This window comes from Streptomyces sp. NPDC005648 (assembly GCF_040605395.1).
Lineage (GTDB): Bacteria > Actinomycetota > Actinomycetes > Streptomycetales > Streptomycetaceae > Streptomyces.
Genome location: NZ_JBEXCS010000040.1, coordinates 1 through 57,671, shown reverse-complemented (window position 1 = coordinate 57,671; position 57,671 = coordinate 1). Strand labels below are relative to the sequence as shown.

The 57,671-nt window shown below is 70.9% G+C and carries 44 protein-coding genes and 2 pseudogenes (1 of these 46 running past the window's edge); 22 read left to right on the top strand and 24 right to left on the bottom strand.

The genetic code is table 11. The features are described from left to right. Positions 1 to 377, bottom strand: the start of a protein-coding gene (locus tag ABZT17_RS23105; RefSeq protein WP_356351455.1) for a class II glutamine amidotransferase. The gene continues 493 nt to the left of window position 1, outside the view; 377 of the gene's 870 nt are visible here — the first part of the coding sequence; the start codon lies at positions 375 to 377; the stop codon falls past the left edge of the window. A gap of 477 nt (positions 378 to 854) precedes the next feature. Here ABZT17_RS23105 and ABZT17_RS23100 point away from each other — a divergent pair, with 477 nt between their 5' ends. Continuing rightward, positions 855 to 1,856, top strand: a complete 1,002-nt coding sequence (locus tag ABZT17_RS23100) for an alpha/beta hydrolase (protein WP_356351454.1) — start codon at positions 855 to 857, stop codon at positions 1,854 to 1,856. A 57-nt stretch (positions 1,857 to 1,913) separates the two neighbouring features. Continuing rightward, positions 1,914 to 2,942, top strand: a complete 1,029-nt coding sequence (locus tag ABZT17_RS23095; RefSeq protein ID WP_356351453.1) for a helix-turn-helix domain-containing protein — start codon at positions 1,914 to 1,916, stop codon at positions 2,940 to 2,942. A gap of 97 nt (positions 2,943 to 3,039) precedes the next feature. Here ABZT17_RS23095 and ABZT17_RS23090 read toward each other — a convergent pair whose 3' ends face one another. After that, the gene (locus ABZT17_RS23090) at positions 3,040 to 3,660 is read right to left on the bottom strand and encodes a hypothetical protein (RefSeq protein WP_356351452.1); all 621 of its coding nucleotides are present in this window, start codon (positions 3,658 to 3,660) and stop codon (positions 3,040 to 3,042) included. Between the two features lie 206 nt (positions 3,661 to 3,866). Continuing rightward, a complete protein-coding gene (locus ABZT17_RS23085; RefSeq protein ID WP_356351451.1) occupies positions 3,867 to 4,565 on the bottom strand; it encodes a helix-turn-helix domain-containing protein in 699 nt (232 codons plus the stop codon). Between the two features lie 134 nt (positions 4,566 to 4,699). Between ABZT17_RS23085 and ABZT17_RS23080 the strand changes: the two are divergent. The 3 genes and pseudogenes from ABZT17_RS23080 to ABZT17_RS23070 form a co-directional block, all read left to right on the top strand. Then, positions 4,700 to 4,822: pseudogene (locus ABZT17_RS23080) on the top strand (NADP-dependent oxidoreductase); the annotation flags it as partial. A gap of 17 nt (positions 4,823 to 4,839) precedes the next feature. Further along, positions 4,840 to 4,983 carry a zinc-binding dehydrogenase gene (locus ABZT17_RS23075; RefSeq protein ID WP_356351476.1) on the top strand — a complete coding sequence of 48 codons (144 nt, stop codon included), beginning with the start codon at positions 4,840 to 4,842 and terminating at the stop codon, positions 4,981 to 4,983. A gap of 96 nt (positions 4,984 to 5,079) precedes the next feature. Next, entirely contained in the window at positions 5,080 to 5,985 is a 906-nt protein-coding gene (locus ABZT17_RS23070) for an NADP-dependent oxidoreductase (protein ID WP_356351450.1), read from the top strand. A 1,113-nt stretch (positions 5,986 to 7,098) separates the two neighbouring features. Here ABZT17_RS23070 and ABZT17_RS23065 read toward each other — a convergent pair. Further along, positions 7,099 to 8,073: a transposase family protein gene (locus ABZT17_RS23065; RefSeq protein ID WP_356351449.1), complete on the bottom strand. Its 975-nt coding sequence runs from the start codon at positions 8,071 to 8,073 to the stop codon at positions 7,099 to 7,101. Positions 8,074 to 8,547: 474 nt separating this feature from the next. Continuing rightward, on the bottom strand, positions 8,548 to 9,171 hold the full coding sequence (locus ABZT17_RS23060) for a TetR family transcriptional regulator (protein ID WP_356351448.1): 624 nt from the start codon (positions 9,169 to 9,171) through the stop codon (positions 8,548 to 8,550). A gap of 80 nt (positions 9,172 to 9,251) precedes the next feature. Between ABZT17_RS23060 and ABZT17_RS23055 the strand changes: the two genes are divergently transcribed. The 4 genes from ABZT17_RS23055 (at position 9,252) to ABZT17_RS23040 (ending at position 14,886) form a co-directional block, all read left to right on the top strand. Further along, positions 9,252 to 10,184 (top strand): oxidoreductase, encoded by a 933-nt coding sequence (locus tag ABZT17_RS23055; protein WP_356351447.1) that lies wholly within the window; start codon positions 9,252 to 9,254, stop codon positions 10,182 to 10,184. 543 nt (positions 10,185 to 10,727) lie between these two features. Next, a complete protein-coding gene (locus tag ABZT17_RS23050; RefSeq protein ID WP_356351446.1) occupies positions 10,728 to 11,597 on the top strand; it encodes an LLM class F420-dependent oxidoreductase in 870 nt (289 codons plus the stop codon). Between the two features lie 66 nt (positions 11,598 to 11,663). Then, on the top strand, positions 11,664 to 14,276 hold the full coding sequence (locus ABZT17_RS23045) for a bifunctional FO biosynthesis protein CofGH (RefSeq protein WP_356351445.1): 2,613 nt from the start codon (positions 11,664 to 11,666) through the stop codon (positions 14,274 to 14,276). 46 nt (positions 14,277 to 14,322) lie between these two features. Next, positions 14,323 to 14,886, top strand: a complete 564-nt coding sequence (locus tag ABZT17_RS23040) for a hypothetical protein (protein WP_356351475.1) — start codon at positions 14,323 to 14,325, stop codon at positions 14,884 to 14,886. 12 nt (positions 14,887 to 14,898) lie between these two features. Here the strand turns inward: ABZT17_RS23040 and ABZT17_RS23035 are convergent, their stop codons facing one another. After that, positions 14,899 to 15,435: a DUF2165 domain-containing protein gene (locus ABZT17_RS23035; protein ID WP_356351444.1), complete on the bottom strand. Its 537-nt coding sequence runs from the start codon at positions 15,433 to 15,435 to the stop codon at positions 14,899 to 14,901. A gap of 72 nt (positions 15,436 to 15,507) precedes the next feature. On the opposite strand from ABZT17_RS23035, the gene ABZT17_RS23030 reads away from it, so the two are divergent. Next, complete coding sequence (locus tag ABZT17_RS23030) at positions 15,508 to 18,183, top strand: tetratricopeptide repeat protein (protein ID WP_356351443.1); 2,676 nt, start codon at positions 15,508 to 15,510, stop codon at positions 18,181 to 18,183. 84 nt (positions 18,184 to 18,267) lie between these two features. Then, positions 18,268 to 19,383 (top strand): ADP-ribosylglycohydrolase family protein, encoded by a 1,116-nt coding sequence (locus ABZT17_RS23025; protein ID WP_356351442.1) that lies wholly within the window; start codon positions 18,268 to 18,270, stop codon positions 19,381 to 19,383. A 29-nt stretch (positions 19,384 to 19,412) separates the two neighbouring features. Here ABZT17_RS23025 and ABZT17_RS23020 read toward each other — a convergent pair whose 3' ends face one another. The 3 genes from ABZT17_RS23020 to ABZT17_RS23010 all read right to left on the bottom strand — a co-directional run bounded on the left by ABZT17_RS23020 (position 19,413) and on the right by ABZT17_RS23010 (position 23,045). Continuing rightward, a complete protein-coding gene (locus ABZT17_RS23020) occupies positions 19,413 to 20,021 on the bottom strand; it encodes a DinB family protein (RefSeq protein WP_356351441.1) in 609 nt (202 codons plus the stop codon). Positions 20,022 to 20,566: 545 nt separating this feature from the next. After that, positions 20,567 to 22,132, bottom strand: coding sequence for a sodium:solute symporter family protein (locus tag ABZT17_RS23015; protein WP_356351440.1), 1,566 nt, complete (start codon positions 22,130 to 22,132; stop codon positions 20,567 to 20,569). A 127-nt stretch (positions 22,133 to 22,259) separates the two neighbouring features. Then, the gene (locus tag ABZT17_RS23010; RefSeq protein ID WP_356351439.1) at positions 22,260 to 23,045 is read right to left on the bottom strand and encodes an SDR family oxidoreductase; all 786 of its coding nucleotides are present in this window, start codon (positions 23,043 to 23,045) and stop codon (positions 22,260 to 22,262) included. 169 nt (positions 23,046 to 23,214) lie between these two features. On the opposite strand from ABZT17_RS23010, the gene ABZT17_RS23005 reads away from it, so the two are divergent. Further along, complete coding sequence (locus ABZT17_RS23005; RefSeq protein WP_356351438.1) at positions 23,215 to 24,072, top strand: hypothetical protein; 858 nt, start codon at positions 23,215 to 23,217, stop codon at positions 24,070 to 24,072. Positions 24,073 to 24,092: 20 nt separating this feature from the next. Here the strand turns inward: ABZT17_RS23005 and ABZT17_RS23000 are convergent, their stop codons facing one another. Genes ABZT17_RS23000 through ABZT17_RS22990 form a run of 3 tightly spaced genes read right to left on the bottom strand, consistent with a single transcriptional unit; the run spans position 24,093 to position 26,653 of the window. Then, positions 24,093 to 24,899 (bottom strand): amino acid ABC transporter ATP-binding protein, encoded by an 807-nt coding sequence (locus tag ABZT17_RS23000; RefSeq protein WP_356351437.1) that lies wholly within the window; start codon positions 24,897 to 24,899, stop codon positions 24,093 to 24,095. Position 24,900: 1 nt separating this feature from the next. Further along, positions 24,901 to 25,749, bottom strand: coding sequence for an amino acid ABC transporter permease (locus tag ABZT17_RS22995; protein ID WP_356351436.1), 849 nt, complete (start codon positions 25,747 to 25,749; stop codon positions 24,901 to 24,903). 31 nt (positions 25,750 to 25,780) lie between these two features. After that, positions 25,781 to 26,653, bottom strand: coding sequence for an ABC transporter substrate-binding protein (locus ABZT17_RS22990; RefSeq protein ID WP_356351435.1), 873 nt, complete (start codon positions 26,651 to 26,653; stop codon positions 25,781 to 25,783). 211 nt (positions 26,654 to 26,864) lie between these two features. Between ABZT17_RS22990 and ABZT17_RS22985 the strand changes: the two genes are divergently transcribed. Both ABZT17_RS22985 and ABZT17_RS22980 read left to right on the top strand, forming a co-directional pair. Beyond that, positions 26,865 to 28,481, top strand: coding sequence for a gamma-glutamyltransferase (locus ABZT17_RS22985; protein WP_356351434.1), 1,617 nt, complete (start codon positions 26,865 to 26,867; stop codon positions 28,479 to 28,481). Positions 28,482 to 28,532: 51 nt separating this feature from the next. Further along, on the top strand, positions 28,533 to 29,246 hold the full coding sequence (locus tag ABZT17_RS22980) for a TetR family transcriptional regulator (protein WP_356351433.1): 714 nt from the start codon (positions 28,533 to 28,535) through the stop codon (positions 29,244 to 29,246). A gap of 36 nt (positions 29,247 to 29,282) precedes the next feature. Here ABZT17_RS22980 and ABZT17_RS22975 read toward each other — a convergent pair whose 3' ends face one another. Both ABZT17_RS22975 and ABZT17_RS22970 read right to left on the bottom strand, forming a co-directional pair. Continuing rightward, the gene (locus ABZT17_RS22975) at positions 29,283 to 31,082 is read right to left on the bottom strand and encodes a sigma-70 family RNA polymerase sigma factor (RefSeq protein WP_356351432.1); all 1,800 of its coding nucleotides are present in this window, start codon (positions 31,080 to 31,082) and stop codon (positions 29,283 to 29,285) included. A gap of 100 nt (positions 31,083 to 31,182) precedes the next feature. Beyond that, positions 31,183 to 33,120 carry an autotransporter gene (locus ABZT17_RS22970; protein ID WP_356351431.1) on the bottom strand — a complete coding sequence of 646 codons (1,938 nt, stop codon included), beginning with the start codon at positions 33,118 to 33,120 and terminating at the stop codon, positions 31,183 to 31,185. A 356-nt stretch (positions 33,121 to 33,476) separates the two neighbouring features. Here ABZT17_RS22970 and ABZT17_RS22965 point away from each other — a divergent pair, with 356 nt between their 5' ends. The 3 genes from ABZT17_RS22965 (at position 33,477) to ABZT17_RS22955 (ending at position 37,394) form a co-directional block, all read left to right on the top strand. Further along, positions 33,477 to 34,007, top strand: a complete 531-nt coding sequence (locus tag ABZT17_RS22965; RefSeq protein WP_356351430.1) for a SigE family RNA polymerase sigma factor — start codon at positions 33,477 to 33,479, stop codon at positions 34,005 to 34,007. Next, positions 34,004 to 34,795, top strand: a complete 792-nt coding sequence (locus ABZT17_RS22960; protein ID WP_356351429.1) for a hypothetical protein — start codon at positions 34,004 to 34,006, stop codon at positions 34,793 to 34,795. Before ABZT17_RS22965 ends, ABZT17_RS22960 begins: the two co-directional genes overlap by 4 nt. A gap of 142 nt (positions 34,796 to 34,937) precedes the next feature. Beyond that, positions 34,938 to 37,394, top strand: coding sequence for a non-reducing end alpha-L-arabinofuranosidase family hydrolase (locus ABZT17_RS22955; protein ID WP_356351428.1), 2,457 nt, complete (start codon positions 34,938 to 34,940; stop codon positions 37,392 to 37,394). Between the two features lie 85 nt (positions 37,395 to 37,479). Here the strand turns inward: ABZT17_RS22955 and ABZT17_RS22950 are convergent, their stop codons facing one another. The 4 genes from ABZT17_RS22950 to ABZT17_RS22935 form a co-directional block, all read right to left on the bottom strand. Then, entirely contained in the window at positions 37,480 to 39,177 is a 1,698-nt protein-coding gene (locus ABZT17_RS22950) for an RICIN domain-containing protein (RefSeq protein ID WP_356351427.1), read from the bottom strand. 369 nt (positions 39,178 to 39,546) lie between these two features. Next, the gene (locus ABZT17_RS22945; RefSeq protein WP_356351426.1) at positions 39,547 to 39,735 is read right to left on the bottom strand and encodes a DUF397 domain-containing protein; all 189 of its coding nucleotides are present in this window, start codon (positions 39,733 to 39,735) and stop codon (positions 39,547 to 39,549) included. Between the two features lie 233 nt (positions 39,736 to 39,968). Then, positions 39,969 to 40,826 carry a helix-turn-helix transcriptional regulator gene (locus ABZT17_RS22940; RefSeq protein ID WP_356351425.1) on the bottom strand — a complete coding sequence of 286 codons (858 nt, stop codon included), beginning with the start codon at positions 40,824 to 40,826 and terminating at the stop codon, positions 39,969 to 39,971. Positions 40,827 to 41,139: 313 nt separating this feature from the next. Next, entirely contained in the window at positions 41,140 to 41,901 is a 762-nt protein-coding gene (locus tag ABZT17_RS22935) for a GPP34 family phosphoprotein (RefSeq protein WP_356351424.1), read from the bottom strand. A 203-nt stretch (positions 41,902 to 42,104) separates the two neighbouring features. On the opposite strand from ABZT17_RS22935, the gene ABZT17_RS22930 reads away from it, so the two are divergent. Further along, a complete protein-coding gene (locus tag ABZT17_RS22930; RefSeq protein WP_356351423.1) occupies positions 42,105 to 45,263 on the top strand; it encodes a D-alanyl-D-alanine carboxypeptidase in 3,159 nt (1,052 codons plus the stop codon). A gap of 228 nt (positions 45,264 to 45,491) precedes the next feature. Next, complete coding sequence (locus ABZT17_RS22925; RefSeq protein ID WP_356351422.1) at positions 45,492 to 47,369, top strand: MFS transporter; 1,878 nt, start codon at positions 45,492 to 45,494, stop codon at positions 47,367 to 47,369. 71 nt (positions 47,370 to 47,440) lie between these two features. Here the strand turns inward: ABZT17_RS22925 and ABZT17_RS22920 are convergent, their stop codons facing one another. Both ABZT17_RS22920 and ABZT17_RS22915 read right to left on the bottom strand, forming a co-directional pair. Then, positions 47,441 to 47,947, bottom strand: a complete 507-nt coding sequence (locus ABZT17_RS22920) for a glutathione peroxidase (RefSeq protein WP_356351421.1) — start codon at positions 47,945 to 47,947, stop codon at positions 47,441 to 47,443. 9 nt (positions 47,948 to 47,956) lie between these two features. Continuing rightward, positions 47,957 to 48,943 carry a winged helix-turn-helix domain-containing protein gene (locus tag ABZT17_RS22915; protein ID WP_356351420.1) on the bottom strand — a complete coding sequence of 329 codons (987 nt, stop codon included), beginning with the start codon at positions 48,941 to 48,943 and terminating at the stop codon, positions 47,957 to 47,959. A 74-nt stretch (positions 48,944 to 49,017) separates the two neighbouring features. On the opposite strand from ABZT17_RS22915, the gene ABZT17_RS22910 reads away from it, so the two are divergent. Then, on the top strand, positions 49,018 to 50,283 hold the full coding sequence (locus ABZT17_RS22910; protein WP_356351419.1) for an MFS transporter: 1,266 nt from the start codon (positions 49,018 to 49,020) through the stop codon (positions 50,281 to 50,283). A 67-nt stretch (positions 50,284 to 50,350) separates the two neighbouring features. On the opposite strand, the pseudogene ABZT17_RS22905 reads toward ABZT17_RS22910, so the two are convergent. The 4 genes and pseudogenes from ABZT17_RS22905 to ABZT17_RS22890 form a co-directional block, all read right to left on the bottom strand. Further along, positions 50,351 to 51,112 (bottom strand): annotated as a pseudogene (locus tag ABZT17_RS22905) (slipin family protein); the annotation flags it as partial. A gap of 88 nt (positions 51,113 to 51,200) precedes the next feature. Next, complete coding sequence (locus tag ABZT17_RS22900) at positions 51,201 to 52,265, bottom strand: aminoglycoside phosphotransferase family protein (RefSeq protein ID WP_356351418.1); 1,065 nt, start codon at positions 52,263 to 52,265, stop codon at positions 51,201 to 51,203. A 190-nt stretch (positions 52,266 to 52,455) separates the two neighbouring features. Then, positions 52,456 to 53,424 carry an N-acetylmuramoyl-L-alanine amidase gene (locus tag ABZT17_RS22895; protein ID WP_356351417.1) on the bottom strand — a complete coding sequence of 323 codons (969 nt, stop codon included), beginning with the start codon at positions 53,422 to 53,424 and terminating at the stop codon, positions 52,456 to 52,458. Between the two features lie 205 nt (positions 53,425 to 53,629). Further along, positions 53,630 to 55,333 (bottom strand): TROVE domain-containing protein, encoded by a 1,704-nt coding sequence (locus ABZT17_RS22890; protein WP_356351416.1) that lies wholly within the window; start codon positions 55,331 to 55,333, stop codon positions 53,630 to 53,632. 293 nt (positions 55,334 to 55,626) lie between these two features. On the opposite strand from ABZT17_RS22890, the gene ABZT17_RS22885 reads away from it, so the two are divergent. Together ABZT17_RS22885 and ABZT17_RS22880 are read left to right on the top strand one after the other, a co-directional pair. Then, entirely contained in the window at positions 55,627 to 56,247 is a 621-nt protein-coding gene (locus ABZT17_RS22885) for a hypothetical protein (RefSeq protein ID WP_356351415.1), read from the top strand. A gap of 85 nt (positions 56,248 to 56,332) precedes the next feature. Continuing rightward, a complete protein-coding gene (locus ABZT17_RS22880) occupies positions 56,333 to 57,529 on the top strand; it encodes an FAD-dependent oxidoreductase (protein ID WP_356351414.1) in 1,197 nt (398 codons plus the stop codon). The last annotated feature ends 142 nt before the right edge of the window (positions 57,530 to 57,671 follow it).

Genomic DNA, 57,671 nt, shown 5'->3' with positions numbered 1-57,671 from the left:
ACGAGCGACCGGTCCTCGCCGAGCTGGGCGTCGAGTGCGTCGAGGCCCTCGATGACGCCGTTGTGTGCGAACAGGCGTCCGTCCTGCTCGAAGGGGTGGGTGTTGCGGGCGTCCAGGCTGCCGGTGGAGGCGAACCGCACATGGGCGACGAAGGTGGCCGACCGCACCTGCCGGGCCTCCTCGGCGAAGGCGCGGTCCCGGTAGGCGGCGATGGGCGCCTTGTCGATGTGCGCCACCCCGTCCGCTCCGAAGTGCCCGAGGCCGGTGCCGTCGGGGTCGTGGTGGCTCTGCCGGCTGAGACTGTCGGGGGCGTCGAGGAGCCAGAAGGTGGCATGGGTGCGTTCCGGGGCGCTGCTGAGACCGAAAAGGCGGCACACGGCACTTCCTCCTTCACAGCCGGACGGGTCGGCCCCTCATGGCCTCGGCCGGTCATGACCTCGGTGGGTGAAGCCCTCGCGGACTGCCGGGACCAGGCAGCCTCCGCAGGATCGGCCCGTGGGCATGCCGGGTGCCCGACGCACCCCCCGCGAAACGGGGTACGACCTGCGTGGGTACCCCTGGTCCTGGGTGAACCGTGAACCGTCCCACGTCGCCACGAGAAGAGGTCTCCATGGACTCCCGCACGGCCGAGTACGTACGAATCATCCAATGCCACTGTGCCCCGCCGGCGCACGGGTCCTGGTCCACCTCAGGCCGGACGCGCAGAACCACTCGCCGTCCGCCCCGAGCCCCCGGACCCCGCCATCTGGCGGGGTGAACGGAAACATTTCCCGCCGCCTGCGGGTTTCTCCACCGGAGCCTGCCCCTGAAAGTGGGGGCCACAGGTGCCCGTCTCGTTCCCGAAGGAGAGAACGATGGCCGATCGAACGACAGCAGACATCCTCGGCAGTGTGACCACCCGCCCGGCGTTCGACCCCGAACTGGCTCCCGTCGCAGAGGCCATGCGCGCGATGATCCCCCCTCTGTCGCAGGAGACCCTCACGATGATGCGGCAGGCCTCGGGGGAGGGCTACGGTGTGGAACCGGTCGACCTGACAGCAGGCGGGGCAGTGAAAGTGGAGGAGCGCCAGGTCCCCGGGCCGGACGGCGCGCCGGACATCACGCTACTCATCCTCAGCCCCGTGCGGGACAGCGGGCCGAAGGCGGGCATCTACTCCATTCACGGCGGTGGGATGGTCGGCGGAAGCCGCCGGCAGGGGGTGGATCTGCTGCTCCCTCATGTCGCAGAAGGCAACGCCGTCGTGGTGTCGGTCGAGTACCGACTGGCCCCGGAGCACCCCGACCCCGCTCCGGTGCAGGACTGCTACGCAGGGCTGGTGTGGACGGCGAAGAATGCGGCTGATCTGGGGATCGACCCCGATCGCCTGCTCATCGCCGGAACGAGCGCCGGGGGTGGCCTGGCGGCCGGTATCGCGCTGATGGCACGCGACCGTGCCTTCCCCAACCTCAGCCACCAGGTGCTGATCTGCCCCATGCTCGATGACCGCTGCGAGACGCACAGCAGCCGCATGCTGGACAGGGAGGGAATATGGGACCGCAACGACAACCTGTGGGGCTGGACCGCCCTGCTGGGTGAGCGGCGCGGCGGCCCGGACGTGTCGCCGTACGCCGCTCCGGCCCGCGCCGAAAACCTCAGCGGTCTGCCTCGCACCTACATCGACACCGGCTCGGCGGAGACCTTCCGCGACGAGATCCTCACCTACGCGCGGCGCCTGTCAGAAGCGGGCGTGAGCGTCGATCTCCACATGTGGGGAGGCGGCTTCCACGGATTCGACCTCATGGCGGCCCACGCGGCTGTGTCGCGCGCCTCCAACGCGACCCGCGACGAATTCGTACGGCGCGCCCTGGAGGTCTGAGGAGCCGGGCCGGCCACGGACACGGCGTCGGTGCGGCAAAGGATGCGGGAGGTTGGCGTGCGTGATCTCATCGGCAGGCTGGAAGTCGTCGACGACGCGGCAGCCAGTGCGCTGAGCGTCATCGATCACTTCGACAGCCTGGTCGAGGAGCGGGCGCCGCTCGCGGCTGTGGTCCGTGCGGCCGCCGCGCTGGCGGGATGTGCCGCCGGCCTGCACGACGCCGGTCGCGGGATCACCCGGCGGTATGCCTCCGACGGACACGCACTGCCCGAGGACACAGGCCCTTCCCAGGCCAGAGCCCGCACCGCTGTCCCGGGCCGACCGGGGTCATGGGTGTGGCTGGAGCGCAGCGGTACGGACGGGCCGCTGGACGCCCTCATCCTCGAACGGTCGGCCAAAGCGGTCCAGACTCTCACCAGGGACTCGGCCCCTCCCTCGGCCGGATCTGCGGTGAGGATCGCCTGTGATCCCGATGCCTCGGAGGCCGACCGTCACGACGCGGTCGCCAGGCTGGGCCTCACCACCGGCATCGTGACCGTCGTCGTCAGTGACTCGGCGGGGCCGTGGACACCGCGCGGCACCCGGATCGGGAAGCACCACGTCACGCTGCTTCATGGCACACCGGTGCTGCCCCAGGGTGTGCGAGCCGGAACGGCGGTCGCGCAGGAGCCCGCACACCTGCCGACCGCTATGGAGCAGGCCCGTGTCGCGCTGCGACTGGCCGACCGCGTGGACGGGGTCGGTCCGAGCATCGTGGCGTTCGACAGCCTCGGAGCCCTGGCCGCCGTCGCCGAGCGGATCACTGCGCAGGAGGCGGGGGCCGTCGAGGACGTACGCCGCCTCGACGAGGTGCGGGCCACCCGCCCGTGGGTGATCGACACCCTGCAGGCGGTGCTTGATCCGACCAGCCTGCGGCAGGCCGCCGCACTGCTTCACATACACCATTCCACTCTCCAGGAACGCCTCACCTGGCTCGCGTCCCAGCTCGGGTACCCGATCGCCAAACCGGGCGGGCGTCAACGCGCCACCGTCGCCCTCCTGCTCTGGCGGATCGCTCACAGCGAGAACACGGGTACCGACGAATAGGCGACAGCGGCCACCACGGCTGTCCCCCTCGACCCTTCGTACCCAGCGGGTCACCGGTCCCTGCCCACGCGGTCGGTCGGGAGCGGGTTGCGATCGATCACCGGCCAGCCCTCACGCACCGCCACGCCACACAACTGTTCACCACCTTGAGTAATGCGTCCATGACCTTGAGTAAACCATAAAGCCGCAGGTCAGGTCCCTGCAGATGCAGAGCGGGGAAACGCGCTGGGCGGCGGTGCGTGTGGGTGCCGGGGCGGCGCTCGAGCTTGCGGATGGGCACGGGCAGGAGGGTGCTGGTGCCGTTGTCCAGGTACACACGCTCGTGGACTCGGCCGTCCTTGGACCAGAGTTCATGGCGGCAGCGGGGGTGGTCGAGAGTGCGGATGTATCGAGTCCGGGCCCCTTCCTGCTGCTTGTTGATGAGGAGTCTGCCGCGGCGGGCGATGACGTCGCGGTGCATGCCGCGCATGGCGCCGTCGTACAGGACGCCCATGCAGCCGCTGGCTTCGTCGAAGATGGCGCAGGCGAGCTGGAGCGCTACGGCGGCTTCTCCGCCTTGCTGGTCGTGGGGGACGTGGGCGTAGCGCAGGGAGACACGGCGCAGGTAGCCGCGGTGCCGGGTGGAGAAGACGACGAACTTGGTGCCCAGGACGAGTGCTTCTGCGCTGCCCTCGTCTTCAGTGTCTTGGGTGCTGTCGCCCTCGTCTCCGGCAGACAACTGCGCAGCCGCAGCCGCAGCAGCAGGCAGACACCCTGATGATCACCGGTCTCGTGCCTGTGCTGTTACCGCGTCAACTCCCGCCCCACGCGGACGATCTACGCGATCCCGGAACTCGCAACCGCCCTGCTGCCTCGGCGTCTGAGGGGATCACTCGAGACCGTGATGTGACCGCAGGGATGTTCCGGTCATGGCGGTGGATCGTCTCATGGCGGTGGGTCGTTGCTGGGTGGCGGGTCGGGGATGATGCCTTGGGTGCGTTGCATGGCCCGGTAGAGGGCGTCGTGTGCGGGCGGTGGCGGTAGCGGCTGGGGGTTGCCGGCGGCGAAGGCTTGGAGCAGGTATTCGACGTGGCGCTGCCAGGTTTCGGGTGCGGTGGCCGCGGTGGCGGCGACGATGCCTGCGTTGGCCATCAGCAGTACGGCCATGTCGTGGGGGTGGAAGTCCGGCCGGAGCCGGCCGGCTGCTTTGGCCTTGTCGACGATGGTGACCCAGTCGTTGTAGGCGCTGTCACGCCGGTTCTCCAGCTCCTCGATTGCTGGGTTGACTGGGGTGAAGGTGAGGGTGAGGAGGTCGGCGAAGCCGCGGTCGCCGGACTGCATGGCGCATACGCGGCGTACGTAGCCGCAGAACCCGCGCCATGGGTCCGGGTCGGCGAGGGCCTCGGCGGCCGCGTCGGCGTAGGCGCGCATCTTGTCGCCGAACGCGGCGGCGATCAACGACGCGCGGTCCGGGAACCGGCGGTGCACGGTGGCCTCGCCGACCCCGGCCTGCCGGGCGATCTCGTCGAACGGTACCTGCAGGCCGGATTCGGCGAAGGCGCGCTGTGCTGCGGCCACGATCAGGGCGCGGTTGCGGGCGGCATCGACGCGCAGGGGTCGCTCGGGCGGGGTTCGTTCGGTCACGGCTCCACGGTCGCACAAGTGGCGGACATCCGCCACTTTCATGCTACGGTGAAGTGAAGGAAGGGCTCCACTTGCGTGGTGCCCGCAGACGGGCGGTGGGTCCTGCGCCCACGCGACCTGAGAGGCGTCCTTCGGTGCGAGCAGTGACTTACCACCGGTACGGAGATCCGCCGGTGTCGACGGTCGAGAAGGTGCCCGAGCCGCACGCCGGCCCGGGACAGATCCGGATCCGCGTCGCCGCGGCCGGCGTCAACCCGCCTCGGTCCTTGAGCAGCTGAGCGAGGTCGTCACGGCCGGAAAGCTCACACCCGTCATCGACCGGACCTACCCGCCGCGCGACACGGCCGACGCGATGGTCTGTCGCCACACGGAACGCGCCCGCGGAAAGGTCGTCGTCACGGTCACCGAGGCCGCCTGAGCGCCCCGCAGCAGGGCGCCCACCCACAGCCCACCACCCCTCCAACTATCGACTCCCAATTACCCGATTCCACAAAGAACTTGGAGGTCCTTTTCGATGCGAGCAGTGACCTATCACGAGTACGGCGACCCGTCGGTGCTGAGGGTCGAGGAGGTGCCCGAGCCGCACGCCGGTCCGGGCGAGGTCCGGATCCGGGTCGAGGCCGCCAGTGTCAACCCGATCGACGTCAAACTCCGGGCCGGGTACCTGAAGGAGATGATGCCGCTGCAGTTCCCGAAGATCCCGGGCCGGGACGCGGCCGGAGTGGTGGACGAGGTCGGTGACGGCGTTGCGGGTGTCGCCGTCGGCGACCGGGTGTTCGGGAACTCGGCCGTGGGGACCACGGCCGAGTACGCGGTGCTCTACGAATGGGCGCCGGTACCGGACGCGTGGACGATGGAGCAGGCCGCGGCCGTGGGGGTGGCGGCCGAGACGGCGGTCCGCGTGCTGAACGAGCTGAAGGTCGGTGCGGGCAGCACGCTGCTGGTCGAGGGTGCCTCCGGTGGTGTCGGCAGTGCCCTGGTCCAGTTCGCCGTCGCCCGCGGAGCCACCGTGATAGGCACCGCCGGCGAGGGCAACCAGGAATACCTGCGCTCGCTCGGCGCCACACCCACGACCTACGGGCCCGGGCTGGCGGACCGCGTGAGCGCGCTCGCTCCCGCCGGTGTGGATGCCGTCGCCGACGTGGCGGGCGCCGGCTCCGTGCCGGACCTCGTCAAGATCGCACCCACTCCGGCAGCCGTCGTCTCCATCGCCGACCCGACCGCTCAGCAGCACGGCACCCGTCTCTCGCTCGCCCCCGACGTCGCCACGCCGGCCTCGCTGGTGGAGGCCGCGGAGCTGGGGGCGGCGGGAGCGTACGTCCCGCACATCGAAGCCACCTACCCCCTCGACCGGATCGCCGAGGCCCACGCCCGCAGCGAGACCGGCCACGCCCGGGGCAAGCTCGTCATCACGATCTGAGCAGGCCGCACGGCCCCGGCGATCGGCACCGTCCTGCTCGCCACGATCGCCGCCTACGCCAAGACCTCCCGCGTCACCGGCCACCTCACCTCGGCCACGACAAGGCCACAGCAGCACCTGCTCCGGCCTCGGAACCCGGACGCTCGTGATCGCACACCGATGCCGACCCATCCCCTTTAACCCGTTTCGACCTGGCTGGGCATGATGCCGTGCCCATCGCATCCCACCTGCACACCTGCCTGCCCGGGCCGCCGACACAACGGCCCACGTCCCAGAACGGTTCATGATGGACAGACGAGCATTCCTGACCGTCGGCGGCGCTGCCGCCGGCCTGGCACTTCTTGGTTCCGCTCCGGCCGCCGGGGCCGCACCGGCGACGACACATTCCGGACCAGCCGAACGCCGCGCCGGTCTCTACCCTGATATCGCGGACACCAGCCACGCCTCCAAGAGGGCAGTGGCCTTCTTCCGCAGCTACTTCACGGCCAAGAGCCTGCATGACCCCGACGCCTTCACGGAGCACTTCCTCCGGTCCCAGGTCGGCTACTACGACGCCGTTCTCGGCGGCAGCGTCGCCGTGACCGACTGGACCACCTTGAAGGAAGGGAACACCCAGGCCATGAGCAGCTGGCCAGCGGGCGCGCTGGCATACCCCTTGCGCATCTTCGGCGACACCCACAGCGCCATCGTCCACTTCGTCGACACACCCGAAATGTTCGGGGCGGAAATCCGCGCGATCTCCACGTTCGACTTCAAGGACGGCAGGATCACCCGCCAGGTCGACTACTGGGACGGGCGACGCAATCCCGCCATCACCGGCCGCGCCCCGGACGACCAGTACCCGCGCACCCTCGGCGTGGACAAAGTACGGCAGAACGCATCCCCGGTCATCGACAGGGTCGCCCGTCAACTGGCCGCCGCGATGGCGGCGGGCGACGCCGCACACAGCGCAGCGCTGTTCTCCGCCGACGCCGTCTTCGAGGACCTGACCACGAGAGCCGGCCTGGAGGGACGGCTGGCGATCGGCCGCTACCTCCAGCGAGCGCTGCCCCAGCTGCCGTACGGGCCGGGGGCGGTGGTCCGCCACGTGCTCGGCAGCGCACAAGGCGGCGGCTACGAGTGGGTCGTGGACGGCAGGCCGGAGCTGAGCGGCGTCACCGCACTGCAGCTCGACAGCGCGGGCAGGATAACCCGGCTCAGCACCGTCTGGGACGGTTCGCGGCACAGCGATCCGGCCATGCGGTCCCTGGCGGCCCTCTCCATCGAGGACTGACACAGCTGTCCCGCCCGAGCCGAGAACGGGTGATCATTGACGGTTATCGGCATCGCCGGCCCCGGCGGCCGGCACGTCCCGCCCTTCGGCCGCTCCCGGGAAGGGGCGCCCGCGCGCTCCTTCCCGGCCCCTCTCTCCTCCCCTTCCCAAAAGATCCTCTCCCGTGAACGTCTTCCTGTGACCGCCCCGGCCAGGTCGGCGATCGATTCCAACAGCGGCTGGGAGCGGGTGACTTCGTTCGTCTTCTCGCCGATGTCAGGCTGGGCCAGGACCAGGCCGCCGGCATGGTCGAGTGCGGCCAGCAGGTGGATCTTCCGGCCGCCCGCTCTGGCCGCGCCGCGCAAGGACTTGCCGTCCACCGCGAGCGCACGCGCCGCGCCGCCGGTCGCGGTGCGGCGATCGGCCAGCCATCGGCCCAGTGCCACGTCCAGGGCGTCACCGTCCAGCCGGGCCAGCAGCCGGCGCACGGTGCTCTCGGCGGGCAGGTCGCGCCCCGGCATGACCGGATCGGGGCGCAGGCCGAGGGCTTCCAGCGCGTGTGCGGGCGCGTCGGCGATCCACCCGCCCACTGCGAGAAGCGAGGTCACGCCGGTCAGGACCGCGCACGCGGTCAGCGCATGCACCACGACCAGCCGGTGGCGCACCCCGCGCGGATCACGTGGGTCCGGGATCTCGGCCAGGCGCTCCAGCGGCCCCGGGAACTCCTCGGGGGCGGCCGGCGGCTGGGCGCCGAGCAGGTCAAGAGCGGGCTGGATCGGGGGATGCGTATACGGGCACGGTCTTCCATCGGGATCACGGGGCGTAGACACTCCCATGATCACGGAAGCCGGGACACGGCCAGCAACCGGACAGACCGTCACCTACCGGCCCCAGCAGCGACTTTGCCCAAGCCTTGGGCCCCTCCCCTGTGGACAGCTGCGGCTGACCGCCGGGAAGGATGGGGGCCACGAGCACATCATCACGTCAGGGGCGGTTGTGCGGCTGACAATCGACACCGGGACGGCCACCTACGAGCAGGCGATCGCCGCCGTCCAGGCCGCCTACGGGCTACGGCCGGCCGTCCCGCGCGCCTGGCCGGACGCACCGGACGCGGAACCGCGCAACCGCTCCCACATGGGAGTTCGTGCCCGCGTCGAGCACACCTTCGCCCGGATGAAGGCCCGGGAGATCAGGGGGCTGCCGATCAGTAACTCTTCGGTGCCGTACGGGATCTATGACATCGGCGCGGATGCCGGCTGGGTGTGGGCAGCCCGCACCGCGCACCGTCGGCAGCAGCCGGGGTTCGGGAGTCAGTTCGCGCCGATGGCGAGGGCGAGAGTCGGCGCGACGGCCGTGAAAGCCTCGTCGAGCAGTTCGTCCATATCGACGGTGCCGGCGCCCTCTGACCAGCGACGCAGCGACGTGTTGAACGCGGTGAGTGCGACACCGGCGGCGAGCCTCGGCCACAGGTCGGTCTCCGGGGCGAGGCCGGTGCGTTCGGCCAGGATCGTCGTCATCTCGTCCTGCCAGTGCGTCTGCCGCTCCAGGAAGCGGGCCAGCAGGGCCGGGGTGTCGAGGACCAGCCTGGTCAGGGACTGCGTCTTCGCCGGATCGCCGGCCATCATCGCGGTGAACACCGACAGGGCGTGACGCAGTGCCACTGCGGGTGACTCGTCGGCGGGCCGGGCGCGCAGTTCCGCGCACAGCTGTGTGCCGGATCCCGCCAGCATGTGCACGATGACGTCTTCCTTGGACTCGAAGTAGCGGGAGAACGTGCGGCGCGACATGCCCACGGCGGCCGCGATCTGGTCGACCGTCGTCTCGTCGAATCCCTTGTTGGCCAACAGATGGACGGCGGCTTGGGTCAGTTCGTCGCGTACGAGCTGACGCTTGCGCTCGGCCAGGTTGACCGCGGGAGCTCTCGTCGTGTCCACCACCATATGCTACATCGCGCTAGTTCGGTCTCACCAGGAAAAGATTGACACACTGAGTCATAAATGGCAGCCTGGGAAACATGGTAGACAGCAAGTGGACCGCTGACAGAATCCCTGACCTGAACGGCCGGACGGCCGTTGTGACCGGCGCCAACAGCGGCCTCGGTCTGGCCACCGCCCGAGAGCTCGCCCGGCACGGGGCGCACGTCGTACTGGCCGTGCGCGACGAGGACAAAGGACGTCGAGCCGCCGCGGAGATCGGCGATGCCCAGCCCGGCGCGCGCCTGGAAGTACGGCGTCTGGACCTGGCCGACCTCGACTCCGTCAAGGCATTCGCCGCCGGGATGCACGACCGCGGGACCGGCGTGGACGTCCTGGTCAACAACGCCGGCGTGATGGCGCCGCCCCGCACGCTGAACCGGCACGGGCAGGAGGTGCAGTTCGCCAGCAACCATCTGGGCCACTTCGCCCTCACCGGCCTCCTGCTGGACCTGCTGCACGCCGGCCGCGATCCGCGGGTGGTGACCGTCACCTCGGCCCTGCACCACGGCGCCCGCATCCCCTTCGACGACCTGACCGGCGCCACCTCGTACGCGCCGATGCGGTTCTACCGGCAGTCCAAGTTCGCCAAGGTCGTGTTCGCCCTGGAGTTCGACCGTCGCCTGCGCGCGGCGGGCAGCCCCGTGCGCAGCCTGCTGGCCCAACCCGGCTTCTCGGCCACGAACCTGATGACCAGTGGCCCGACCGGCCCCCTGCGGACCTTCGTCACACTCGGCCGCGCACTGGTCGCCCAGGACGCCGCGTCGGGCGCCCTGGCCACGTTGTACGCGGCGACCGCGCCCACTGTCGAGGGTGGACAGCTCTTCGGTCCCGACGGCTTCCGACACCTGCGGGGACATCCCACGACGCTCCATCCCGACCCCGCGGCCGAGGACCCGGAGACCGCACGGCGACTGTGGCAGCTCTCGGAGGACCTGACCGGCGTGCCCTATGCGGCCGCCTTGCCGGCCTGACGCGCCGCCGACACAGAGGGCTCCACAACAACCAGGACAGTGGACAGACCATGACGGCAACGCCGAAGGTGCCGCCGCAGATGCGGCGCAACGCCTTCGACCCGGTCGAGAAACTGGCCCAGGCGCGCGACGGTGAAGGCGCGGTGCGGATGATGGCGCCGTTCGGCGTGCCCGCGTATCTCGTTCTTCCCTACGCGGATGTCCGCGAGGTGCTGTCGGACCCGACCCGGTTCAGCAGTGCCTTCCGCACGGGCGGCACACCTGGTGGCGCGACCCGGGTGAGCGCGGAGGAGCGAAGGCGACAAGAAGACCCCACTCACTCCGACCGCTCAGCCGGCTCGCCCGGGTCGAGCCCCCGGTGCGGTTCGGGTTCGGTTCCACCCCGCGTACGCCCTGTCTGGTCCGGGTCACCATCACGGTGGCGGTCCCGCCAGTCACGCCCGTCACGCCCGTCCCGCCCGTCCCGGACCCGCTCTCCGGCCGCGGATTGAATGCCGACCGGTCGGTATGGACATCTGATCCCGGCCCCGGTACAGATAGGTCATGCGAATCGCCGTAACGATCTTCCTCACGGACGAGACCATCGCCCCCACCCGGCTCGCCCGTGAGCTGGAGCAGCGCGGTTTCGCCGGCCTGTACCTGCCCGAGCACACCCACATCCCGGTCGAGCGGACGACCCCGTATCCGGCGGGCGGCGAGCTCCCGCCCGAGTACGGCCGCACCCTCGACCCCTTCGTCGCCCTGGGCCAGGCCGCCGCCGTCACCGAGCGGCTCGCCCTCGGCACCGGCATCACCCTGGTCGCCCAGCACGACCCGATCGACCTCGCCAAGCAGATCGCCACCCTCGACCATCTCTCCGGAGGCCGTTTCACCCTCGGCCTCGGCTTCGGGTGGAACGTGGAGGAAGCCGCCGACCACGGTGTCGAGTGGCGTACCCGGCGGGAGCTGGTCCGGGACCGGATGGCGCTGATGCGGGCGCTGTGGACGGAGGAACCGACGGCGTACGAGGGGGAGTTCGGCCAGGGCGTACGGGCCTCCTCCGCCTACCCCAAGCCCGTCCAGAAGCCGCGCGGGCCGGTCGTCGGACCCCGCACCCTCATCGGCGGGGCGGCCGGTCCCAAGCTCTTCTCGCACATCGCCGAGTACGCCGACGGCTGGCTCCCCATCGGGGGCCGCGGCCTGACGGAGTCCCTGCCGGTGCTGCGGGCCGCCTGGGCGGACGCGGGCCGCGACCCGGAGGCGCTGCAGGTCGTCCCGTACGCCGTCTTCCCGACCCCGGGCAAGCTCGCCCACTACACGGACCTGGGCATCGAGGAGGTCGTCGTACAGCTGCCGCCGGCGGGGGAACCGGAGGTGCTGCGGATGCTGGACGAGTACGGCACCTTCCTGAGCGGCTCCAGTGACACCGTGTAACGAGCGGGGTTCCGGTGGAGGGCCGGCGCCACTTTGGCCTGATCAAGCCGAACGTATGCTCAAAGAATGACGACTTCCGCGGCCCCCGGAACCGGTCCCACCGAACGCCCCGGTGGCGCCGGTCCCACCGACAACTCCATGCGTCGCGCCCTCAAACGCGCCCGTGACGGCGTGTCCCTCGACGTCACCGAAGCGGCCGTCCTCCTCCAGGCTCGCGGCGAGGCCCTCACCGACCTCGCCGCGAGCGCCGCCCGGGTACGGGACGCCGGCCTCGAACAGGCGGGGCGCCCCGGCGTCATCACGTACTCGAAGAGCGTCTTCATCCCCCTCACCCGGCTGTGCCGGGACAAATGCCACTACTGCACCTTCGTCACCGTCCCCGGCAAGCTGCGCCGCGCGGGGCACGGGATGTTCATGTCCCCGGACGAGGTCCTCGACATCGCCCGCAAGGGCGCGGCCCTCGGCTGCAAGGAAGCCCTGATCACCCTCGGCGACAAGCCGGAGGACCGCTGGCCGGAGGCCAGGGAGTGGCTCGACGCGCACGGTTACGACGACACCATCGCCTACGTCCGGGCCATATCGATCCGCATCCTGGAGGAGACGGGCCTGCTGCCCCACCTCAACCCGGGGGTGCTGTCCTGGACCGACTTCCAGCGGCTCAAGCCGGTCGCGCCGTCCATGGGCATGATGCTGGAGACCACCGCCACCCGCCTCTGGTCCGAGCCCGGCGGCCCCCACCACGGCTCCCCCGACAAGGAGCCCGCCGTCCGTCTGCGCGTCCTGGAGGACGCGGGCCGTTCCTCGGTCCCCTTCACGTCCGGGATCCTGATCGGGATCGGGGAGACGTACGAGGAGCGGGCCGAGTCCCTCTTCGCGCTCCGCAGGATCTCCCGCGCCTACCACTCCGTCCAGGAACTGATCATCCAGAACTTCCGCGCCAAGCCGGACACCGCGATGCGCGGCATGCCGGACGCGGAGCTGGACGAACTGGTCGCCGCGGTGGCCGTCGCCCGCCTAGTCATGGGCCCGGCCGCCAACATCCAGGCCCCGCCGAACCTCGTCGAGGGCGAGTACGAACGGCTGCTCGGGGCGGGCATCGACGACTGGGGCGGGGTCTCCCCGCTGACCATCGACCACGTCAACCCCGAGCGCCCCTGGCCGCAGATCGAGGAGCTCACCGAGCGCTCCGCGGCGGCCGGGTTCGAGCTGCGGGAACGTCTCTGCGTGTACCCGGAGTTCGTGCGGCGCGGCGAGCCCTGGCTGGACCCGCGGCTGCGTCCGCACGTACGGGCGCTGGCGGACCCGCGGACGGGCCTGGCCCTCCCGGACGCGACCGTCGAGGGCCGCCCGTGGCAGGAGCCGGATGAGGCCTTCGTGGCGTCGGGCCGCACGGATCTGCACGCCTCCATCGACACCGAGGGCCGTACGTCCGACCGGCGCGAGGACTTCGACGAGGTGTACGGCGACTGGGCCGAGCTGCGGGAGGCGGCGGCGCCCGGCATGGTGCCCGAGCGCATCGACACCGATGTGCGCGAGGCCCTGCGCACCGCCGCCGACGACCCGACCCGGCTGACGGACGCCGAGGCGCTCGCCCTGCTCCACGCGGACGGCCCGGCGCTGGACGCGCTGACCCGGATCGCCGACGACGTGCGCCGGGCGGCGGTCGGCGACGATGTGACGTACATCGTCACCCGGAACATCAACTTCACCAACGTCTGCTACACCGGCTGCCGTTTCTGCGCCTTCGCGCAGCGCCGCACCGACGCGGACGCCTACACCCTCTCCCTGGACCAGGTGGCGGACCGCGCGCAGCAGGCATGGGACGTGGGCGCGGTCGAGGTGTGCATGCAGGGCGGCATCCATCCCGACCTGCCCGGGACGGCGTACTTCGACATCGCGAAGGCGGTGAAGGAACGCGTCCCCGGTATGCATGTGCACGCCTTCTCGCCGATGGAGGTCGTCAACGGCGCGACCCGCACCGGCCTGTCGATCCGGGAGTGGCTGATCGCCGCGAAGGAGGCCGGTCTGGACTCCATCCCCGGTACCGCGGCCGAGATCCTCGACGACGAGGTCCGCTGGGTCCTCACCAAGGGCAAGCTGCCGACGGCGACCTGGATCGAGGTGATCACGACGGCGCACGAGGTCGGCATCCCGTCGACCTCCACGATGATGTACGGCCATGTCGACCAGCCCCGGCACTGGCTGGGCCATCTGCGCACCCTGGCCCGTATCCAGCAGCGGACCGGCGGCATCACCGAGTTCGTGACCCTGCCCTTCATCCACACCAACGCGCCCGTCTACCTGGCCGGCATCGCCCGCCCGGGCCCGAGCACCCGTGACAACCGCGCCGTGACGGCGATGGCGCGGCTCCTGCTGCACCCGTACATCCCGAACATCCAGACCAGCTGGGTGAAGCTGGGCACGGAGGGGGCGGCGGAGATGCTGCGCTCGGGAGCCAACGACCTCGGCGGGACCCTGATGGAGGAGACCATCTCGCGGATGGCGGGCTCCTCCTACGGCTCGTACAAGTCGGTCAAGGACCTGATCGCGGTGGCGGACGCGGCGGGGCGGCCGGCCCGCCCGCGCACCACTCTGTACGGCGAGGTCACGGAGGAGCGGCAGCGTGCGGCCCGGGCCTCGGACGGGCATCTGCCGGAACTTCTGCCCGTGCTGGAGTGAGTACGATGATCGGACCCCCGTCCGCCGGGGATCCTTAGCTGAGGAGATACGTGCCGTGCCAGCCCCGAAGGTCTGGGTGACCGGTCTCACGGCGGGAGCGATCGCCGCTGTCGCCGTCCTGGCCGTGCAGGCCGACAAGGGAACCAAGCCGCGCGCGGCCGCCGCACGGCCGAGCGCGTCGGCGTCGGCGGGCGCGCACGCGGGCGCCACGAAGCCGAAGGCGCCGGCCGCGGTGCCGGACGGCTCCGGCACCGGGCGCCGTATCGTCTACTCCCTCTCGCGGAAGACGGTGTGGCTGGTCGACGCGAGCGACGCGGCCCGCCGCACCTTCGCCGTATGGCCGGGGACGGTGAGTCCCGCCCCCGGCACCTACACGGTCGGCACCCGCGCCGCGGGTCCGCTGACCGGCTCGGACGGTGTGAAGGTCGAGCACATCGTGTACTTCTCCGCCAGGTCGGGCGTCAACATCGCCTTCTCCAACGCCGTCGACGGCTCGTCCCCGCCGCCCGCGTCGAACACCGCGACCGGCGGCATCCGGATGCGGACGGCGGACGGCGCTGCGCTGTGGACGTTCGGGACGGCGGGGACGAAGGTCGCGGTGGTCGGGTAACTCCGGGGTCGGTCAGTCGGTGCCGCTGCCGCGTCGGTCGCTCAGCACGACCACGACCAGCGAGATCCCGGCGAACACGAACACCCGCAGCGCCGCGTCCAGTCCGTTCCAGGTCTTCGACTGCCACATGGAGAACCACTCACCGCCGATCGCGATGAACCCGGCACCGAAGAGCAGCAACAGCATGAGCAGGCCGTACGTGGAGACACTGCGGGCCCGTGCGAAGTCCCGGCGCGCCCAGAGCCAGGTGCCGTACCCGAGGACGAGCGCGGCGAGGGTCTCCCAGACGATGATGAGCACGTAGGCGGTGTTCTGCAGGCCCTTGCTGGTGATGGCCCGCCACATCAGGTCGTCGTCCTTGAAGGTGGTGTCCATGGCCAGGACGTGCTGCACGAACGCCTGGTTGGTGCCGAAGTCGGTGATGTTCCCGAAGGCGACGAGCGCGATGTAGAGGGCGACACCGGCGGTGAGCAACGCGGCCGTGAGGGTCAGCGCGCGGTCGTGGGGGGTTGTGGTGACTGTGGTCCCGGTAGCTGTGTTGGTGGACATGACAGCCATCCTCCCTGTGAAGTGGTGGGACCGGCTACCGGGAGGGTCTGGATGGCGTCGAGACGCCCTTCGATGCATGAGCTGATCGCGCGCCGCAGACGGGCGGGCTTCGTCGGCCGGGGCGCCGAACGGGCCGCCTTCCGGGAGAACTTCGACCTGCCGCCGGAGGACGAGCGGCACCGCTTCCTCTTCCATGTGCACGGCCACGCGGGCATCGGAAAGACCTTCCTCGTACGGGAGTTGGAGCAGATCGCCCGCGAGCGCGGGGCGCTGACGGCGTACGTCGACGAGGGCGCGGGCGGTGTGCCGGAGGCGCTGGCCGCCATTGCCGCCCAACTCGGCGCGCAGGGAAGGCGGTTGAAGGAACTGGAGCGGCTGCTCGCCACGTACCGGGAGCGCCGGCACGAGGCGGAGGCGACCGTCGCCGTGGTCGGCCCCGAACCCGAGGAACCCTCGGCGGGAAGCGTGGCGCTGGCGCGCGCGGGACTGGTCGGGCTCGGCATGGTGCCCGGTGTGGGGGCGTTCGCGGGAGTCCTCGACGCCGGCCGGCTCGCCCAGGGTGCCGAGCGGTTGAGGGCGGGCCTCAGCGCCCGCTTCCGCGACCAGGAGGACGTGCAGCTGGTCCTGGCGCCGGAGCGGGTGCTGACTCCGGTCCTCCTGGCCGAGCTCGCCGAGGCCGCCTCCGCCGCGCCCTGGATCGTCCTCTTCTTCGACACCTACGAGCGGACCGGCCCGTTCCTCGACGGCTGGCTGCACGACATGATGACCAGCGACCGGTACGGCGCCCTGCCGGCCACGGTCGTCGTGGTGACCGCAGGGCAGCGCCCCTTCGACACCGCCCGCTGGGGCGGCTTCGCCGACTTCATGACGGATCTGCCCCTCGCCCCCTTCACCGAGGCGGAGGCGCGCGGTCTGCTCGCCGACCGGGGCGTGGTGGCCGAACCCGTCGTCGCCGAGGTGCTGCGCCTCACCGGCGGCCTCCCGGTCCTGGTCTCCACTCTCGCCCAGGCCCGCCCCGGCGACCCGGACGACGTGGGAGATCCCAGCGCGGACGCGGTGGAACGGTTCCTGAAGTGGGAACGGGACCCGGCCCGCAGGGGTGTCGCGCTGGCCTGCGCCCTGCCCCGCTGGCTGGACGCCGACGTCTTCCGGGCCGTCGTCGAGTGCGACGAACGGGACGCCGACACCCTCTACGGCTGGCTGCGGGATCTGCCCTTCGTCGACGAGCGCGGCGAGCGCACCCGGTACCACGACGTCGTACGGACGCCGATACTGCGCCTGCTGCGCAGACGGTCGCCGCGCACCTGGACGGACCGTCACGCCCGTCTCGCGCAGGCCTTCGCCGGGTGGCGGACAGAGGCCGAAACCGGCCTGGAACCCGGCGAGTTCCGGCCCGACGAGACCTGGCGGGACCTCCGGCTCGCGGAGTCCTACCACTCCCTGTGCGCCACCCCCCGCACCGCGCTGCCCGCCGTCCTGGAAGACCTCGTCCACGTCGCCGACCACGGGGACGAGGTCCTGCGCCGCTGGGTCCGGCTGCTGACCGACGCCGGCGAGGACGCGGGCGCGGAGACGGTCCGGGCTTGGGGGCAGGACCTGGACCGGGCGCTCGCCGAGGGCGGACAGGCCGCCCTTCTCGCCCTGCTCCTGAACCGCGCCGGGGGAGCGGAACCCTGGCGGGCGAAGGCGTGGGCGCTCCGAGGCGACGCCCTGTCCCGGTCCGGCGCGTACGAGCAGGCCCTGGCGGACTACGACCGCGCCCTGGCGGCGGACCCCGGCCTGGTACGGGCGCATCGCGCGAGGGCGGTGACCCTGGCGGGCGCGACCGGCGACCACGAGGCCGCGCTCCAAGTCCTCGACGAGGTCGTGCGGTTGGAGCCCTCCAATGCCTACAACCACATCCTGCGCGGCGAGTACCACCGCATCCTGCGCCACCACGACGAGGCGATCCGGGACCTCGACGAGGGGCTCAGGCTCGATCCGGCCAGTGACTTCGGCTGGGCCTCCCGCGGCGCGGCACACGAACGCCACGGCGACCCGGCCGCGGCCCTCGCCGACTTCGACCGTGCCCTGGAGCTGAAACCGGACTACGCGTGGGCGCTGGGCCGCAGGGCCCGCGTCTGGCGGAGCCTGGGCGACCACACCCGCCAACTGGCCGACCTGGACCGTGCGTTGACCCTCTGGCCGGACTGGGGCTGGGGCCACTGCGAGCGCGGCGACGCGCTCCGGGCGGCGGGCCGCGACACCGAGGCCCTCGCCGACTACGACCGCGCCCTGACCATCGACCCCGACTACACGTCGGCCCACGCGAGCCGGGGCGCGTCGCTGCTGAACCTGGCCCGCCACGAGGAGGCGCTCACGGCTCTCGACCGGGCGCTGGAACTGAACCCGGCGTACGCCTGGGCCCTCCTCCAGCGGACCCTCGTCCACGCGGCGCGCGGCGCCCACGAGCGGGTGATCGCGGACGCGGACCGGCTCCTCGCCCTGGAGCCCGGCCACCTCGTGGCCCACGCCATCCGAGGCATCGCCCTCGGCGCGCTGGGCGACCGCTCGGAGGCGGCCTCGGCGTTCTCCCGCTGCCGGGACCTTCTCGCCACGGCCCCACCGGACGGGCCGCTCCTGGACCTCCTGGTGAAGACCCTGGAGGCGGCGGCCCGGGACTCCCTCACACACGAAGGAGGAGTCCTTCCGCCGCCGCCTGCGGACCTCACGACAGCGGCGAGGGCCGCCCGCGACCGGCTGAGGTAGGCCATATCACCCCCTGAACCGACCGTCCCCGTTCGATTACAGTGGCGAACTGTCGTGTCGGGCGTTGCCGTCGGGGAGGTCTTGGTGGGTGTGACAGCCGGGGCCGTCTGGGGCCGGGTGGAACAGCAGGATTTCCGTAGCCGGGTGCGCGGGACGCTGCTGGGTTCCGCGGTCGGGGACGCGCTGGGGGCGCCGGTCGACGAGCTCGACGTGGAGGGGATCCGGGAGCAGTACGGGGTCGAGGGCATCGTCGATCTCGCGTTCTCCTACGGCCGCCGTGGCGCCGTCACCCATCTCACCCAGCTCACCCTTTTCACCGTCGACGGGCTGATACGCGCACAGGTGCGCAGGGACACCGGCGCCTGGCATCCGCCCACCGATCTGCATCGCGCCTATCTGCGGTGGGCGGCCACCCAGCGGGACTGGGGGCCGGACGAGCGGCGCAAGGAGGACGGGTGGCTGGCACGCGAGGAGTGGCTCTACGCCCGGCGGGATCCCAGCCGGCCGCTGCTGATCGGGTTCGGGGACGAGAACATGGGGACCCTGGACGCGCCCAAGAACCCCGGGGAGGTCGGACCGGAGGCCGTCGCCCGGTCGGCGCCCTTCGGACTGCTCGTGGGCTGGGAGCCGCAGCTCGTGGTGCAGCTCGCCGTGGAGTGCGCCGCGCAGACCCACGGCCACCCCATGGCCTATCTGTCGGCCGGGGCGTACGCCGTCATCGTGCACGGGCTGGCCCGCGGGGAGACCCTCGACGCGGCCGTTCAGCAGGCGCTCGCGCTGCTCTCGGCGCGACCGGGCCACGAGTCGGTCTCGGGCGCCCTCCAGCACGCCCTGGGCGCCGTGCGGCAGGGCATGCCCACGCCCACGCGGGTCGCCGAACTCGCCGGGGACCGTACGGCGGAGGGGGCGCTGGCCGCAGCCGTGTACTGCGCGCTGGTGGGGGAGGACGTACGGCACGGGCTCTGTCTCGCCGTGAACCAAGACGGCCCGTCGGGGGCTACCGGCGCGCTGACCGGCGGGCTGCTCGGGGCGCTGCACGGGGAGACCGCGCTGCCGCCCGCCTGGCTGGCCGAGCTCGAAGGGCGGCCCACCCTCCTGGAACTCGCCGACGACTTCGCCATGGAGATGACCCAGGGCCCCGCGCTGCACGGGCCGGCCGGATCCTCACCGGGCTGGCTCACCCGCTACCCACGCGCCTGACGCCCGCCGGCGTGGACGTACCCGTACCGCTACGGTCGCTCCTCGCGGGCCTGGGCCTCCCGTGCTGCGTTCTCCAGGCGGTCCCGGTGCTCCTTCCACCACTGTTCGTCGACCTTCGGCAGGCTTGTGTTGTGCTTCTGCATGCCTGCTGAGCCGTCCAGGTGCTCCCGCAGGATGTCCGCCTGTCCCGCGTGCCGTTGGGTGTCGGCGATCACTCGGACCAGGGCATGCAGGAGGGTGATCTCGTCCCTGCCGTCCGGCCACCAGGGCACCTTGCCGACCGTGTCCAGGGGCAGCGACCGTATGGTCGCCTCGGAGTGCGCCCACACCTGGCGGTAGTCGGCGACGATCCGCTCCCGTGACTCGTCGGCGGTGGCCCACATGTCCGAGTTCACCTCAGCATCGGCCGCCATCCAGGGGCGCGTCCCACCGAAGGGGCGGCCGAACGTGTCGCCCAGGTAGCCGAGTTCGGCACCGGTGACATGCTTGACCAGTCCCAGGAGGTTGGTGCCGGTCGGGGTCAGGGGGCGCCGGATGTCGTACTCGGAAAGACCTTCGAGCTTCCAGAGGAGTGCGTCCCGGGCCTCCTGGAGGTAGAAGCGGAGGTCGTCCTCGGGTGTGTGCGATTTCTGACTCATCGTCAACTCTCCTTTCCTCAGCAGTCCCATCCGCCACAGGATGACGTCGATCTCGGGGAACCGACCACTCCTTAAGGCACCGACGGCACCTACTTCGTCCAGCTCGCCGACCAGCCCGTGTCCACGGCGCCGAAGACCGCGCCCGAGCCCGGCGAGCGGCTCGACACCGGCACGCGGGCCGTGCGGGGTTCTCGGCGAAGCTGACGGCCGGGCAGGCGACCGCGCTGTCGCGCACACCGGGTGCCGTCGCGCCGCCCGACACCGCCGCCTTCCTCGGGCTGAAGAACAAGGGCGGGCTGTACTCGAAGATCCCCGGGGGGCAGAAGAACGCCGGCCGGGGGATGATCCTCGGCGTTCTGGACACCGGTTTCGACCCCACCAACCCGTCGCGGCGGCGCGTACCTCGGGTTCGTGCACTGCGGCCGGGGCACGCAGTTCGTCGGCATGACCCTGCTGGACGCCGCGCCGTAACGCGCCGCACAGGGAGGGAAGTCGGGGCGGGCACCGGAACCACCGGGTGCCCGCCCCTTTCGGTGCGCGGAGGATCAGTCCTTGACCGGCGTACGCTCCGCCGGTTCCGCCGGAGCGGGTACGGCCGCCGCCGCCGTACCGTCGTCGTCCGTGTTGACGCGGTCGATGATGGCGAGGCGGGCCGGGGTGTCCTCGGGCTTGAGGTAGCCGATGAGGATGTAGAGCACGAGGGAGACGGCCAGGGGGACCGAGACCTGGTACTGCAGCGGGACTCCGCCCTTGACGTTCCAGTTGATCGGGTAGTTGACCAGCCAGAAGGCGAGCAGACCCATCGACCAGCTGGTGAGCGCGGCGGTCGGGCCGGAGCGGCGGAACGGGCGCAGCAGGCCCAGCATCATCGGGATCGCGATCGGGCCCATCAGGCCGGCGACCCATTTGATGACCACGGTGATGATGTCCTTGAACGTCGGCGAATTGACCTGCGTCGCCACCGACATCGACAGACCGAGGAAGATCACGGTGGTGACCCGGGCGGCGATCAGACCGGAGCGCCGGCCCCACTCACGGGCCCGCTGCGAGATCACCGGCGCCACGTCGCGGGTGAAGACGGCCGCGATCGCGTTGGCGTCGGAGGAGCACATGGCCATCGTGTGCGAGAAGAAGCCGACGATGACCAGGCCCAACAGACCGTGGGGGATGAGCTGTTCGGTCATCAGGCCGTAGGAGTCGGAGCCGTCCGGCTTCTGCGCGTGGACCAGCAGCGGCGACATCCACATGGGGAAGAACAGCACCACGGGCCAGATCAGCCACAGCACCGCGGACAGCCGGGCCGAGCGCTCGGCCTCCCGCGGGCTGCCCGTCGCCATGTAGCGCTGGGCCTGGTTGAGCATGCCGCCGTTGTACTCGAAGAGCTTGATGAACAGGAACGCGAGGAGGAAGACCGTGCCGTACGGGCCGACCAGGGGCTTTCCGTGGCCGTGCAGGGCCGGCTCGTCCCAGGCGCCGAAGAAGCCGATGCCCTTGTCGTTCAGCTTGAGGACGACGGTGACGAACATCGTGACACCGGCCAGCAACTGGATGACGAACTGGCCCAGTTCGGTCAGCGCGTCCGCCCACAGACCGCCGATCGTGCAGTAGACCGCGGTGATCGCGCCGGTGATGAGGATGCCCTGGTTCAGGGACAGCCCGGTGAACACCGACAACAGGGTCGCGATCGCCGCCCACTTGGCGCCCACGTCCACGATCTTCAGCAGCATGCCCGACCAGACGAGGGCCTGCTGGGTCTTCAGGTCGTAGCGGTTCTTGAGGTACTCCAGGGGGGAGGCCACGTGCAGCCGTGAGCGCAGCCGGTTGACGCGCGGCGCGAACAGCTTCGAGCCGATGGCGACGCCCAGCGCGATCGGGAAGGACCAGGTGACGAAGGATGTCACCCCGTAGGTGTAGGCGATGCCCGCGTAGCCCGTGAACATCACCGCGCTGTAGCCGGACATGTGGTGCGAGATGCCCGACAGCCACCACGGCATCTTGCCGCCGGCCGTGAAGAAGTCGCTGACGTCGTCCACCCGCTTGTGCGACCAGACGCCGATCGCCACCATCACGCCGAAGTAACCGATGAGCACGGCCCAGTCGAGACCGTTCATGTACGCCTCCCAGGGGGGTCGACCCGGCGCTCATCGTGTGCGGTGTCACGTGAACACGACAAGTGAGCGTAAGGTCAAGGGGAGGTAAAAGTATTCGTGATGATGGTTCTGGTTCAGCTATATGAACTCATCGCATCAGCTCCCCGGCGTTGACCAGCAAGGACTGTCCGGTGATCGCCCGCGCCCGATCCGACGCCAGGAACACGGCCGCATCCGCCACATCGCCGTCGGTGGCGAGATCGGGCAGTGCCATGCGCGAGGTCAGCCGCTTCCGTACGTCGTCCTCCGGCACCTTCTCCGTCTGCGCCGTGAACTGCACGAACGCCTGCACCGGCGGCCCCCACATCCAGCCCGGCAGCACGGTGTTGACCCGGATCCGGTGCGGCCCGAGCTCGCGCGCCAGCGAGTACATCGCGCTCGTCAGCGCGCCCTTCGAGGCCGCGTACGCCGCCTGCGAGACCTGTGTCGGGGCGGCCACGGCGGACTGCGTACCGATGAACACCACCGACCCGCCTGCCCTCTTGAGCGCCGGCAGGCAGGCCCGGGTCATCCGCAGCGAGCCCAGCAGGTTCACGTCGATCACCGACTGCCAGGTGGCGAAGTCCGCTTCCTCCAGACCGCCGAAGTAGCTGTCCCAGGCGGCCACATGGACCACCGCGTCGATCCGCCCGAAGCGCTCCACCCCCAGCTCCGCCAGCGCGACGCACTGCCGCTCGTCGGTGATGTCCGTCGACCGGTACGCCGTGTGCGCCCCGTCCGGATCGATCTCGGCCGCGCTCTTGGCGAGGTTGGCCTCCGTGCGCGCCCCGAGCACCGCGTTCCCGCCGTCGCGTACGACCGCCGACGCGACCTGGTGACCGAGCCCGGCGCCGACTCCCGACACGACGACGGTCTTGCCCGTGAGCAGTGACATCGGAGCCTCCGGGGTATGGCGGTTCATCTGACGGGGCGTCAGGGTATGGGCGACCGGCGGAGGACGGAAGGGGGCCGACATGGGCGAGGACACCCGCAGTGACGACGGGTTCCCCCGAAGGTGCGGAATCCCTCTCCAAATCTGACGTCCAGTCAGGTACACCGGACGCATGACAGAGGACGCGACGCACACGGACGAGACCCGCAGCCGCATGTACGGGGAACTGGCCGCCGTCGGCCCGTACGGAGCCGACCTCGGCCATGCGCTGATCACCATGGTCGAGCCACACCCGGGCCACGAACGCCAGTACAATCGCTGGTACGAAGACGATCACTTCATTGCCGGCGCGATGGCCATGCCGTGGATGTACGCGGGCCGCCGCTGGGTCGCCACCCGGGACCTCCAGCTCCTGCGCTACCCCGAGACCTCAGCCGTCGCACAGCCCGTGACGGCAGGGTGCTACATATCCGTCTACTGGATGACCGCCGGCCGCTACGCCGACCACATGCGGTGGACCGTCGGCATCAACAAGCGGCTCAACCGCGACCACAGGGTCTTCCAGGACCGTACGCACGTCTTCACCGCGTTCCAGGACCACGTCGTGACCCTCTACCGCGACGGTGACCAAGGTCCCCGTGACATCCACGCCCTGGACCACCCCTACGCCGGGCTCGTCGTCCAGGTCATCGACGCAAGGTCCCCCGGCGAGCGCGGGGACCTGCTCGCGTGGCTGCGCGACGACCACCTTCCCAAGCGGCTGGCCGGCTCTCCGGCGGCCATGGTGACCGTCTTCGCGCCGACGCCGCTGCCCCTGGACCGGATGACCTACGTCAAGCAGGTCGAGGGAGTCGGGACCCGGCTGACTCTGCTGTGGTTCCTCCAGCTGGATCCCCGGGAGACCTGGCGGGACCACTTCGCGGACCTGGACACGGCAGTGGATGCTTCCGGCCTCGGTGCCGTGCAGTTCGTCGCTCCGTTCATCCCCACGGTGCCGGGAACGGACCGTTACGCGGACGAACTTCGCTGAGTCCCCTCGTCCGCGCTCGCTCAGTCGCCCTCGTTGATACGGCGCAGGAAGGCCCGTGTGCGGTCGTGGGCGGGGTCGGTCATGAGCTTCTCAGGGGGGCCTTCCTCCAGGACGGCCCCCTGGTCGAACATGATCAGCCGGTCCGCGGCCGAGCGGGCGAAACCCATCTCGTGCGTGACGACGATCATCGTCATGCCGTCGTCGACGAGTTCCTTCATCACGGCGATGACCTCGCCGACCATCTCGGGGTCGAGGGCGCTCGTCGGTTCGTCGAAGAGCATCAACTCCGGCTGCATGGCGAGGGCGCGGGCGATGGCGACGCGCTGCTGCTGGCCGCCGGACAGGGCCGACGGCCGCGACGACGCCTTGTGCCCGAGGCCCACCCTCGTCAGCAGCTGCCGTGCCTGCTCCCTGGCCTCGGCCTTCGGCGTGCCGAGGACCTTCGTCGGCGCGACGGCCACGTTGTCGAGCGCGGTCAGATGGGGAAAGAGGTTGAAGCGCTGGAAGACGAAGCCGATGTTGCGGCGGCGTTCGGCCACCACCTTCGGCCGCTCCTCCACCGGCCGACCGGAGGGGGAGACCCGCGGCCGGTAGCCGACGGGCCGGCCGTGGATGAGGATCTCGCCCTCGTCGATGCGTTCGAGGTGGTTGAGGCAGCGCAGGAACGTGGTCTTGCCGGACCCGGACGGCCCCACCATGACCACGACCTCGCGGGCCCGCACGTCCATGGAGATACCGTTCAGCACCCGCACGTCACCGAAGCGCTTGACCACCCCGCGCGCCGACATCACCGCCGACGCGTCGGCCGGACTCGTGATCGCTTCCATGTCAGTGGCTCTCCTTGCCTACGAGCGTGGCGCCCTCGCGGCCGGCGGTGCCTCGGCCCAGGCCGCCACCGGCGAGCCGCTCCCGCAGCGAGGGCGTGGCGATCACCTGCCCGGGATCCGCGAGCCTGCGCTCGATGAACCGCTGGACGAACGACCACACCGTCGTCAGCGCGAGGTAGTAGCAGGCGACGACCAGGAAGATCTCGAAGGTCTTGAAGGTCGCCGAGTTGATCGACTGCGCGGTCAGGAACATCTCCTGGAGGCCGATGACCGACAGCAGGGACGTCGACTTCATCATCAGGTTGAACTCGTTGCCCAGCGGCGGAACGATGATCCGGACCGCCTGCGGCAGCAGCACGACCCGCATGGTCATCGCCGGGGTCATGCCCAGCGCCTGCGCCGCCTCCGCCTGCCCGGGATCGATGGCGTCGAGGGCCGCGCGGAAGATCTCCGCCATGTACGCCGCCTCGTTCACGGCGAGCGTCAGAATGGCCGCCTGTACGACGCCGAGGAACACGAGCCCGCCGACCTGGAGGTCCCCGAAGCGGTAGATGCCCGCGGCAGCGAGGCCGTTGTAGACGAGGACGAGCTGGACGAGCAGGGGGGTGCCGCGGATCAGCCAGACATAGGTCCGCCCGCCCCAGCGCAGCGGGGCGAAGCGGCTGCGCTGGGCCAGGGCGACGGCGAACCCGAGGAGCACACCGAGCAGTTGGGCGATCACCGATATGTAGACGGTGCGCCAGAGCCCGTCGAGGAACACCCCGGAGGGCGAGAACAGGTAGTGCCAGAAGAACGGCCAGTCGAAGCCGGCCGGCTGCCCCGCGTCGGCGAGCACGGTTGCGTGGGTCACGTCGTCTTCTCTCTGCGCGCCTGCCGTGGAATCAGTGGGCGATGTCGTCGCCGGACAGGTTCCACTTCTTGAGGATCGCGTCGTACGTGCCGCTCTTGCGTACGGCTGCCAGCGCCTTCGTGAGCGCGTCGTGCAGGGACGCGTCGTCCTTGCGGGTCGCGGCTCCCACCTTGATGCGGTTGAACGGTTCGCCGACGAGGCTGAACGTGCCCGGCTGCTGCTTCTGCACATACGCGGCGGTCTCCAGCGTCGTGCCGTAGGCGTCCACCAGTCCGAGGCGCAGTTGCTGGAGGGCGTCGCTGTCCTTGGTGAACTGCCGCACGTCGATCTTCGGCTTCCCGGCCGCCGCGCACTTCTTGGACTGGTCGGTGAGGTACTCGACGACGGTCGTGCCCGTCTGTCCGGCCGCCTTCTTGCCGCACAGGTCGTCCGCGCTCTTGATCGTCTTGGCGTTCTTCTCGGCCACGACGAGGGTGTTGGAGGCGTACATGTACGGGACGAAGTCGACGACCTTCTCCCGCTCCGGCTTGATGTAGAGCTGGCTGACGATCGCGTCGCACTGCTTGGCCTGGAGCGCCGGGATGATCCCGTTGAAGCTGGTGTTGGCCCAGTTCGCACGGACCCCGAGCTCGGCGGCCAGCGCGTCCCCGAGTTCGATCTCGGCTCCCACCGGCTTCTGCGCGGCGTCGTAGTACGTCAGCGGCGGTGCGCTGATGTCCGAGCAGTAGGTGATCTGACCGCTCTTCACGAGCGCGCCCGAGGGCACCTTGACCGACGCCGGCTTCGCGGCGGCGTCGGTGTCGCCGGAGCTGCCGGAGCAGCCGGCGAGGACCAGGGCGGCCGCCGCGGTGGCACCGGCCAGCACGGGCACCGATCGGCGGGAGAAGGAGAGCGACCAGGCCATTTACCGAACCCCTTTGAGAGTTCGCGCTGTTGCGCGGCGATTTAGTCAGTGTCATAGTCGACGACGTTGACTATGACAGGGAAGCTAGGCCCGGCGCTCTCGGACTGTCAACAAGCTCCAGGTAACACGGGAGTTAAACAAGGCGCACCGCGGGTGGCCGTCGGCGCACTGCCGTCGGCGCACTCATGTCCTTGGGCCCGGAAAGGGAACGATGTCCGCACTCACCGAACGTCAGCTCGCCGCGAGGGGCGGGGAATGGGCCGTCGCGACGCCCCACGCCGCGGCGAGCGAGGTGGCCGCCGAGGTCCTGCGCGGTGGCGGCAACGCGGTCGACGCGGCGCTCGCCGCCGCCGCCATGCTGACGGTGGTGTACCCCAACCAGTGCTCGGTCGGCGGCGATCTGCTGGCACTGGTGGGCACCCGGGACGGCGACATCCGCTTCGTCAACGCGAGCGGCCGCTCCCCGCGCGCGGTCGACGTGGCGTCGTTGACGGCGGCGTACGACCTGATGCCCGTGCTCGGCGCCCTGCCGGTGACCGTTCCCGGCGCGGTCGCCGGGTGGGGCGTCCTCGCCGAGACCTGGGGCAGCCGTCCGCTCGCCGCGGCGCTCGCGCCCGCCGAGGCCGCGGCCCGTGAGGGGGTGCCCGTGGCGTCCGGACTGGCCCAGGACCTCGCCCGCGAGAGCGGCAACCTGGCGCGCGATCCCGGTATGCGCGGCGTGTTCTTCGCCGACGGCGAGGTCCTCGCGGCCGGACAGACGCTGCGCCAGCCCCACCTCGCCCGCTCCCTGGCCCGGATCGGCTCGGACGGCCCCGCCGCGATGTACGGCGGAGAGGTGGGCGCGAGCCTGGTGAAGCTGCTCGCGGCCGGGGGATCCGCGATGACGGAGGAGGACTTCGCCGCACACACCGTGGAGCTCTCGCCGGCGCTCGCCGCGGAGTACGACGGTGTCGAGTACCTGTCGGCCGGTGCGAACTCGCAGGGCCTCTACTTCCTCCAGGGCCTCAAGGCACTCGACGTCGCCCGCACCGTCCGCGGGCCGCTCGACCCGCTCGGCCGCGACGCCGGCGTGGTCGCCTCCGTACTCGCCTGGACCGCCGGCGACCGTGACCGCCACTGCGCCGACCCGGAGTGGAGCAGCGCCCCCGTCGACCAGCTGCTGTCCGACGCGTACGCGCGGCGCATCGCCGAGCACGCCCTGTCGGGCACGGCGGTCGACCTGCTCGGCCGGCGCAAGGCGACCGGTGACACCGTGGCGGTGGTGGTGGCCGACGCGGACGGCACCTGGGTCTCCCTGATCCAGAGCGTCTTCCACGGCTTCGGCGCCGGCCTGCTCGACCCCGGCACCGGGATCGTCCTGCACAACCGGGGCGCCTCGTTCTCCCTCGACCCCGCCTCGCCCAACCGACTGGCCGGCGGGAAGCGGCCGCTGCACACGCTCATGCCGGTCCTGGTCCGCGAAGGGGGCGAACTCGTCGGCGCGCACGGCGCGATGGGCGGACGCGCGCAACCCCAGGTGCACACGCACATGGCCCTGCACCTGGCCGCCGGTTCCTCTCCCGAACACGCCGTGTCGGTGCCACGCTGGGTCCTCGGAGCCATGGAGGCGGGGGTGACGACCGGCGCGGGCGTCGTCAGCACCGAGCGGGACGTCCCTGCCGCCGGCGTCCACGCGATCGAGGGGGCGGGCTTCACCGTCCGGTCGCTCGGCGCGCACGACGACGGAGTGGGCCACGGCCAGTTGGTCCGGCGAGTCGCCGGGGACGGCCGACCGCACCTGGCGGCGGCCACCGATCCGCGCGCGGACGGTTCGGCGGTGGCCGGCTGACGCCATGGCCGGGTGCGCGATCATGGGAGCGATCGACGTGGGGAAGGAAGCATGACCGACAGCAGCGCCAGGACGACGAAGAGGGCGAGCCGGAGCCGGCTGCCGCGAGGCACCCTGAGCCAGGAGCTGATCGTCCAGGCGGCGTTCCGGGTCGCGGACTCCTCCGGTATGGAGAAGCTGACGTTCCAGGCCCTCGGCCGTGAGCTGTCCGCCCATCCGACGGCGATCTACCGGCACTTCCGCAACAAGGACGAACTGTTGCTGGCACTCATCGACGCCCTGCACGAGGAGGCCCTGGCCAACACCCCGCCGCCCACGGACGACTGGGCCCACGACCTCATGGAGATCGCGATCCACATCCATGAGGCGTTTCTCCGCCATCCCCGGGTGGGGGCCCTGGCCGCCGCGCGCACCGCACGGCGGAAGAACGAGTTCCGGTCGGTGGAACGCAAACTGGACTGCATGCGCCGGGCCGGCCTCGACGACGCGGAAGCAGCCCTCTACTACCGGGTCTTCGCCGACCTGGTGCTGGCCTACAGCGCCATGGACGCGAGCCTGGCCGCGCTGTCCCCGGAGCTCCGGGACGCCGATCTGCACGCCTGGAAGACCGACTACCTCACGCTGCCGCCCGACGAGTACCCCAACATCGCGCGGGTCGCACCACGGTTCGTGAGCCTGGACGACCCCCAGAACTTCGTGACGGCCGTCCAAGCGGTCATCGACACGGTCCGGGCGAAGTCGGAGCGCGAGCCCCGCCCCACCTGAGCCGCCGCACGCCGGGTCCTTACGGCGCGGACATGGTCAGGACACTGCGGAGCGCTGGGGCACGGTGCCCGCGTCGGTCGGCGTGGTGCGGGTGGCGTACTGCGGTACGGGGGCGTCGTCGCGGCCGGTGTCGCGCACGAGTCCGTACCGTTCGCGGTCGGCGGAGTCCGGGACCGGGGGACGGGCGATGTCGTCGGCTGTCTCCTGCCAGGAGGAGTGCAGGACGTCGAGGTTGTAGTCGGCCTGGGTTTCGTTGAGGTGGAGTGTGACGCTGCCGTCGAGGTAGTAGTACTCGTTCTGCCACATCTGCTGGGCTCCCGGCGGCAGGACGATCAGTCCTTGCTGCCGGTTGCCCATCCAGGTGCCGCCGGCGGGCGCGCCCGGCTGACGGTCGTCCATGCGGTGGCCGCCGCCCGAGGCCACGTGGAACAGCCTTCCTCGCAGTCCGGTCCACGAGGGCATGGTCAGCAGCCCGGGGCGCAGCCCGTACATCACGTCCCAGTGGACGGTGAAATAGCCCTTCCCGCGCAGTACCACCGTGTCCCCGCGGTGGACGAGCTGATAGCCGTCCAGGTGCTTCTTGAGCCCCGTCATCGTCACCGTGGTCTGCGGGCGGTGGGGCAATGCGGCGGGCGGCCGGTTCGGCGGTGGCGCGCTGTCCACGGTGTCGACCACGGACCCGTACCGCGGCCCTGGCGAGGGATGCGATACGGCGGAGCCCGGTACCGGTGCCGGTCGTGACGGTGATGCGGATGCCGATGGGGAGGCGGATGGGGATGCGGATGCGGTGAGCGAAGGCGCGGGTGCCGGGCCTGAGGCCGTCGGGGCGGTGGCCGGACGTGCCGACGGGCTGGACCATGGGGCCGTGTGCACGAGCACGCCACCGCCCACGGCGAGCAGCGCACTCGCCGCCGCCACCACGGCCTTCGCGGTGAGGCCCGTCCCTGCGGTCCCCGCGGTCCCCGCCGTCGCGGAACCCGCGCTGCCCGAAGTGGCCGTGGTGCCGGCATGGCCGGCCGCCGCGGCGTGCGTTCCCGCGGACAGCCACGGGCGCCAGGCCAGCAGTGCCGCCGGCACGGGCAGGAGGGCCAGGGGCGCCAGCAGTCCTTCCGGGGCCAGCATGCCGTCCTCGTGGCGCACGCACCGCGGGCACTGCCGCACATGGCGGCCGAGGCGTTTGCGCCACAGGCCGCTGGGGGCCCCGTTCCAGTCCCGGGTCAGCCGGGTCAGTTCCCCGCAGGCGGGCCTGGCCGCGAGGGCCCGGACGATGACGCGGGAGGTGTGCAGGCGCTCCTTCATGCGTTGCACCCGTACCGCCGCTTGATGGCCGGTCATGTCCAGCGCGGAGGCGAGCTCGGCCCGGGCGAGCCGGCCGGCCGTCTCCAGCCACCACAGGGACAGCAGCTCCCGGTCGTCCTCGTCGAGCCAACGGGTCGCGCGCACGGACTCCTCGCGCTGCCCGGACAGCCGGAGGTCGAGGAGGACCCCCTCGGCGAAGTCGGCGGCCGGGTCGGGCCGGTGCTCGGCCGCGTCGAACGCCGCTCCCGTCGTCTCGCTCCTGCCGCGCCCGCGGATGTGGTCGCGGACCTCGTTCACGGTGATGGTGATCACCCAGGACCGGAACGCCTCCGGGCGCTCCAGTCCCCCGATGCCGCGCAGGATGCGCATCATCGTCTCCTGGACGATGTCGTCGACGTCGTCGCGGTACGGGTGCGCACGCGCCGCGACGCTGTAGACCAGCGGAAGCGTCCGGGAGCTGAGCTCTTCCAGGGCGTCGCGATCGCCGGCCCGAGCCGCGGCTATCACATCGGCCGCGGGCGCGGCATGCCTTGGCATCGGGTCTCCCTTCGACCTGACGCGGGTACGAAGCGGAGTCATCGTAAGGGGTGAGCGCTGACAGCCATGGGCGGGCCGGTGGGATCCGTGGCGGCGGGGATCAGCGGGCGTGACGCGGGGACGTACGCGGACGCGAGCGGACGCGCACGAAGACGAAGACCGCGGCGACGCCGGCGAGAACGACGCCCGCCAGTCCTGTGACGCCCCACAGAGCACCCACGTTGTTGCCGGTGTCCGCCATGGTGCCGGTGGAGGCGCCCAGGGGCGTGGCCGCTCGGCCGGTCCGGGCGGGGGAGGGTGCCGGTCCGCTCGCGGCGGAGGACGGGTGTGCGGTCTTGGTGGACGGGAGAGCCGTCAGCACGGTGTGGACGCCGGCCCGGCTGACGGAGAAGCGCATCCCGCCGATGGCGAGACCCTTACCGGAGACTGTTGCGGTCCTCGAACCGAGGGTCAGCTCAGGGGAGTTCCGGGGAAGGAGGATCTTCGCACCTGTGACGACCCGCAGCCTGCGCAGAGTCGTGTCGCGTGCCTTGCTGAGATCCAGGACGGCCGAGGAACCGGTCAGAGCGACCGCACTCGATGTCCGCAGAGAGGTCCCGGAGACGATCAGGCTGCCTTTGGCCACCGTGGTGACGCCGGTGTGGGCGGCGCTGGTGACGGTGGTGGCGGCGGCTCCGTTCTGCGTCACCGATCCGGTACCGGTCACCGCCGGGAGGGTGGTGGGGGTCCCGGTGTTGCGGATCACGAGTGAACCGTTGTCGATCACTTTGTCGAGGGCTCCGCCGGTGTGGAGGCTTCCGTCGCCGCCCGCGGTCCCGGAGCCGAGACGGAGGGTCGCCTTCCTGTCGATGGTGGTGGATCCGTCGTAGTACTGCGCTGCCGCGAAGGTCACGTCGTTGCCGCTGGTGCCGGCGATGACGACGTCCCCGGCGCCGGGAGCGCCGAGGGTGTCGTGATACATGCCGCCGCCGATGGGCGCGCCCAGGGTCACCGGTCCGTTGTAGTCGAAGGTGAGCCGGGAGCGCTGCCGTCTGGCGTGCAGGTTGATGTAGACCGTCTGCGCCGTGCCGGGCATGAAGATCCGGTGCGTGGTCCCGTCGCCCCACTGGACGTCGGCGCCCTCGATGTTGGTGCCGCGCTTGTTCAGGTTGTGGGCCACGGGCCGCCAGTTCAGTCCGGGGTCGCTCAGCGAGGGCGCCGCCCCGTCGCCGCTGTCACTCCAGCTGTAGACGCCGGTGAGGATCACCTTGCTGCCCGGCCGGGAGTGCACATTGACGTCGTTGCCGTACTCGTGGCTGTAGAAGTTCTGCCGCTCTACGACCGTGTGGTAGAGCGGGGTGTCGATGATCCATGAACCGCGGTTGACGACGGAGCGGGCGCCCGGCAGGTCGGCGGCACAGGTGGTGCTCGCGAAGTTGACGCCCGTGCCGTTGTCGAAGACGCCGGAGAACGGGTTGGTGCCACAGATCTGGAGCGTTCCCCACATGTTCCGGGGCTGGGTGACCAGGCCGGAGCCGCTGATGATGCCCAGGTTGAACAGCCGGGTCAGCGACAGACGCAGGGTGCCGTCCACCCGGATGTTGTCCTGGTTCTGCTGGTAACCGGGCGTGTTGTACGGGAAGGACCCGATCAGGCCGGTCGTACCGCCGGTGCCGTACTGGAGGGTCGCCCCCGCGTCCACGGTGACCGCGGGCTCGTCGGGACCGTCGACCACGACGTACGGGTGGTTGCCGCCCGGGATCCGGACCCTCTGGTGCTGCCGGGAGCGCGGCAGGGTGAAGGTGCTGTCCCTGGCGAGGACCAGCGTGCCGGTGCCGGACACGCGAAGCGCTCCTTCACCGCTGATCACACCGGTGTACGTGTGGGTTCCCCGCGGTACGCGCACGACCGCGTCACCGGTCAGGACGACATCACGGTTCGCCAGGACGGCCGAGGTGATGTCGCCGTCCGCGGCGACCGCGCTGCCCACCGCGACCACCGGTGTGACGGCTCCCGCGACGAGAGCCGACGCCAGGACAAGGTGCCAAGATCGCTTCATCGAGTCAGGGTGCTTTCCTGAAGTGCTGGTGATCCTTACGGACGTGAAGACCGGTGGCCGGCCACCGGGATCTCAAAAACCCGGCAACCTTCTCGTCCTCTGCGGCAACTGGGAGCCGTAAGGCCTGGTCGAACTACCGGATGGACGGGCATGAGGGCAACGAAGCACATCGCGCCGCAACCGTGGCACTGGCGCGGACTGGTCCGGCATTGACCAGCCCGCCGGTCAGCCTTCACCGCCCCGCTACCGAGCACGACCGCCGTTCGAATCCCGGGCCGGGCACTGCTAGGCTGCGCTCCCCGTTGTTGAACGTGCAACCAACGCGCACATCATTGCCAGGAGAGGGCGACCCGGGGATGGTCCTCGATGACGCGTCCGCGGAGTTCCACGAATTCTTCGAACGCCACTATGCCGAACTCGCCCGTCTGGCTTACCTGCTGACCGGCGAGACCGACGCGGCGGACGACCTCGCGGCGGATGCCCTGGTCGCCCTGTGGCAGCGCTGGGACCGGTTGCGGCAGGCCGACCACCCGCTCGCCTACGCCCGCGGTGTGGTGGCCAACCTCGCGCGGGGACGGATCCGCAGCGCGGTGCGCGAGCGACGCCGGATCGCGCTGTTCTGGTCCCGCAGCCCCGAGAAGGTGGACGGGCCGGACACGGCGGCCGTACTGGATGTCCGCGCGGCGCTCGACCGGCTGCCGTTCCGCAAGCGCGCCTGCGTGGTGCTGCGGCACGCCTTCGACCTGTCCGAGAAGGACACCGCGGTGGCGCTGGGCATCTCGGTCGGCACGGTGAAGAGCCAGACCTCGAAGGGAATGGCCGAGCTGGAAAGGATACTGGGCGCACGAGCGGCCGGGGACCTGGTGGCAGGGAGGAGGAACCGGTGAACGAGGAGATCGCCCGTCAGCTGCGCGAGGCCGCCGGGGCCCACCGGCCCGACCGCGCGAGGATGCTGGCCAGAGTGCAACGCGGCATGGCCGGGCCCGCCGTCCGTCACCGCGCGCGGCCGTTCGCGAGGTCCGGGACCAGGGTCGCGCTCGCCGGGCTCGCCGCTGCCGGCATCCTGACGACCGGCGGCCTGGCCGTCGCCGCCATCGTCACGACCCCGTCGCCGCCGCCGTCGGCCACCGTGACCGTGCCTGCCACCCCGTCCCCGACCGCCGGCTCCCCGCACCCGACATCGGCCCGCCCCACCCCTGTCGCGCCGGCCCCGGTCACCACCCCGGGCAGCGCGCGCCCGACTCCGCCGGCCACCAGTCCGTCGCCGTCCGCCGGCGAGAGCCAGAACGGGCCGCTGTGGTCAGGCGGCTCGCTGGACCCGGGCAGCACCGTCTACTGGACGCAGAGCAACCTCGCCCTCAAGACGACCCGGCCGCTCACCTCGCTCACGGTCGAGATACGGATCGTCCAGACCGGCGGGGTGAAGAACACCGGTACCTGGCAGACCCTGCCGAGTGGTGACTTCACCGTCACCGTCCAGCAGGCCGGTGGCGTGCTGGTCTACCGCTGGGTCCTCAAGCCGGGCCTGACCGTGCCGGCCGGGAGCCATGAGTTCGCCGCACAGTTCAACAACGGCGCCGGCGGGCGCAGTGCCGCGGGCGACGGCTACCGCGTCGACGCGCGGGATTCCGGCGGCTCCGCGTCGGTCCGGGGAGGGTTCGTCCCGACCCGGTGAACGCCGCTGTGCGGCCGGTCGGCCGGGGGAGCTGGATTCGGCGGCCGTGAAGATTCCCCCCTCGATCGCGGCAACGTTTGTGTGCGTGGTGACAACTGGCGGGTGACCGGGCCCGGAGCAGGGCCCGCTGTGCCAGAAGGACATGCCGTTGTCAGATCAGAACCGCTCTCATCGCCGCCGTCCGGCCACCCGCCGCGTGCTCGCCGCCGCCGTGGTCCTCGCCGCCGCGGGTGCCGCCGTACCGCTGGTCGCGCTGGCCGCACGCACGCCGGGGGCCGGCACATCGACCCTGGGCGCCGCCGCGGCCGGCAGCGGCCGCTACTTCGGCACGGCAGTGTCCTCGGGCAGGCTCGGTGACTCGACGTACTCCACGATTCTCGACCGGGAGTTCAACATGATCACCCCGGAGAACGAGATGAAGTGGGACACCACCGAGCCCTCCCGCGGCAGCTTCAACTTCGGCCCCGCCGACCAGATCGTCAACCACGCCGCCGCCCACGGCCAGCGCATGCGCGGCCACACCCTCGTCTGGCACTCCCAACTGCCCGGCTGGGTCAAGTCCATCACCGACGCCAACACGCTGCGCAGCGTGATGGACAACCACATCACGACGGAGATGACCCACTTCAAGGGCAAGATCTACGCCTGGGACGTGGTCAACGAGGCGTTCGCCGACGGCGGCAGCGGTCAGCACCGCAGCTCGGTCTTCCAGGACGTGCTGGGCAACGGCTTCATCGAGGAAGCCTTCCGCACGGCCCGGAAAGCCGACCCCTCCGCCAAGCTCTGCTACAACGACTACAACATCGAGAACTGGACCGACGCGAAGACGCAGGGCGTCTACAACATGGTCAAGGACTTCAAGTCCCGTGGTGTGCCCGTCGACTGCGTCGGTTTCCAGAGCCACTTCGGCGCCGGCGGCCCGCCCGCGAGCTTCCAGACCACTCTGTCCAAGTTCGCCGCGCTCGGCGTGGACGTCCAGATCACCGAGCTCGACATCGCCCAGGCGTCCGCCACCGCGTACGCCGGCACTGTGCAGGACTGCCTCAACGTCGCCCGCTGCACGGGCGTCACGGTGTGGGGCATCCGCGACAGCGACTCCTGGCGCACCGGTGAGAACCCGTTGCTGTTCGACAACGGCGGTAACAAGAAGCCCGCCTACGACGCGGTGCTCACCGCCCTGGGCGGCAGCAGCGGCGGGGGCACGGCGGGTGGTGGCACGGCGGCGGCCGGGGACATCACCTCCGGCACCGTCTACACGCTCTCCAACGCGGCCGCCGGACGCGTTCTCGACGAGCCCGCGGGACAGAACGGCAACGGCACCCCGCTCCAGGTGTGGGACGCAAGCGGCGCCGCCAACCAGCAGTGGCGGGCCACCAAGAACAGTGACGGCTCCTACACGCTGACCAACGTCGCCGGCGGCCGGGTACTGGACGAGCCGGGCAACCAGACGGGCAACGGGACGAGGATGGAGGTCTGGGACTCCAACGGCGGCGCCAACCAGCACTGGCGGGCCACCAAGAACGGTGACGGCTCCTACACGCTGACCAACGTCGCCAGCGGCCGGGCGCTGGAGATCCCCGGCGGCAAGACCGCCAACGGCACTTCCGTCCAGATCTGGGACTCCAACGGCGGCGGCGCCAACCAGCACTGGAGCTTCAAGCCGGCCGCGGCGCCGAAGAGCAGCACGTGTGCTCTTCCGTCGACCTACCGGTGGACGTCGACGGGTGCGTTGGCGCAGCCGGCGAACGGGTGGGACGCGGTGAAGGACTTCACCACCGTGACGTACAACGGCAAGCACCTGGTCTACGCGTCGAGCGTGGCGGGCTCGTCGTACGGCTCGATGATGTTCAAGCCCTTCACGAACTGGTCGGACATGGCGTCGGCCGGCCAGACCGGGATGAGCCAGAAAGCGGTGGCGCCCACACTGTTCTACTTCGCGCCCAAGAAGATCTGGGTGCTGGCGTCCCAGTGGGGCGCGTCGGCGTTCGTCTACCGCACCTCCAGCGACCCCACCAACCCGGGCGGCTGGTCCGCGTCGCAGCCGCTGTTCACCGGCAGCATCCCCAGCGCCGAATCCGCCACCGGCCCGATCGACCAGACCCTGATCGCCGACGACAAGAACATGTACCTGTTCTTCGCCGGTGACAACGGCAAGATCTACCGGGCGAGCATGCCGATCGGGAACTTCCCGGGCAACTTCGGCTCGTCGTACACGACGGTCATGAGCGACACGACGAAGAACCTGTTCGAGGCGCCGCAGGTCTACAAGGTGCAGGGCCAGAACCAGTACCTCATGATCGTCGAGGCGCGGGGCGCGAACGAGCAGCGCTACTTCCGCTCGTTCACGGCGTCCAGCCTGAGTGGTTCATGGACCCCGCAGGCCGCCGGCGAGAGCAACCCGTTCGCGGGCAAGGCCAACAGCGGTGCCACCTGGACCAACGACATCAGCCACGGAGACCTGGTCCGCGACAACCCCGACCAGACCATGACCGTTGACCCCTGCCACCTGCAGTTCCTGTACCAGGGCAAGTCCCCCACCGCGAGCGGCCCGTACGACCGGCTGCCGTGGCGGCCGGGCGTCCTCACCCTGCAGCGCTGACCCGCCTGAGCCGCGGTCCCCAGCCCGACGAAGATGACGAAATGCGCCCCCATCGAAGAGATGGGGGCGCATTCGTCGGCTTCGCCTACTTGAGCGGTGTACCGCCCGAGTTGTGGTACGCGATCGTCTTGTTGATCAGGTTTCCGCCGTCGGTTTCGACCGAGGTCTGTTCCTGCTGCCCCGGCCCGAAGAACAGGCCGGCGATGTGGGCGTTCGCCACCTGGTCCATGTGGGCGAAGAACCAGTCCACCTTGTCGTCCTTGTAGTGGTTGAGGGTGTTGTTCTGCGCCATGTTGCCCACGGGGATCTGCCACAGGACCACCGGCTTGCCCACGGACTCGGCCATCGTCTTGTAGAACTGCAGGGCGGCGGCGGCCTTCTGGTCGGTCCAGAAGTGGTCACTGCCGCCGTGGGCCGGCTGCGCGTACCAGCCCGCGTCGCGGTCCGACACGTCGGTGGCCAGGAAGTCGGCGTTCTTGGCCCCGAAGCTCTCGTAGGACTTGACGCAAGCCTGCGTGCTGGTCTCCCAGTCGAAGCAGGAGAGGTGCATCCCGACTTCGGTGTTCGGCGCGTACTTGTGCGCCATCGAGATCAGGCACTGGGCGAGCCCGGTGGCGCTGTTCTCCTGCAATCCGCAGTCCTTCGAATTCGCGCTCTTGACCTGTGCGGGAACCTGGTGCGGATCGCCGAGCGACCGGACGTAGCCCCAGAAGTCGGGCTCCAGGTCGATAGCTTCCTGCGACGTGCCGATCTTCTGGAGGAAGAAACGGTAGTCGTTCAGGTACCGGGTGAGCAGGTCGACCCGGTTGATGGCCTTGACCTCGCCCGGGCCGTCGCCCTCGCCCGCCGCGTCCCCGAGGTCGCGCAACGAGTACCAGGTCCAGAGCATCTTCTGCGGACGCGCGCTGCCCTTGTACGTCGCCTGGGACACCACGTCGTCCCGCCAGGTCACGTACGTGCCGGGCGCCGTGGTGCTGCCGTTCCAGCAGCCCCACCAACCCGACCAGTCGTCGTGGCATTTCGCTGCCGTGTAGTAGTCCGAGGACGGCGCGGGCTGGCTGTGCACATAGGCGTACCGGACGTCGAACGGCGCGGCGGCCGCCGAGGCGTCGGACATCGAGCCGCCGATGAGCACCGTGCTGCTGCCCAGGAAGCGTTTCGTCGAGCTGCCGCCACCGGCCACGGGAGACGGCGTGGACGACGGCGTGGACGACGGGTGGGAGCTGCTCGGAGCCGGGCTGGAGGGAACGCTGCTGCTCGGCGCGGCGGGTGTACCGGCGCCGCCGACACTCCCGGCAGGGACGAGTTGCCACTGCTGATCGGCGCCGCCCCGGTCGCGGTTCTGGACGACGCCGCCCCCGTCGGCCTTGGCGGCGTTGCGGACACCGACAGCCATGCCACTGAAGCGATTGACCAGACGCAGGTAGCCGTTCGGCGACTTGGCCAGTTTGAACTGCTGGTTGGTGCCGTTCAGGTCTTTCCACTGCACGATGGCGGAGCCGGCGGTCCTCGACCAGCCGAGATCGTCCAGCACCTTGCCGGAGTTCCGGTTCTGCAGCCGGTAGTAGCCGTTACCCACGTCGATGAAGCGCCACTGCTGGTTGGCCCCGCCGTGGCGCGCCCACTGCACCACCGCCGCGCCGTCGTTCTTGGCGGAGCCGCGGTCGTCCAGCACCTTGCCGCTGTTGCGGTTGACCAGCACGTACCACTTCTTCGGATCCAGGGTCTTCTGCTGCGCCGAAGCCTGGCTGACCACGACAGCCGAGCCGGCCACGACCACCATGGTGAGACCCGCCCAGAGACCCCTACGCGCGAGCAACCGACGGCCACGATGCCTCGGGCGACCACCGCGCGCCCCGTCGTCGTCACGGTGGCCGCCGACGCGGGAGGCCACCGATGACGTGGGTGGGCCGGGGACATGTCTGTGCTCTGGTTCCAGGGACACGCCTGTGCTCTCTTTCAGCTGTTGCATCTGACCGGACCACGTGGCCGGACAACGCTGAGTGGTTCGAGAGACCGAAAAGGTTGCCGTGAAGAGCCAAAGACTTCCGGACATGGCCGAGCCCCCTCGGCAAGGACGGCGAAGCTGGTCGAGAGGGCTCTTCCTGTGGTGCGTGTGAAGTTGTACGGCTACTTCGATCAACTGCTTCGATTACTTCACCGATGTGACGAAGGTGTTCCACGCCTCGGCCGGGAAGGCCAGTACGGGGCCGTCGGTGACCTTGGAGTCCCGGACCGCCATCGAGGCGACGACCGGCGACTTGATCTCGACGCACGCGCCGTTGCCCGTGGAGTAGGAGGACTTGGTCCACGTGTCCGTGGTGCCCTGACGAATTGCCATTTTCCGCTCCGTAATGCCAGATGCCGAGTTGCTGTCACCGCGCGACGAGTCCGTCTCCGAACCCATGGCGCGGTTTGCGCCAACCTTGGTGTGTGGTGGCGTGATCGACGCTACTCGCCAACCCCGGCGTACGAAGAGACTATTCACTCGACCGGATGGCATATTCCAAGTGGGTCTTCCACTCCGGCCCCGGGAAGGTGTACCGTGCCCGGCAACTTCGCGGAGCGGGCGCTTCAGCGCGCGTACTCCTTCGCGGCGTCCGCGATGAACTGCCGTGACTGGTCCGGGTTCAGGGCCTGGGCCCGCAGGTGCTCGTACATCACGCTGTACTTCTGCACGTCGTTGGGCTTCTCCAGATACAGGTCGCTGGTCACGCCCTCGATGTACACGACGCTGGAGTCGGCGGCGTCCGGGAACTCCAGGATCGCGTACTGGCCGTTGAGGCCGGGATGCGCCCCCATGTCGAACGGGATCACCTGGACCGTCACATGGGGCAGCTGGGACTGCTCGACCAGATGCTCCAACTGGTCCCGCATCAGCGACTTGTTGCCCACCAGCCGGCGCAGGGCCGCCTCGTCCATCACCGTCCACAGCCGGAGCGGGTTCTCCGGGGCGGTGATTCGTTCCTGCCGGCGCAGGCGCACCTGGACCCGCTTCTCCACATCGGCGGCGGCCGTCTCTGGCAGCGCGCCCGAGATGAGGGCCTCCGCGTACTGCCGGGTCTGCAACAGCCCCGGGACGACCTGGGGATCGTAGACCCGCAGACTCGCGGCGTCGGTCTCCAGTCCGATGTAGACGCTGTAGGGAATGTCCCCGAAGGAGTGCCACCAGCCCTGCTGGCGCGAGTCCTTGGCCATCTGCATCAGCGAGTCGACGATCCGGTGGTCCTCGACCTCGTACACCCCGCAGAGATCGCGCACATCGCGCTGGCTGATGCTGCGGCGGCCGTTCTCCAGCCGGCTGATCTTGGACTGCGACACCAGCAGCCGCTCCGCCACTTCCTCGGCCGTCATGCCCTTGAGCTCACGGAGCCGGCGCAGCTCCTGGCCCAGTCGGCGTCGCCTGACGGTCGGATTGACATTGGACGCCACGGGAACGTGCACCTCCGGCTGCGGACCTCTGCTTACCACTTTGCGTATCTGCTGTTGAGCAGACTGCCACCAAGGTGCTTCCTACCGCTGGGAAACGGCGGATATGCGCTGGATACGCGCCAGTTCGGCGGGCCGGGAGGAATCGGGCCGCGCGGCGAAAGAGGCCGGAGGGGACAAGCGGCCGCGCGGGGTGGCGGAGGCCAAGGAGGTCTCCGCCACCCCGCGCGATCCAGCGGCTCCCGAACCGGGTCTCGGGGACTGCTTGTCGTCCCGGTGTTACTGCTTTCCCGCTCGTTCGTCGTGGGACTGCGGCTCAGTGGGCCACGACACGCGCCATGGCACCTCGGCGCGGCTGCATCGGAACGCCACGAGCGGGTTCCGGCGCGGACCTGGCCGGTCCGGGCGCGGCCTGGCGGCCGGCCGGGGCGGCCGGGTTACGGCGTGGCTGTGCTCCCACGCCGTTCTGGACGTCCATCACCGCGTGCGCGACGAGACCGCCCATGGGGTCGTGCCTGATCAGATCCCGCAGCCGAGAACGAGAGGAACGCCCCTCGTTGCCCGGATACAGGTGCTTGCCGAGGCCGACCGCGTGTGCCAGGGCGGCGAGCGCCGCGGTCCGCGGGTCCGGCGGTACGCCGGTGCGGATCGCGGAGTCCAGCCGGGACCTGATCTCCCGGCTGATGGCGGTGTCCGTCGCCTGGTAACGAGTCGTCGGCAGCACCCCGCACATCTGGCCGGCCACGGCATGCACCATGCCGCACCGCTCGAGATGCGAGAGGTAGGTCTGGCGCAGCCCGAGACGGGGTCCGCCAATCCAGTTCACTGCCCGCACGGGAGCGCCACGCCTTCGCAGCAACTCCAACGCGCAGTCCAACGTTGGATCTCCAGTCGGCCGTGGGGCTACCACGGCGATACGATCCCCGTCTGGGGCTATCCGTCCGGCCAGCGCCAGCTCCACTAGCTGTGCTCCGGCCAGACCGAGGTCGAGCGACTGCGGCTGTGCAGTGGTACCCGTGGCCGGGTCCAGTGCCAGCAGCAGAAGCTCTTCCGGAAGTGTTCTGCGGCTCCTGCCCATCCATGCCTCCCCGCGTGGATGAAAGACAGGGTGACCCCTCTCACATTGGTCTGTCGAGGGTGCGTGACCTGTTTGTAAGGGAACCGGTAGGTATGTCGTTCTCGTCTACCGCAGGGGTTAAGCCCCCACACAGGACACTGGTACATGGTTCGGACAGCGTGTAGAGCGGTGTTCCGGGCGGCGGTTCACGGTTCGGTTGGCACATGGAGGAGGCATCGGTGGCGGGCGAGTCCCCCGACAGGTCGAAGCAGCGCGAGTCGTCGGCAGAACCGACGTCGGGGAGCGCGGGTCCGGTTCCCGAGGCCAGGACCGAGGAGCGAGCGGCGCGTGATCCGCGCCTCGGGGCGGCGGAGGCACGCGGAGGCGTGGACACGGCGACGCGGGTGTTCTCGGTACGCGACCTGAAGACCGACGCACGGCCCGCACAGGAGCCCCAGGAACGCGACGAGAGCCCCGCCGGGCCCTCCCGCCCCACCGGGGCTCCGGGGACGACCGAGGGCGCCGTGCAGGGCCCGCAGAACACCGATGAGCACCCCTCCGACGGCGACACCCCGGCCGCCGCCACCTCGCCCACACCCGACGGCCCGCCCGGAGACGAGGACGTGGATGCCGGTTCGACCGGGGACGAGGATGAGCGTCCCGGTTCGGCCGGAGACGAGGGCGAGGGTCCCGGTTCGGCCGGGGACGAGGGCGAGGGTCCCGGTTCGGCCGGGGACGAGGGTCTCGGTTCGGCCGGCGGCCAGGACGAGGGTGCCGGTTCGATCGGGCGCGGGGACGAGGGTCCCCGTTCGGCCGGGGGCGGTGGTGCCGAGGGCTCGGGGGCCGGTGACGCCTCGCGGGGCGAGAAGGGCGATGCGGAGGGGGCCCGGGAGAGCGGCGCTGCCGCTGGGGCCCCTGCCGAGGAGTCGGAGGGCGCTGAGGACGCCGTCCAGGGCGTTGAGGGCGACGGGGGCGGTGCCGGGAAGGACGCGGTCTCCAGCAGCGGTGACGTTTCCGCTGACGCGGTGACCGACGGTGCCCGGGGCGAGGTGGTCGGCGACGCGAGGCTACGTGCGGCCGTGGCGGCGTGGGTCCGGTCCGGGGACTCCGAAGGTGCCGGGAACGACGCGGAGGCCGCGGGGGCGGACGAGAGGGGCGCCGCGGAGGGCGAGGGCGACTCCGGCGGTGCGACCGCCTCGGGCGCCGAGCCCGAGGACGCCGCGTCCAAGGCGGGCCGAACCTCGTCCGAGGAGGCGGCACCCAAGGCTGAGGGCACGACCGAGCCCAAGGACGCCAGGCCCGAGGCGAGCCGGAGGACGTCCGAGGCGGCGGTACCCGAGGAGGAGGGCACCTCCACCGACGCTGAGGGCACCTCCGCCGGGCCCGACGCGGACGAGCGGTCCAGCGCTGAGGCGGGTGCCGAGCCCGAGGACGCCAGGCCCGAGGCGAGCCGTACTGTGTCCGACGTAGCGGCTTCCAAGGCGGAAGGCACCTCTACCGACGCCGAGGCGGTCGAGCCGTCCACCGCCGAGTCCGAAGACGTCCGGCCCGAGGCCGCCGAGTCCGAAGACGTCGAGCCCGAGGACGTCAGGCCCCAGGTCGTCGCGGCCGAGGCGGATCAGGGTTCCTCCGACGTGGCGGCCCCCGACGCTGAGGGCACCTCCGCCGAGCCCGCGGGTGACGACGTTGCCGACGAAGAGCCGTCCGGTGACGGGGATGCCGGTGCCGGCGTGCCCGCCGACGCCCGTCCGTCCGCCGATTCCGGAGCCGCGGCCGACGGCGGTGGGTCCGCCCCGCGGGGGACAGCCGCGGCCGACGGCGGTGGGTCCTCTCCGCAGGGGGCACCCGCCGCTGACGGCGACAGTGGTGCGGGTGGGGGAGCCGTCGATCAGCCCACCACCATGCTCAAGCGGCCGCAGCTCGATCAGCCCACGACCATGCTCAAGCTCACCGACCCCAAGTCGGACCCGGAGCGCACCAGCAGGTTCGTGGCCCTCAAGCCGCTCGACGACCCGGCGACCAGGACGAAGCGGCCGACGCCCGCGGACGCCACCGCCCCCGTCCCCCAGGTCGGCCCCGAACGCACCACCCAGCAGCCCCTGCCGCCCAAGCCCCCGCTCGACCTGCTGGCGGAGCTGACCAACACCCCGCCACCGCCCCAGACCCCGGTCCGCACGATCATCCGGCGGGTCAAGATCTGGACCCCGCTGGTCCTCCTGCTCGTCGTCGTGTTTGCGATCGTGCAGGCCGTCCGCCCCCTGCCCACCCCCACCCTCGCCCTCACCGCCGCCGACTCGTACACCTTCGACGGCAGCAAGGCCGAACTCCCGTGGCCGTCCGAGGGCCAGGGCCGCCTGGACATCAACGGCATCGGCACGATGGGCACCTTCGGCAAGCAGACGCCCGTCCCCATCGGCTCCGTCGCCAAGGCCATGACCGCGTACATCGTCCTCAAGGACCACCCGCTCAAGCCGGGCCAGGAGGGCGAGAAGATCACGGTCGACGCGCTCGCGGAGAAGGAGGGCGGCTACGACAAGGACAACGAGTCCACCCTCAACACCGTCAAGAAGGGCGACGTCCTCACCGAGAAGCAGGCGCTGTCGGCCATCATGATCCCCTCCGCGAACAACATCGCGCGGCTGCTGGCCCGCTGGGACGCGGGCTCCGAGACGGCGTTCATCAAGAAGATGAACGACACCGCCAAGGAACTGGGGATGACCGGCACCACGTACACCGACGCCTCCGGCCTGAAGGAGACCACCGTCTCCACCGCCGAGGACCAGGTGAGGCTCGGCAACCAGCTGGTGAAGATCCAGGCCCTGATGGACATCACCAAGCTCCCCAGCTGGGTCGACCCCTCCGGCACCAAGTGGCCCAACTTCGACAAGCTGGTCCCCTACAACGGCGCCATCGGCATCAAGACCGGCACCACCACCAAGGCCGGCGGCAACCTGCTCTTCGCCGCCACCAAGGAGGTCGGAGGCGAGACCGTCACCGTCGTCGGCGCGATCCTCGGCCAGCACACCGCGCCGATCATCGACACCGTCAACGCGGTCAGCAAGAAGGCGATGCTCGCCGCCCAGGACGCCCTGCGGTCGGCGAAGATCGTCAAGAAGGGCACGGTCGTCGGATACGTCGACGACGGCCTCGGCGGCCACACCCCCGTGGTCGTCACCAAGGACGTCACCGCCATCGGCTGGAACGGCTTCAAGGTGAAGCTCTCCTTCGACGCCGACGACGTCCCGCACACCGCCAAGGCCGGCGCCGCGGTCGGCACGCTCACCGTCGGCGACGGCACGAGCGGCGCCGTGAAGGTGCCTGTGGCCCTCCAGAAGGACCTCACCGAGCCCGGCTTCACGGCCAAGCTCAAGCGCCTCGGCTGAACCGCCGCGAGCATGTCACCGCACCCCGTCGGCGGGCCCCACCAGGGCGCCCACCGGCGGGGTGCGTGCTAGCGTCACGAAACGGGGCAGGTCGCCGCTCGCGGGACGCGGACGGGAACCCGCCAGGACGTGGCCGGCAACGGACGGCCCACGGGACGCGTCCTCAAAGACACGACACGAACAGAAGACACGAACAGCGGACAGGACACCCACGGGGAGTGCCTTCAGGTGGCCACAGCGGAGCCGACACGCGCCGACGACGCCGATCCGGGCCCGGGAACGGGCCCGCGAATACGCGTACCCGCACCACGTGAGAACGAGAAGCGGCGCGAGCGCGAGACCCCGGCCGCCCGTACGGAGGACGGCCACGAGTCCCGCCCGACGCGTGCCTTCCTCGCCCTGCGTGAGCGGCTCCTGCGCCACCCCGTGCTCTCCATCACCGCGCTCGCCGGCGCACTGCACCTCGTCTGGTTCTTCACGTTCGCGAACAGTGGCGGCGACCTAGCGGCTCAGGACGCGTGGGCCGAGTTCGTCGGCCGGCACCCCGACTCGGCGTACAACCTCGCCTGGTACGGCGGTATGCACCCGGTGTCGTACAGCATGGTGTCGCCGTATCTGATGTCGGTGCTCGGTGTCCGTACGACGATGATGATCGCCGGGACCGTCTCCGCCGGGCTGCTCACGATGATCCTCATCCGCAGCCGGTCGGTGCGGAACCCCCTGTGGGCCTCGCTCGCGGGTGTCTTCGCCTTCCTCTGCAACGCGGCCTCGGGACGGGTCACCTTCGGGCTGGGCACGGTGTTCGCGCTGGGCGCGGTCGCCGTGGTGTTCTGCTGGCCCCACAAGTGGCGGTACAAGCGGTGGGCGAAGGCGGCGTGCGCGGCCCCGCTGGCCGCCCTCGCCACCATGTCGTCGCCGGTGGCCGGGCTGTTCGTGGGGCTGGTGGCGGTCGCGCTGTTCCTGCAGAAGCGGCGCCCGGGCGCCTGGGCCCTGGGACTCGCGCCGGCCGCGGTCGTCGCGATCTCGGCCTGGCTGTTCCCCTTCGCGGGCACCCAGCCGATGACGATCGCCTCGGTGATCCTGCCGTTCCTCTACGCGCTCTTCATCTTCGTCCTCGTCCCCAAGCGATGGACGACGGTCCGGCTGACCTCCGCGGTGTACGGCCTCGGGGTCCTCGCCGTGTGGATCGTCAGCTCGCAGATCGGCTCCAACATCACCCGCCTCGCAATGCTGTTCGCCGGGGTCGTGCTGGTGGCGGCGCTGCCGTTCCAGGTCAGGCGCTCGCGCCAGTGGTGGCTGTGCGTGGTGGCCATCGCCGGCTTCACCTTCTGGATCGGCTTCAAGGCCGTCGACGACGTCGTCCGTACGACCCCGCGCGCCTCCTGGGCCCGGGAGCTGGCACCCCTCGTCAACGAGCTCCAGGACGTCGGCGCCGAGAAGGGCCGCGTCGAGGTGGTCCCGGCCCGCTCCCACATCGAGGCGTCCGCCCTCGCGCCGTACGTCAACCTGGCCCGCGGCTGGAACCGCCAGGCCGACATGGAGCGCAACCCCCTCTTCTACGACGACACGCTCAACTCGGCGAACTACCACGAGTGGCTGCAGCGCTGGGCCGTGCACTTCGTGGTCCTGCCGAAGGACGTGCCGGACGGCGACGGGGGCGAGCGGGAGCGGGAGCTGGTCCAGCGCGGGATGCCGTATCTGAGCCAGATCTGGGGCGACGCCAACTGGCAGCTGTTCAAGGTGACCGACCCGACCCCGCTCGCCGAGCCGAACGCGGTCGTGGACCGCGCGGAACAGGGCGAGATGACGATGCGGGTGAAGAAGCCCGGGCGGATCCTCGTCCGTATCCCGTACTCGCCGTGGCTGAGCATCGTCGACGCCGACGGCAAGAAGCTGAAGCCGCCCCAGGAGACGGAGGCCTCCAAGAACCGCCCCGACGGCGATCCGAAGACGTACGACAACGTCAACGGCTGTCTGATGGAGACGGAGAAGGACGCCAACGGCGACAAGTGGACCATGCTGATCGCCCCGAAGGCGGGCACGTACCGCTTGGCTGCGCCGTACACCCTGCCGCGGGGCACTCCCTGCCCCGACGAACTCAAATGATCGTCTTCCTCTGTCGCCGGGCGGGTTCCTCCGCCCGGTGACAGGAGGCTCTACCTGCAGCAGGGGGAAGGTCAGACGGCGAGCTGGGCCTCGAGGGCGGTGATCAGTTCCGCCGACTCCGGCTCGGTCTGCGGGGAGAAGCGGGCGACGACCTCGCCGTTCCGGCCGATCAGGAACTTCTCGAAGTTCCAGCGGATGTCCCCGCTGTGGCCCTCGGCGTCGGCGAAGCCGGTCAGACGGTCGTAGAGGGCGTGCCGGCCCTCGCCGTTCACCTCGACCTTCTCGGTCAGCGGGAAGGTCACACCGTAGCTCGCCGAGCAGAACTCGGCGATCTCCTCGGCGCTGCCGGGCTCCTGCCCGAGGAACTGGTTGCAGGGCACCCCGAGCACGGTGAAGCCCTGGTCGGCGTACTGCTTCTGGAGGTTCTCCAGGCCCGTGTACTGCGGGGTCAGCCCGCACTTGGAGGCCACGTTCACGATGAGCACGGCCTTGCCCGCGTATTGCGAGAGGTCGGCGGAGCCGCCCTGGAGGGCGTCGATGTCGACGGCGAGAGGGGAGCTGTTGTCAGAAAGCGTCATAAGCGGATGCTAACTCCGGTATGTGTCGGGCCGATGTGAGGCCTCGGTGAGCACGGTCCCCGCCGCCGTCCGCGAGTACAGCACCGACCGGCCCGCCCTGCGCCGCTCCACCAGCCCCGCGTCCAGCAGGACCCTGAGATGACGGCCGACCGAGCCGAGGGCCTGGCCGGTGACGGCGACGAGCTGGCTGGTGCTCATGGGGGAGGCCAGCAGGACCAGGACCCCGGCGCGGGCGGGGCCGAGCAGGGCCGCCAGGCTCGCGGGGGCGGGGCGGGCGGCGGGGTCGGCGAGGGCGCCCGCGCAGGGGTAGACGATCGCGTAGCGGTCCGGCTCCTCCCACGACACCCAGCCCGCTGTGGGCGTGACCGGCACGAAGACCAGCTCGGCGCCGGAGATGTCGCGGGGCGGGTACTCGTGCAGATTGACCTGGAGCCGGTTCTCGCCCAGCCATCTCGTCCGCTCCGGCCGCAGCGCGTCCAGCACCGCCGCCCAGCCTCCCTGGCTGACCTGCGCGGTCCTGGCGACCACATCGGCCTCCAGAACGCGCCGGCGCCGGTCCCAGTACGGCCGTACGGTCTCCGTCCAGACGTAGGAGAAGAGGTCGGCCGCGCGGGCGGGAAGGTCGTCGCGGTCCAACTCGGGCGGGAGCGGGCCGCGTTCGAGGGCGACCGTGATGTCGGCGCGGGCCTCGGCGGGGTCGGCGGAGCGGACGCGGGCCACCGCCTCCTCGAAGGTCTCGCCGTCCCTGGGAGCGGGCGTGAGGAAGTCGGCGATCCAGCCGCGGCCCAGGCCCGCGCGGACCAGACGCGCGGTCACCGGATCGGCCGCCAGCCGCGCCCGGTAGGCCGGCGAGTGGGCGCGCAGCCAGGCCTGTTCACCGGGGTGGGCGGCCCTGCCCGTCTGCAGCAGCTGGAGACAGGCGAAGGTCTCGGAGAAGGGGGACAGTACGAAACGGCTGCGGGCCAGCGTGTCCGCGTTCAGCTGCCACCAGCCCATGAGTCCCTCTCCGGACCTTTCGCGTGTCCGCGAAACAATAACCGCCGCTCGGGTGCCCTTCCGAGACTCCCTCCATGCGCAGTTACCGAGACCTCTTCCGCACCCCGGAGTTCACCCCGTTCTTCCTCGCCTCCGCCGCCAACACCGTGGCCCAGACGATCGGCGGCCTGGCGCTCGGCACCCTCGTCTACCGGAGCACCGGCTCGCCACTGCTGTCGGCGGTGAGCATGTTCGGGCCGCAGCTGGCACAGGTGCTGGGAGCGACCTTCCTGCTCTCGGGCGCCGACCGGCTGCCGCCGCGCTCGACCCTCACCGGCATCGGACTCGCCTTCGCGGCCGGTACGGCAATCCTGGCCCTGCCCGGACTGCCCGTGTGGGGCGTCTTCGCCGTCGTCCTGGTGCAGGGTCTCGTCGCCTCGCTCGGCGGGGGCGTGCGCTGGGGACTGCTGAACGAGATCCTCTCCAAGGAGGGCTATCTGCTGGGGCGTTCGGTCTTCAACATGCTCTCCGGGCTGATGCAGATCACCGGCTTCGCGACCGGCGGCGTCCTGCTCACCATCCTCTCGCCGAGCACCTGCCTGCTGCTCGCGGCCGTGCTCTACGCCGTCTCGGCCCTCGGCAACCGGCTCGGACTGACCGCCCGGCCACCGCGCTCCTCCGGCCGCCCGTCCGCCGCGGCGACCTGGCGCACCAACCGCCTCCTGTGGTCCTCCCGCCCCCGCCGCCTCACCTACCTGGGCCTCTGGATCCCCAACGGTCTGGTCGTCGGCTGCGAGTCCCTCTATGTCTCCTACGACCCCCGGGCCGCCGGCGCGCTGTTCGCGTGCGGGGCGCTGGGCATGTTCGCCGGCGATGTGACCGTCGGCCGTCTCGTGCCGCCCGCGGTGCGGCCCCGGCTGGCGACCCCGCTGCTTCTGCTGCTGGCCACGCCGTACCTGCTCTTCGTCCTGCACCCGGCGCCGCCCTGGTCGGCCGTGCTCGCCACCGTAGCCTCGGCCGGTTTCGGCGCGAGCCTGGTCCAGCAGGAGCGGCTGATGGCGCTCACCCCGGACGAACTCTCCGGGCACGCCCTGGGGTTGCACTCCTCGGGCATGCTGACCATGCAGGGCGTGGCCGCCGCCGTCGCGGGTTCGGTCGCCCAACTGACCTCGCCCGCGACGGCGATGACGGTCATGGCGGCCGCGTCGGCCACCGTGACACTCGCCCTCGCTACGGCTGCTCGACGACCGGGGTCCGCGGGTCGGGTGCCGGGGCGGGGATCTCAGCGGGAGCGGGGGCAGGGGCGGGAGCCGGAGCGGCGGCGGGGAGCTGGGCCGGGGTCGACGTCTGTTCCGTCGTGAGCGCCGGGGCCGGGGCCGGGGCGGGCGCCTGGGGCTGGGGTGCCGGCACCGGTGCCTCGCCGGACGTCATCTTCTGCGTCGCCTTGTCGAAGTACCGCAGCAGCTCCACGGGGAACGGCATCACCAGCGTCGAGTTCTTCTCGGCCGCGACCTCCACGACCGTCTGCAGGAGCCGCAGCTGCATGGCCTCCGGGGTGTCCGACATGATCCGGGACGCGTTGGCGAGCTGCTGCGCCGCCTGGAACTCGCCGTCCGCGGTGATGACCCGGGCCCGGCGCTCCCGCTCCGCCTCCGCCTGACGGGACATGGACCGCTTCAGGGACTCCGGCAGCTGTACGTCCTTGATCTCGACGCGGTCGATGTGGATGCCCCAGCCGGCCGCCGGGCTGTCGATCATCAGGGCGAGCCCCTCGTGCAGCCGCTCACGGTCGGACAGCAGGTCGTCCAGGTCGCTCTTGCCGATGATCGAGCGGAGGGAGGACTGGGCGACCTGGCCGACGGCGAAGACGTAGTCCTGGACCTCGATGGCGGCCCGGACCGGGTCCACCACCCGGAAGTAGACGACGGCGTCGACCTTGACCGAGACGTTGTCCTTGGTGATGCCCTCCTGGGTGGGGACCGGCATGGTCACCACCTGGGTGTTCACCTTCCGCATCCGGTCCACGAAGGGGATCAGGAACGTGACACCCGGCTGGCGCGCACCCGGGAGCGCCTTCCCCATGCGGAACACGACCCCGCGTTCGACCTGGTTGACCACCCGCATCCCACTGCGCAGTACAAGCAGGGTCGCCAGGGCGACCAGCACGACTGCGGCGACGGTGCCGTCCATGGGCACTCCATTTCCCCATAAGGATGGTGACAAGGAACAGGACACCGTACCGGGGCGGTTGGATGCGGCCGCGAGTGTCAGGAGAACGTCAAGAATCGGCACGTTCCCGGTCGGGAACGGGCGTCGTGAGCGCGAGCGGGGGCTCGTCGGCGAGACGCAGGAGCCAGCGGGCGATCTGGGTGCCGCCTTCCAGGTCGGTGCCCGCCGCCGCGCCCGGGAAGAGCCGGCCCCAGGAGCCGGCCCGGCCGATCGCGCCGAGCCGCCAGGCCGGGGCCAGGGCATGGCGCAGCTCGGGCAGGGAGCGGCCGGCGGTGGTCCAGGGCTCCAGGTAGGCGTCCCGGAGGCGGGGCAGGATCCCGGGGCCGTGGCGGTCGACGGCCCGGCCGGCGGGCACCAGGAAGCTGCAGAAGGGGTGTGAGACGAGGGCGTCGCCCCAGTCGAAGAACGTGAAGCGGGATGTGCCCGGCGTCCTCTCCGGCGCGTGGAAGACCTGGGCCTCGTGCAGGTCCGCGTGGTCGAGGCCGTCGCCGATCCCGAGCGCCACGAGCTCCGCGCACCACTCGGCCACCCGTGGCCGCAGTCCGTCCAGCACCGCGCGCTCCTCGCCGGTCAGCGCCCCGTTCTCCGCGACGAGCCGGTCCAGGACGCCGGGCAGGGCGGCGGTACGGGCGCCGGGCACCCCGAGCGACTCGATCCGGTCGGCGTACGGCAGCAGGGAGCGCTGCAGCTCCGCGTACTGGCCCAGCATCTCCTCCCAGGCCCCGGCACCGGCCTCGCCGGCATCGAGCACATCGAGGAACCTGCGCCCGCCGTCGGGCAGCAACGACCATCCACGGTCCGCGTCCACAGCGAGGGGTGTCAGCACCTGCCCCGGCACCCATCCGGCGAGCGCCTGGCCGAGCCCCGCCTCGAAGCGGCTGCCGGGCGGGTTGGCCTTGAACCATACGGGCCCGTCACCGCCGTCCACCGCCAGGCGCACCAGCACGGACCAGGGCCGTACCCGCACCCGCCGGGGCCCGCTCTCCCGCAGCCCACGCGCCCCGAGCGCCTCACCGGCCCAACCGAGCGCCTCACCCCGCCACACCGGATCGTCCCAGGGCGTCACCGCCTCGGGATACAGCTTGCGATCCACGGTCTCCGCCATCTCGCTCATCGGTCCATCTCAGCAGTTGGGAAGCGGAAGAGCATCCGGATTATCCGGTGCGGTGCGGTGCGGTGCGGTGCAGCGCGGTGCGGTGTGGTGCGATGCGGTCCGGGGCGGGTGAGGGCCGGGAGAACGTGGCGGTGGTTCTCCTGGCCCTTCCGGCCCTCCGGCCCTCCGGCCCTTCCGGGGCCGGGTGGGGTCAGGCCACGACGGTGAACAGGCCCGTCTTGTCGCCCAGTTTGCCGAGGGAGATCTTGCCGGGGATGCCGTCTGCCTCGCCGCCCGTGTAGCCCAGGTGGCGCTGCCACTTGGCGTAGGCGGCGATGGTGGTCGTACCGAAGGAGCCGTCGCCCGCGTAGGTCTTGGCCAGGTAGCCCAGCTTGACCAGGGCCGCCTCGGTGAGATTGGTGCCGGCCATGTAGGTGACGTGGCCCTGCTTGGCCGTCGGGTCGGTCTTCGCGGCCTGGACCAGGCGGGAGAGGTCGACCCGGGGCTTGCTCGCCGAGCCGGTGGTGGGCTTGGTGGGCTTGGTCGGCTTGCTGGGTTTGGTCGGCTTCGCCGGGGCCGACTTGCCGACGGAGAGCGCGAGTTGCTTCTTCACGTCGGCCCGGAAGTCGTCCATGTCGAAGCTGGGGTCGACCTTGCCGGGCTGTACCTCCTTGTGCCCGGCGACCGAGTTCTCGGACCAGCCGTGAGCCCGGCAGATCGCCGCCGCCCACAGCACGGCCTGGCCGTACTGGTCGTCCGGGTAGGGGTCCTTGCCGTTGCCGAGGTTCTCGATCTCCAGGCCGTACAGCACGTCGTTGCCGTCGGCGTTCGCCTGGTTGTCGACGGGGAGCGGGGACTTCTCGGCGCGCAGCGCGTTCAGGACGTCGAGGTCGACCGCGCCGGCGTGGTTGGCACGGCCGTTGGCGATCGTCCACAGCCCGTCGGTCTTGCCGAGCCAGGCGTGGCAGAGCGGGCCGGGGAGATCGGATCTGCCGTTGTAGCAGAGCTCCTTGTCGCCGTGACCGGCCGTGTGGTGGATCAGTACGCCGATGACGGGGCCGAAGGGCTTGCCGGTCGCCGCGTCACGGTTGTGGGTCTCCCAGCCGGCGTGCTCGTGCACGGTGAGACCCTCGGTCTTCAGCGCGGTGAGCATCTGCGCGGCGGTCAGAGGTGTGGCCATTGCTGCGGTCCTTTCGGATCGACCCGTTGACTGGGCTGACGTGCCAGGGAGGGGCTGACCCGTCAAGGCGTTGCTGTGGGGACCGCGTGCGGGCGGCAATCGCTTTCGTACCTGATCGTCGTGGCGGAAACCACGCGCCGCGCGGGGAGCTGCCCTTTCGGTTGCCCGAATGGGCACGCCGAGAGGGTCTGTTCACAGCGGCTGCTCAGGAACGGCCCGCCTCCCAGGGCCACTTGGCGGCCACGCCCGACTCCAGGAGCGGGATCAGCCGGAAGGCGGCGTCGCTCAGCCCGCCGAAGGTGTGCCGGTACGGACCCGGCGCGGCGTGGGCCATGGCGTAACCGGCCAGATTCCAGGTGTAGACGGGGGTACGGAACGGCACCGGCTCGAACGGGTTGGACCACGGCGTCAGTTGGGTCTGCTCGTCCGTCACCACGACCACCCGGTCGTGTCCGTCGTAGTGCCGTCGGAGCGCCGCGGCCGTGTTGGTGCCGCCGAGGTCGTGGAAGCGGTCCAGGACGTGCAACACCCTTTCGTCCGGGGCGAGTTCGATACGACGGTTGCCGGTGCCGAACTCCACCAGGTCGGCCCGCTCGGCCCGCAGCGCCAGCGCCGTGCCGAAGACGGCCGCCGTGTCGGCCCGGTTGAGCCGGGTGTGCTCGCTGGGCTCGTCGAACATCGAACCCGAGCGGTCCACCAGGACCAGCGTGCGGCCGGACAGTGCGGGCACGTTGGCGAGGGAGTGCCCCAGGGCCGTCTCCAGGGCCTGCTCCCAGCGGCGCGAGGGCGCGTTGCGGTGAGCGGCGAGGTAGCGGAAGGGGAACTGCCGGGAGCGGCGCACCTCGTCCGGGTCGGAGATACGGGCGGCCACCTCGGCGGCCGCCCGGTCGCTCACGCCCGCCCGGTCGAAGTTGCGCAGGTTGCGGACCAGGGCCATCGCGCCCATCGAGGGGATCAGCGCCTCCCACACGGCCGCGTCGAGGGGGCTCTGCAGCCAGCCCGCCACCGACTCCCAGGTCATCCCGGCCGCGGCCAGCCGCTCCGCGCCGTCCGGCGCGGTGACCAGGGCGTACCGTTCCTCGGCGGGTACGGCGAGCAGGGCCGCGTGCGCCGCGAGCAGCGACTCCCCGGCCGGGGGTACGGCGCGGTCGGCGCGGTGGCGCCGGTCGATGGCGTACCTGAACAGAGCGCTCTGCCAAGGGCGTTGGGGGTCGGGGGCGGGGTGGGTGAGCTCCAGGACGTCAGCGAAGCGGTAGGCGTGCGAGGGGGTGTCGTACTTGAGGAGCGCATGACCGGTGTAGAGCCGTCGTACGGCGTCGGAGATCCCGCGCTTGAGGGGCTGGGGGAGGCGGCGCCCGTACCGGGCCGTCCAGTACGCGATCAACTCGCCCGGTTCGTCGGCGCGTTGGAGCACGGCCGCCACGGCCTGGCGCGAATGGCCGCTGGCCCCGGCGCCCAGGCGGGCGCGCACGAACTCGGCCGCGCCGACCAGGGAGGCGGTGCGCATATGGGCCTCGGTGCGCAGCCAGCGCAGCAGCCCGAGGGTCCACTCCGGGTCGCTGACGGCGAGGGCGCCGATCAGCTGCGCGTAGCGCTCGTCCCGGGCGCCCGCCTCCTCGTAGAAGCTGTGGTGGCCGACCATGTTGGCCATGGCGAGGAGGAAGAGCTCGGTCTTCGGCGGGCGGGTGTAGCCGGCGCCGCCCTGGTGGGTGCGGTGGCGGGTGGGGGTGTGGAAGGTGCTGCGGGGCGTGGTGTACGAGGTGGTGTAGCGGGTGGCGAGCGGTGGGAGTGGCCACCGGCCGTGGGTGGAGAGCGACGACGTCGCTCCGCCTGCGGTCAAGCCCGGTATCTCTGCCTGGATCTCGGTCCTGGCCTCGGACTTGGCCCGCTGACGGTTGAAATGCGGCATGCAGAAGGTCCCTTGGGAGACGTTCCCGAAGAAGAGGAGGCGCCTTCCGAGATCAGTAGTGGCACCGGGGTGGTGTTGCGGCTTTGTCAGGAAGTAACCGGGGCACAGCGCATCGGAAGGCGTCGAACAGGCACGGTAGCGGGTGGGGGGGGTGGGCGCACCTGAATTAACCGCCGGGTGGCCGGGTGGCCGGGTGGCCGAGTGGCCGGGAGGTGGTGGTGACAAGGGGGGCCCGGCGCGTCCATGATGGGTGGGTTATGGGGGGTTCGGTGGCTGTGCTTCGTTTGCGGACTGTGCTCCGTTCGCGCCGCCGCGGCCGGCTGCCGCGTGTGGTGCCGGTCGCGGCTGTCCGGGCGGGGCTGTTCTCCGTGCTGGGCACGACGGTCGCGAGCACCGTGCATCACCTCGCCTTCGATTCCATCCCCTCGCTGGGCGTACGGGCGTTGGCCGCCTGTCTGTTGTTCGGCGTCGCCCTTCCCGGGGCGGGCCACGACAAGCCGCTGCTACGGCAGTTGCTGCTGGCGGCCGGCTCACAGCTGGTCGTGGGCTACTGGTTCGTCCGCGCCGACCCCGCGGTGCATGTCCCGGCGCACGCCTACTGGCCGTCCTCCGTGCACGCGGGGGCGCCGGTGGTGGCCGCGCACATGGCGCTCACCGTGCTGGGTGCCGTGCTGCTGCACGGCGTCGACACCTGTCGTCGGCGGGTGCTGTGGGCGGCGGGGCGTGAGCTGCTGTCGCGGCTGTTCGCGCCGTTGTTCGCGCCGCCGCTCGTTCTGGACGCGGGCCTGGTGGGCCGTCGTCCTTGTGCCGGGACCGTCGTCGACGGGCCGGTGCGTCTTCGCCTTCTCCTCGCGGACAGTGTGGTGCGGCGTGGGCCGCCCCGCGTGTTCGTTGCCTCGCGATCTGACCTTTGACCCGATTCGGGAATCGTCATGTCCGCGTGCGGGCGCTCGAGTGCGCCCTGCTCGGGGGAAACAGGGGAGACAGGGGAGACAGCTGATGTCCGAGAACACGTCCACAGTCATGTCCAAGACCGTTGTGGTGATCGGGGCGGGGCCCTACGGCCTCTCCACCGCCGCGCATCTGAAGGCGCGCGGTCTGAGTGTCAGGGTGTTCGGCTCGCCGATGGCGAGCTGGGCCGAGAACATGCCGGCGGGGATGCTGCTGAAGTCGCCGCCGGCCGCGTCGATGCTGTCCGCGCCGAAGCCGGGGTTCACGCTCGACGAGTACGCCCGTGAGGTGGGGGAGGCGCGGCTGAGCGGGCACGATCAGGTGCCGGTGGAGATGTTCGTGCGGTACGGGCGGTGGTTCGGGGAGCGGCTGGTGCCCGAGGTGGAGGACGTGCGGGTGACTGCCGTCGGGCGGCGGGGTGACGGGGGGTTCCGGGTCGGGCTTGCCTCGGGGGAGGAGGTGCGGGCGGGGAGCGTCGTGGTGGCCGGCGGTATGGACGGTTTCGCGTATGTGCCGGGGGCGTTGGCGCCGTTGGTCGGGGAGGGGCTCGTCTCGCACAGTTCGGACCATGCGGACCTCGGGAAGTTCGCGGGGCGGGATGTCATCGTGGTGGGGGCCGGGCAGTCGGCGCAGGAGAGTGCGGCGTTGCTGCACGAGGCGGGGGCTCGGGTGCGGCTGGTCGCCCGTACCGAGAAGCTGGTGTTCGGGGCGGGGCCGACGGCGGGGCCGCACTGGCAGCCGGATACTCCGCTGGGGCGGTCCTGGGCGTTGTACGCGGTGGTGCATCAGGCGGCGGCGTTCCGGTTTCTGCCTGACGCGGCGCGGTTGCGGCTGGTGCGGAGGGTGTTGGGGCCGTTCGGGTCCTGGTGGCTGAAGCCGCGGCTGGACGGGGTGGTGCCGATGCATCTCGGGCGGCGGGTGGTGGAGGCGCGGCGGGACGGCGAGCGGGTGGTCGTGTCCGTCCGTGACCGGCAGGGGCGGGACGAGATCCTGGACGCGGACCATGTGCTGGCGGCTACGGGGTACCGGGTTCGTGTCGACGCGCTGGGTTTTCTGGGGCCGGAGTTGCGTGCGGGGGTGACGCGGGTGGGTGGGTTTCCGCGGCTGGACCCGGGGTTTCAGTCGTCGGTGCCGGGGTTGTACTTCACGGGGATCCAGGCGGCGGGGACGTTCGGACCGCTGCTGCGCTTCACCTGCGGGACGGAGTTCTCGGCGCCGCGGTTGGCGGGGGCGGTGGGCGGGTGATGCCTGCGGCGCAGGCGGGGGTTGGGTGGGGGCTTGTGTAGCGCCTGGGGGTGGTGGGTGAGTCGGGGCCGGGCCGGGGGGTATCCGTCCTCGGTCGGGCGCCACTGTTTCTTCGACAGGGCACCCGGTGCCGGACGCCCGC

Excerpts from the sequence above, each read along its gene's own strand:
- ABZT17_RS23100 (WP_356351454.1), top strand. The coding sequence starts at position 855 with ATGGCCGATCGAACGACAGCAGACATCCTCGGCAGTGTGACCACCCGC.
- ABZT17_RS23070 (WP_356351450.1), top strand. The coding sequence starts at position 5,080 with ATGCGAGCAGTGACCTATCACGAGTACGGCGACCCGTCGGTGCTGAGG.
- ABZT17_RS23065 (WP_356351449.1), bottom strand. The coding sequence starts at position 8,073 with ATGGGAGTGTCTACGCCCCGTGATCCCGATGGAAGACCGTGCCCGTAT.
- ABZT17_RS23055 (WP_356351447.1), top strand. The coding sequence starts at position 9,252 with ATGGTAGACAGCAAGTGGACCGCTGACAGAATCCCTGACCTGAACGGC.
- ABZT17_RS23050 (WP_356351446.1), top strand. The coding sequence starts at position 10,728 with ATGCGAATCGCCGTAACGATCTTCCTCACGGACGAGACCATCGCCCCC.
- ABZT17_RS23045 (WP_356351445.1), top strand. The coding sequence starts at position 11,664 with ATGACGACTTCCGCGGCCCCCGGAACCGGTCCCACCGAACGCCCCGGT.
- ABZT17_RS23035 (WP_356351444.1), bottom strand. The coding sequence starts at position 15,435 with ATGTCCACCAACACAGCTACCGGGACCACAGTCACCACAACCCCCCAC.
- ABZT17_RS23030 (WP_356351443.1), top strand. The coding sequence starts at position 15,508 with ATGCATGAGCTGATCGCGCGCCGCAGACGGGCGGGCTTCGTCGGCCGG.
- ABZT17_RS23020 (WP_356351441.1), bottom strand. The coding sequence starts at position 20,021 with ATGAGTCAGAAATCGCACACACCCGAGGACGACCTCCGCTTCTACCTC.
- ABZT17_RS23015 (WP_356351440.1), bottom strand. The coding sequence starts at position 22,132 with ATGAACGGTCTCGACTGGGCCGTGCTCATCGGTTACTTCGGCGTGATG.
- ABZT17_RS23010 (WP_356351439.1), bottom strand. The coding sequence starts at position 23,045 with ATGTCACTGCTCACGGGCAAGACCGTCGTCGTGTCGGGAGTCGGCGCC.
- ABZT17_RS23005 (WP_356351438.1), top strand. The coding sequence starts at position 23,215 with ATGACAGAGGACGCGACGCACACGGACGAGACCCGCAGCCGCATGTAC.
- ABZT17_RS23000 (WP_356351437.1), bottom strand. The coding sequence starts at position 24,899 with ATGGAAGCGATCACGAGTCCGGCCGACGCGTCGGCGGTGATGTCGGCG.
- ABZT17_RS22990 (WP_356351435.1), bottom strand. The coding sequence starts at position 26,653 with ATGGCCTGGTCGCTCTCCTTCTCCCGCCGATCGGTGCCCGTGCTGGCC.
- ABZT17_RS22985 (WP_356351434.1), top strand. The coding sequence starts at position 26,865 with ATGTCCGCACTCACCGAACGTCAGCTCGCCGCGAGGGGCGGGGAATGG.
- ABZT17_RS22980 (WP_356351433.1), top strand. The coding sequence starts at position 28,533 with ATGACCGACAGCAGCGCCAGGACGACGAAGAGGGCGAGCCGGAGCCGG.
- ABZT17_RS22975 (WP_356351432.1), bottom strand. The coding sequence starts at position 31,082 with ATGCCAAGGCATGCCGCGCCCGCGGCCGATGTGATAGCCGCGGCTCGG.
- ABZT17_RS22970 (WP_356351431.1), bottom strand. The coding sequence starts at position 33,120 with ATGAAGCGATCTTGGCACCTTGTCCTGGCGTCGGCTCTCGTCGCGGGA.
- ABZT17_RS22965 (WP_356351430.1), top strand. The coding sequence starts at position 33,477 with ATGGTCCTCGATGACGCGTCCGCGGAGTTCCACGAATTCTTCGAACGC.
- ABZT17_RS22955 (WP_356351428.1), top strand. The coding sequence starts at position 34,938 with ATGCCGTTGTCAGATCAGAACCGCTCTCATCGCCGCCGTCCGGCCACC.
- ABZT17_RS22950 (WP_356351427.1), bottom strand. The coding sequence starts at position 39,177 with ATGGTGGTCGTGGCCGGCTCGGCTGTCGTGGTCAGCCAGGCTTCGGCG.
- ABZT17_RS22945 (WP_356351426.1), bottom strand. The coding sequence starts at position 39,735 with ATGGCAATTCGTCAGGGCACCACGGACACGTGGACCAAGTCCTCCTAC.
- ABZT17_RS22935 (WP_356351424.1), bottom strand. The coding sequence starts at position 41,901 with ATGGGCAGGAGCCGCAGAACACTTCCGGAAGAGCTTCTGCTGCTGGCA.
- ABZT17_RS22930 (WP_356351423.1), top strand. The coding sequence starts at position 42,105 with ATGGAGGAGGCATCGGTGGCGGGCGAGTCCCCCGACAGGTCGAAGCAG.
- ABZT17_RS22920 (WP_356351421.1), bottom strand. The coding sequence starts at position 47,947 with ATGACGCTTTCTGACAACAGCTCCCCTCTCGCCGTCGACATCGACGCC.
- ABZT17_RS22915 (WP_356351420.1), bottom strand. The coding sequence starts at position 48,943 with ATGGGCTGGTGGCAGCTGAACGCGGACACGCTGGCCCGCAGCCGTTTC.
- ABZT17_RS22910 (WP_356351419.1), top strand. The coding sequence starts at position 49,018 with ATGCGCAGTTACCGAGACCTCTTCCGCACCCCGGAGTTCACCCCGTTC.
- ABZT17_RS22900 (WP_356351418.1), bottom strand. The coding sequence starts at position 52,265 with ATGAGCGAGATGGCGGAGACCGTGGATCGCAAGCTGTATCCCGAGGCG.
- ABZT17_RS22895 (WP_356351417.1), bottom strand. The coding sequence starts at position 53,424 with ATGGCCACACCTCTGACCGCCGCGCAGATGCTCACCGCGCTGAAGACC.
- ABZT17_RS22890 (WP_356351416.1), bottom strand. The coding sequence starts at position 55,333 with ATGCCGCATTTCAACCGTCAGCGGGCCAAGTCCGAGGCCAGGACCGAG.
- ABZT17_RS22880 (WP_356351414.1), top strand. The coding sequence starts at position 56,333 with ATGTCCGAGAACACGTCCACAGTCATGTCCAAGACCGTTGTGGTGATC.